48 protein-coding genes are annotated in these 57,671 nt (G+C 64.5%); 18 read left to right on the top strand and 30 right to left on the bottom strand.

The annotated features are described in order from the left end of the window. The first annotated feature begins 43 nt into the window (after positions 1-43). Positions 44-298: a hypothetical protein gene (locus AAHM38_RS15840; protein WP_012762994.1), complete on the top strand. Its 255-nt coding sequence runs from the start codon at positions 44-46 to the stop codon at positions 296-298. A 93-nt stretch (positions 299-391) separates the two neighbouring features. Beyond that, positions 392-667, top strand: coding sequence for a hypothetical protein (locus AAHM38_RS15835; protein WP_012762995.1), 276 nt, complete (start codon positions 392-394; stop codon positions 665-667). A 489-nt stretch (positions 668-1,156) separates the two neighbouring features. On the opposite strand, the gene AAHM38_RS15830 is transcribed toward AAHM38_RS15835, so the two are convergent. Then, complete coding sequence (locus AAHM38_RS15830) at positions 1,157-1,606, bottom strand: helix-turn-helix transcriptional regulator (protein ID WP_012762996.1); 450 nt, start codon at positions 1,604-1,606, stop codon at positions 1,157-1,159. Positions 1,607-2,387: 781 nt separating this feature from the next. On the opposite strand from AAHM38_RS15830, the gene AAHM38_RS15825 reads away from it, so the two are divergent. The 7 genes from AAHM38_RS15825 (at position 2,388) to AAHM38_RS15795 (ending at position 9,576) form a co-directional block, all read left to right on the top strand. Beyond that, the gene (locus AAHM38_RS15825; RefSeq protein WP_012762997.1) at positions 2,388-3,662 is read left to right on the top strand and encodes an HlyC/CorC family transporter; all 1,275 of its coding nucleotides are present in this window, start codon (positions 2,388-2,390) and stop codon (positions 3,660-3,662) included. Positions 3,663-3,921: 259 nt separating this feature from the next. Beyond that, a complete protein-coding gene (pilB, locus tag AAHM38_RS15820) occupies positions 3,922-5,649 on the top strand; it encodes a type IV-A pilus assembly ATPase PilB (RefSeq protein WP_012762998.1) in 1,728 nt (575 codons plus the stop codon). A 44-nt stretch (positions 5,650-5,693) separates the two neighbouring features. Continuing rightward, positions 5,694-6,956, top strand: a complete 1,263-nt coding sequence (locus AAHM38_RS15815; protein ID WP_012762999.1) for a type II secretion system F family protein — start codon at positions 5,694-5,696, stop codon at positions 6,954-6,956. A gap of 4 nt (positions 6,957-6,960) precedes the next feature. Beyond that, the gene (locus tag AAHM38_RS15810) at positions 6,961-7,842 is read left to right on the top strand and encodes a prepilin peptidase (protein ID WP_012763000.1); all 882 of its coding nucleotides are present in this window, start codon (positions 6,961-6,963) and stop codon (positions 7,840-7,842) included. Between the two features lie 13 nt (positions 7,843-7,855). Continuing rightward, on the top strand, positions 7,856-8,470 hold the full coding sequence (gene coaE / locus AAHM38_RS15805; protein ID WP_009241592.1) for a dephospho-CoA kinase: 615 nt from the start codon (positions 7,856-7,858) through the stop codon (positions 8,468-8,470). Positions 8,471-8,605: 135 nt separating this feature from the next. Further along, positions 8,606-9,364 (top strand): cell division protein ZapD, encoded by a 759-nt coding sequence (zapD, locus tag AAHM38_RS15800; RefSeq protein WP_004633038.1) that lies wholly within the window; start codon positions 8,606-8,608, stop codon positions 9,362-9,364. A gap of 8 nt (positions 9,365-9,372) precedes the next feature. Continuing rightward, positions 9,373-9,576 (top strand): DNA gyrase inhibitor YacG, encoded by a 204-nt coding sequence (locus AAHM38_RS15795; protein WP_012763001.1) that lies wholly within the window; start codon positions 9,373-9,375, stop codon positions 9,574-9,576. Here AAHM38_RS15795 and AAHM38_RS15790 read toward each other — a convergent pair. The 5 genes from AAHM38_RS15790 to AAHM38_RS15770 form a co-directional block, all read right to left on the bottom strand. Next, positions 9,569-10,018: an NUDIX domain-containing protein gene (locus tag AAHM38_RS15790; protein WP_012763002.1), complete on the bottom strand. Its 450-nt coding sequence runs from the start codon at positions 10,016-10,018 to the stop codon at positions 9,569-9,571. The two genes, AAHM38_RS15795 and AAHM38_RS15790, sit on opposite strands and share 8 nt — an antisense overlap. Then, positions 10,008-10,892 carry an ATP-binding protein gene (locus tag AAHM38_RS15785; protein ID WP_012763003.1) on the bottom strand — a complete coding sequence of 295 codons (885 nt, stop codon included), beginning with the start codon at positions 10,890-10,892 and terminating at the stop codon, positions 10,008-10,010. The genes AAHM38_RS15790 and AAHM38_RS15785 overlap by 11 nt, the downstream gene beginning before the upstream one ends. A 16-nt stretch (positions 10,893-10,908) precedes the next feature. Beyond that, complete coding sequence (gene argJ, locus AAHM38_RS15780) at positions 10,909-12,138, bottom strand: bifunctional glutamate N-acetyltransferase/amino-acid acetyltransferase ArgJ (RefSeq protein ID WP_012763004.1); 1,230 nt, start codon at positions 12,136-12,138, stop codon at positions 10,909-10,911. 73 nt (positions 12,139-12,211) lie between these two features. Beyond that, positions 12,212-15,016, bottom strand: a complete 2,805-nt coding sequence (gene secA, locus AAHM38_RS15775) for a preprotein translocase subunit SecA (protein ID WP_012763005.1) — start codon at positions 15,014-15,016, stop codon at positions 12,212-12,214. Positions 15,017-15,266: 250 nt separating this feature from the next. Next, positions 15,267-16,229: a M23 family metallopeptidase gene (locus AAHM38_RS15770; RefSeq protein ID WP_009241599.1), complete on the bottom strand. Its 963-nt coding sequence runs from the start codon at positions 16,227-16,229 to the stop codon at positions 15,267-15,269. A 70-nt stretch (positions 16,230-16,299) separates the two neighbouring features. On the opposite strand from AAHM38_RS15770, the gene AAHM38_RS15765 reads away from it, so the two are divergent. Next, entirely contained in the window at positions 16,300-16,821 is a 522-nt protein-coding gene (locus AAHM38_RS15765) for a DciA family protein (RefSeq protein WP_012763006.1), read from the top strand. Positions 16,822-16,869: 48 nt separating this feature from the next. Here the strand turns inward: AAHM38_RS15765 and lpxC are convergent, their stop codons facing one another. From lpxC to coq7, 18 genes are all read right to left on the bottom strand, one after another. Further along, on the bottom strand, positions 16,870-17,787 hold the full coding sequence (lpxC, locus tag AAHM38_RS15760; protein WP_012763007.1) for a UDP-3-O-acyl-N-acetylglucosamine deacetylase: 918 nt from the start codon (positions 17,785-17,787) through the stop codon (positions 16,870-16,872). 244 nt (positions 17,788-18,031) lie between these two features. After that, complete coding sequence (locus AAHM38_RS15755; RefSeq protein WP_012763008.1) at positions 18,032-18,532, bottom strand: peroxiredoxin; 501 nt, start codon at positions 18,530-18,532, stop codon at positions 18,032-18,034. Positions 18,533-18,923: 391 nt separating this feature from the next. Next, entirely contained in the window at positions 18,924-20,123 is a 1,200-nt protein-coding gene (ftsZ, locus tag AAHM38_RS15750) for a cell division protein FtsZ (RefSeq protein WP_012763009.1), read from the bottom strand. Positions 20,124-20,264: 141 nt separating this feature from the next. Continuing rightward, complete coding sequence (ftsA, locus tag AAHM38_RS15745) at positions 20,265-21,497, bottom strand: cell division protein FtsA (RefSeq protein ID WP_004633059.1); 1,233 nt, start codon at positions 21,495-21,497, stop codon at positions 20,265-20,267. Beyond that, positions 21,494-22,405 carry a cell division protein FtsQ/DivIB gene (locus AAHM38_RS15740; protein WP_012763010.1) on the bottom strand — a complete coding sequence of 304 codons (912 nt, stop codon included), beginning with the start codon at positions 22,403-22,405 and terminating at the stop codon, positions 21,494-21,496. Before AAHM38_RS15740 ends, ftsA begins: the two co-directional genes overlap by 4 nt. Positions 22,406-22,442: 37 nt before the next feature. Continuing rightward, the gene (locus AAHM38_RS15735; RefSeq protein ID WP_012763011.1) at positions 22,443-23,438 is read right to left on the bottom strand and encodes a D-alanine--D-alanine ligase; all 996 of its coding nucleotides are present in this window, start codon (positions 23,436-23,438) and stop codon (positions 22,443-22,445) included. Continuing rightward, positions 23,435-24,886 carry a UDP-N-acetylmuramate--L-alanine ligase gene (gene murC / locus AAHM38_RS15730; protein ID WP_012763012.1) on the bottom strand — a complete coding sequence of 484 codons (1,452 nt, stop codon included), beginning with the start codon at positions 24,884-24,886 and terminating at the stop codon, positions 23,435-23,437. Before murC ends, AAHM38_RS15735 begins: the two co-directional genes overlap by 4 nt. A gap of 13 nt (positions 24,887-24,899) precedes the next feature. Beyond that, positions 24,900-26,000, bottom strand: coding sequence for an undecaprenyldiphospho-muramoylpentapeptide beta-N-acetylglucosaminyltransferase (gene murG / locus AAHM38_RS15725; protein WP_012763013.1), 1,101 nt, complete (start codon positions 25,998-26,000; stop codon positions 24,900-24,902). Beyond that, entirely contained in the window at positions 25,997-27,238 is a 1,242-nt protein-coding gene (gene ftsW, locus AAHM38_RS15720; protein ID WP_009241608.1) for a putative lipid II flippase FtsW, read from the bottom strand. The genes murG and ftsW overlap by 4 nt, the downstream gene beginning before the upstream one ends. After that, positions 27,235-28,734 carry a UDP-N-acetylmuramoyl-L-alanine--D-glutamate ligase gene (gene murD, locus AAHM38_RS15715; RefSeq protein WP_041668542.1) on the bottom strand — a complete coding sequence of 500 codons (1,500 nt, stop codon included), beginning with the start codon at positions 28,732-28,734 and terminating at the stop codon, positions 27,235-27,237. Before murD ends, ftsW begins: the two co-directional genes overlap by 4 nt. Before the next feature lie 146 nt (positions 28,735-28,880). Beyond that, a complete protein-coding gene (gene mraY, locus AAHM38_RS15710) occupies positions 28,881-30,050 on the bottom strand; it encodes a phospho-N-acetylmuramoyl-pentapeptide-transferase (RefSeq protein ID WP_009241610.1) in 1,170 nt (389 codons plus the stop codon). A 15-nt stretch (positions 30,051-30,065) separates the two neighbouring features. Then, complete coding sequence (locus AAHM38_RS15705) at positions 30,066-31,502, bottom strand: UDP-N-acetylmuramoyl-tripeptide--D-alanyl-D-alanine ligase (protein ID WP_012763015.1); 1,437 nt, start codon at positions 31,500-31,502, stop codon at positions 30,066-30,068. After that, on the bottom strand, positions 31,499-33,043 hold the full coding sequence (locus tag AAHM38_RS15700; protein ID WP_012763016.1) for a UDP-N-acetylmuramoyl-L-alanyl-D-glutamate--2,6-diaminopimelate ligase: 1,545 nt from the start codon (positions 33,041-33,043) through the stop codon (positions 31,499-31,501). The genes AAHM38_RS15705 and AAHM38_RS15700 overlap by 4 nt, the downstream gene beginning before the upstream one ends. Further along, complete coding sequence (locus AAHM38_RS15695; RefSeq protein WP_012763017.1) at positions 33,040-34,827, bottom strand: peptidoglycan D,D-transpeptidase FtsI family protein; 1,788 nt, start codon at positions 34,825-34,827, stop codon at positions 33,040-33,042. The genes AAHM38_RS15700 and AAHM38_RS15695 overlap by 4 nt, the downstream gene beginning before the upstream one ends. Beyond that, positions 34,824-35,168: a cell division protein FtsL gene (ftsL, locus tag AAHM38_RS15690; protein WP_012763018.1), complete on the bottom strand. Its 345-nt coding sequence runs from the start codon at positions 35,166-35,168 to the stop codon at positions 34,824-34,826. The genes AAHM38_RS15695 and ftsL overlap by 4 nt, the downstream gene beginning before the upstream one ends. 28 nt (positions 35,169-35,196) lie before the next feature. Further along, entirely contained in the window at positions 35,197-36,156 is a 960-nt protein-coding gene (rsmH, locus tag AAHM38_RS15685) for a 16S rRNA (cytosine(1402)-N(4))-methyltransferase RsmH (RefSeq protein ID WP_012763019.1), read from the bottom strand. Positions 36,157-36,165: 9 nt separating this feature from the next. Further along, positions 36,166-36,594 carry a division/cell wall cluster transcriptional repressor MraZ gene (gene mraZ / locus AAHM38_RS15680; protein ID WP_004633088.1) on the bottom strand — a complete coding sequence of 143 codons (429 nt, stop codon included), beginning with the start codon at positions 36,592-36,594 and terminating at the stop codon, positions 36,166-36,168. Between the two features lie 381 nt (positions 36,595-36,975). Next, positions 36,976-37,629 carry a 2-polyprenyl-3-methyl-6-methoxy-1,4-benzoquinone monooxygenase gene (coq7, locus tag AAHM38_RS15675; RefSeq protein WP_012763020.1) on the bottom strand — a complete coding sequence of 218 codons (654 nt, stop codon included), beginning with the start codon at positions 37,627-37,629 and terminating at the stop codon, positions 36,976-36,978. A gap of 380 nt (positions 37,630-38,009) precedes the next feature. Between coq7 and AAHM38_RS15670 the strand changes: the two genes are divergently transcribed. Further along, positions 38,010-39,188, top strand: a complete 1,179-nt coding sequence (locus tag AAHM38_RS15670; protein ID WP_004633091.1) for a porin — start codon at positions 38,010-38,012, stop codon at positions 39,186-39,188. Between the two features lie 185 nt (positions 39,189-39,373). Then, positions 39,374-40,690 carry an MFS transporter gene (locus tag AAHM38_RS15665; RefSeq protein ID WP_009241617.1) on the top strand — a complete coding sequence of 439 codons (1,317 nt, stop codon included), beginning with the start codon at positions 39,374-39,376 and terminating at the stop codon, positions 40,688-40,690. Here the strand turns inward: AAHM38_RS15665 and arfB are convergent. Beyond that, entirely contained in the window at positions 40,635-41,144 is a 510-nt protein-coding gene (gene arfB / locus AAHM38_RS15660; RefSeq protein WP_012763021.1) for an alternative ribosome rescue aminoacyl-tRNA hydrolase ArfB, read from the bottom strand. The genes AAHM38_RS15665 and arfB overlap by 56 nt on opposite strands. 43 nt (positions 41,145-41,187) lie before the next feature. Here arfB and trhA point away from each other — a divergent pair, with 43 nt between their 5' ends. After that, positions 41,188-41,805, top strand: coding sequence for a PAQR family membrane homeostasis protein TrhA (trhA, locus tag AAHM38_RS15655; protein ID WP_012763022.1), 618 nt, complete (start codon positions 41,188-41,190; stop codon positions 41,803-41,805). Positions 41,806-41,882: 77 nt separating this feature from the next. On the opposite strand, the gene AAHM38_RS15650 is transcribed toward trhA, so the two are convergent. From AAHM38_RS15650 to AAHM38_RS15635, 4 genes are all read right to left on the bottom strand, one after another. Continuing rightward, complete coding sequence (locus AAHM38_RS15650) at positions 41,883-43,592, bottom strand: long-chain fatty acid--CoA ligase (protein ID WP_012763023.1); 1,710 nt, start codon at positions 43,590-43,592, stop codon at positions 41,883-41,885. A 149-nt stretch (positions 43,593-43,741) separates the two neighbouring features. Next, on the bottom strand, positions 43,742-44,839 hold the full coding sequence (locus AAHM38_RS15645; RefSeq protein ID WP_012763024.1) for an aminopeptidase: 1,098 nt from the start codon (positions 44,837-44,839) through the stop codon (positions 43,742-43,744). Positions 44,840-44,849: 10 nt separating this feature from the next. Further along, on the bottom strand, positions 44,850-46,946 hold the full coding sequence (locus tag AAHM38_RS15640) for a molybdopterin-containing oxidoreductase family protein (RefSeq protein ID WP_012763025.1): 2,097 nt from the start codon (positions 46,944-46,946) through the stop codon (positions 44,850-44,852). 82 nt (positions 46,947-47,028) lie between these two features. Then, entirely contained in the window at positions 47,029-48,024 is a 996-nt protein-coding gene (locus tag AAHM38_RS15635; RefSeq protein WP_012763026.1) for a LacI family DNA-binding transcriptional regulator, read from the bottom strand. 217 nt (positions 48,025-48,241) lie between these two features. Here AAHM38_RS15635 and ptsP point away from each other — a divergent pair, with 217 nt between their 5' ends. The 4 genes from ptsP (at position 48,242) to AAHM38_RS15615 (ending at position 54,805) form a co-directional block, all read left to right on the top strand. Beyond that, entirely contained in the window at positions 48,242-50,782 is a 2,541-nt protein-coding gene (gene ptsP / locus AAHM38_RS15630) for a phosphoenolpyruvate--protein phosphotransferase (protein WP_012763027.1), read from the top strand. Continuing rightward, a complete protein-coding gene (pfkB, locus tag AAHM38_RS15625; RefSeq protein WP_012763028.1) occupies positions 50,779-51,735 on the top strand; it encodes a 1-phosphofructokinase in 957 nt (318 codons plus the stop codon). The genes ptsP and pfkB overlap by 4 nt, the downstream gene beginning before the upstream one ends. Before the next feature lie 49 nt (positions 51,736-51,784). Beyond that, on the top strand, positions 51,785-53,500 hold the full coding sequence (locus AAHM38_RS15620) for a PTS fructose transporter subunit IIC (RefSeq protein ID WP_012763029.1): 1,716 nt from the start codon (positions 51,785-51,787) through the stop codon (positions 53,498-53,500). Between the two features lie 147 nt (positions 53,501-53,647). Further along, positions 53,648-54,805: an ABC transporter substrate-binding protein gene (locus AAHM38_RS15615; RefSeq protein ID WP_009241627.1), complete on the top strand. Its 1,158-nt coding sequence runs from the start codon at positions 53,648-53,650 to the stop codon at positions 54,803-54,805. A 52-nt stretch (positions 54,806-54,857) separates the two neighbouring features. On the opposite strand, the gene argE is transcribed toward AAHM38_RS15615, so the two are convergent. Continuing rightward, on the bottom strand, positions 54,858-56,060 hold the full coding sequence (gene argE, locus AAHM38_RS15610) for an acetylornithine deacetylase (protein ID WP_012763030.1): 1,203 nt from the start codon (positions 56,058-56,060) through the stop codon (positions 54,858-54,860). A 266-nt stretch (positions 56,061-56,326) separates the two neighbouring features. On the opposite strand from argE, the gene AAHM38_RS15605 reads away from it, so the two are divergent. Then, a complete protein-coding gene (locus tag AAHM38_RS15605; RefSeq protein ID WP_012763031.1) occupies positions 56,327-57,517 on the top strand; it encodes a M20 aminoacylase family protein in 1,191 nt (396 codons plus the stop codon). The last annotated feature ends 154 nt before the right edge of the window (positions 57,518-57,671 follow it).

The following is a 57,671-nucleotide window of genomic DNA, read 5'->3' as shown; positions in this document are numbered from 1 at the left end:
ACAACATTTTTCGCGCAAAAGAAATCACTTAATTCAACCCAACATGCAACCTACCACGCACAGATATTACAGCGCCGAATCAGTCAATGAAGAATTCGCATCGATTGGCTACGGCTTTATTGAAATTCATGACGCCCCTTGGGGAGACAACATCGTCATGATTTTCGAGATGCTCGACATCTTTGGAGAAACGCATACCTTCACGAGATTTACAGATTGCGTAGACGCTCAGGAGTGGCTGGAGCAATTCTTCGCAGGCCGGTGGTCCGACATTTTTTCAACGCCACAGCTCCATTAGCGGGGAGCTCTTGGCGCCAACCAATTATGCACGTGCGCATTGATTAATGCGTAGTGCGACCGACAAACAGACGTACAAAACAGATTTAACCCAATGAAAATATTCACACCGCCAACACGCTGCACCGTCCAGTCAGTCAATGCCGCCCTGAGGTCGGCCGGATTTCGTGATATCTACATCTATCGTGATACCTACAACGAAAGACGCATCACCAGTTCACACGAGTACACGGAAAAATCCGGTCGTTCCTATTACGTGTACCGACTGACCAGCGCCAGGAATGCGCGCGAATGGGCCGACCGCTTCGCGGCCGGCGAATGGCAGGACAAGCTCGATGCAGCGCCAACGGGGGCCAACGCAACCCAGTGACGGCAGCGTCGACTTGAGTCCCCCGGCGCCGGCCGTCGGGTCGACCACCACGCATCGCGGCGCCGTGGTCGATTTCCTGGCCTCGGGTCACGAGGTCATGCCGTGACGCCCGCCCGACCTGGCAGGCCAACACAAAAAGGCGTGGGCATCCCCTAGCAGGATGCCCACCCCTTTTCTGCTCGCCCCTCCCTAACTCCCTAACGCGGCGACCATCGAAACCTGCCCGGCGACATGGTCCCTCACCCGGTTCGCGCAACCCAGCCGATTCCCCCCGGCAACCGCGTCGAACGCTGTTCCAATCCGAGCGCGACTGCGTGGATGACATCCGACGCAGGCGAGCTTGGCCTACCGCTTCCGGTCACAGGCGCAAGGCACCTGACCCGACAGACTGGCGCCGTATCGCATCAGACGCATTGCACAGGAGCGGTAGCGCCGGTGGCGCGGGTGTCATAACCATTTTCCACCCCGACCACGACACGCCCATACGCATTAACGCACCCCGTCAGCGTCATCCCATTGGAGTTTGCGAGCCTGCCGCGCTTGCATGCGCTCCCCCGCGCTCAACTTGGGAGCCCGACGCGTGCGTGCGTGCGCGGTCGCGCCGGATGGGCGCCCCGGGTTGGCACACTGCTGCGCGATTTGCGACATGGCCAGCGCAGGCGCACCGATTGGCTCCACCGCCTCGCTGGCTCGCCCCATCTCGGGCTCCTCCTGGGAAGGCTCCGAAACATCGGGCCCCTCGGTGATGGAACAGGAGGCCCGCAGCGCCTGGTCGAGCCAGGCATAAAAGGTATCCGGGTGCCAGAGCACGCGGCCGCCGATATGGCCGGGAGCAGGCATCCGGCCCGCTTTGACGAGATTTTCGATGGTGCGGATAGACACACCGAGGACCTCAGCAACGTGTTGCTTGGTCATCGGGGTAAATGGAGTGATGGACATGAGAGCGGTTCCAAGGGGCAACTCTCAGTGCAGCGAATGGGTTTTAGCCTTCTTCCGGCCGTCGCTCCGACCAAGGGGCGCCTATCCCGGCCACGGTGTCCAGTCTCGTGCCGAAACTCGGCATCAAGGGCCGTGGACGGGCGCCGACAACCCTCAAGTGAAGGTGGAGCCGGCCGCCCCGCAACCAGCCCGGCTGCCGGAACCCGACAACGACGGCGTCCTTGCGAGCCATTCCTCCGGGGGCGCCATGGGAGACACACGGTCGACGCCGTGGACGAGTCGAAGCCCCTTGTCCCCGCCAGCGCCCCTGCTCCCCGACGCCGCCGCCTCCGCACGGGGTTCCCCGGGCCGGCACGCCAACTCACGACCAGCCTGTCGCACCCACTAAAAAATTATCTGTGCCAAATCTGTGCCAACGGCGCATTTTTCCATGTGAAATATGGGGTGCGCGCAGCTACGCGCAGGGGTGCGAAAACCCACGTAACTTGTTGATTTTGCTAGACGTGCTACACTATTGCAAAACCTGTTCCAGGGCTTGAAATTCGCGTTCGGGACGTAGAGGCCGGAGGTTCGAATCCTCTCACCCCGACCAGTTTCTTGTATTTCAATCATTTCTGCGGCACAGTTTTCAGCATCGCCGCACAGCAATTCCAAGCTTCTTTCGGCATCGTCCGCTCAGTTCAGCGGGGTGTTGCGCTGTCCGCGCAACCAACGGCCGCGTGCGCAGAAGCGCCAAACCCCTCTGTTATAGTGGGCGCTTCGCCGTTCTCCCTCTCCCGCTTTGGACTCTTGGCCGCTCTGGGCACAAATCGGCGCCGTCGTGCTGCTGTTGTGTTGCTCCGCCTTCTTCTCGATTTCCGAAACCGCGATGATGGCGCTCAATCGCCATCGCCTGCGCCATCTTGCAAAGTCCAACGTATCCGGCGCGCGCAATACGCTGCAATTGCTTGGTCAGACCGACAAGCTGCTCTCGCTCATCCTGATCGGCAACAACCTGATCAATACCGCCGTGCCGGTGCTGATCACCACCTTGGCGATCCACTACTTCGGCAACAACGGAACGACGCTGTCGATCGCCACGGCCATCGTGGCGTTTCTCATCATCGTGTTCGCCGAGATCGCCCCGAAGATCGTGGGCGCGACCTATCCCGAACGCGTTGCGTTTCCCGCCAGCTTCATCATCAAGCCCCTGATGCAGGTTTCGACGCCGCTGGTCGCGGTGGTCAACGCGTTTGCCATGGGGGTGCTGCGGCTGGTGCGCATCAATACGCGCAAGGCGCCGGAACAGCGCATGTCGACCGAGGAACTGCGCACGCTGGTGCTGGAATCGGGCAACTTCATCCCGCACAAGCACCGCAGCATCCTGCTCAACCTGTTCGACCTGGACGCCATCACCGTGGACGACGTGATGACGCCGCGCGCGCGGGTGGAATCGCTCGATCTGTCGCGCCCGATCGAAGAGGTCATCCAGCAGCTCGAGACCTGCTATCACAACAAGTTGCCGGTGTTCGAGCAGGACAGCGATCAGGTGATCGGCATCCTGCACGTGCGCAAGGCGCTGTCGCTGCTCGGACACACCGACCTCACGCACGACGATTTCCGCAGCTTGCTGGCCGAGCCCTATTTCGTACCGAGCGGCACGCCCGTTTTCCGCCAACTACAGTACTTTCAGGAGAACCGCCGCCGCCTCGGCCTGATCGTCAATGAATACGGCGACATGCTGGGGCTGGTGACGCTCGAAGACATCATCGAAGAGATGATCGGCGAGTTCACCACCACGCTGCCCAACGCCGGCAAGCTGGCCTGGGACAAGGAAGGCACTTATCTGGCGGATGCGGGAATGTCGTTGCGCGATCTGAACCGGCGCCTGGGCCTGAGTCTGCCGACCGACGGCCCGAAAACGCTCAACGGGCTGCTACTGGAAGAGCTGGAAGAGATTCCCGAGGCGACGGTCAGCGTGAAGATCGCGGGCTGCGTGATGGACATCGTCCAGATGGACAGTCAGTCGATCCGCACGGTGCGACTGCATCAGCCGCCGCAGCCAAAGCGTAGTTGACGCCACACCTGAGGCCGAACGCTTCAGTTGGAGCGGTTTTCTGCCGATGTGGCACAAATGCAAGTTGCGCTTTGATGTGCGCTTTACAAATGCAGGGGCGGTCGGCAAACTGCCCCGGTTCCGGGCACCACCCCCCACGAATGGGTGGGGTACCGGCTGCAGAACATAGAACAATCGCCTTGGGGGGCGAGCGCGCGCAGGAGGCGGTGGGGCCCGGCGCGCGCTGAAATGGTCAGCTTCAGCCTGACGGACTGGACTCATGACACTCGGACTCGCTCTAGCGCAGAGCCGGCGGATCGCGCCGACGCTACTTACCCAGCTTGAACAGAGCGCGCGTGAGAAACGCACCCAACTGATCGACGAACTGGTGGGCAGCGGGATCATGAGTGCGCACGACCTCGCTGTGTTCGTGGCCGGCAAGTACCAGATGCCGCTGCTGGACCTGGCACAGTACAAGCTCGACACCGTGCCGGCCGTGCTGTCGGCCAACAAGCACTTTGCCCAGTTGCGCCTGTTGCCGCTGGGCCGTCGCGAGAACCGCCTCATCCTCGCCACGTCCGACCCGAGCGATCCGAAGCCGATCGAAGAGCTGCGTCAGAAGATGAACGTGGCCATCGAAACGGTCATCGTCGAACACGACAAGCTGGTTCGCCAACTCAGCCTCGCCAATGAGGCGCCGGCCGAGATCAAGTCGCTCTTCCCCAAGCAGGAAGCCACGCAGATCGAATACGATGCGGGCGCTGCCGCCGCCACGCGTCGCACCACCCCCGACGGCATCGACGATGCCCCTGTGGTGCGCTTCCTGCAGAAGCTCTTTACCGAAGCCTTGCTGCGCGGCGCATCGGATTTGCATTTCGAGCCCTTTGAAACGTTTTACCGCGTGCGTTTCCGCATCGACGGCATCCTCGCGCAGGTCGCGCAGCCGCCGCTCGATATCCGCGACAAGATCGCGACGCGCATCAAGGTGCTGTCGCGCCTCGACATCTCGGAAAAGCGTGTGCCGCAAGACGGCCGCATGAAGCTGCTGATCACTGTCCCGAAAGACCGCAAGGACAAGGACAACAAAGAGACGATCGAGCGCGCCATCGACTTCCGGGTGTCGACGCTGCCGACGCTGTTCGGCGAAAAGATCGTGATCCGGATTCTGGAGTCGTCCACCGAGCGGCTCGATATCGACCAGCTTGGCTATGAGCCGGAGCAAAAGCAGTTGCTGCTCGACGTCATCAAGCGGCCGTACGGCATGGTGCTCGTGACGGGGCCAACCGGATCGGGCAAAACCGTGTCGCTGTACACGTTCCTGAACAGGCTGAACCAGGGCGACATCAATATCTCCACCGCCGAAGACCCAGCGGAAATCCAGTTGCCCGGCATCAACCAGGTCAACGTGAACGACAAGGCTGGGCTGACCTTTGCGGCGGCGCTGAAGTCGTTCCTGCGGCAGGATCCGGACATCATCATGGTGGGCGAAATCCGAGATCTGGAGACGGCCGACATCTCGATCAAGGCTGCGCAGACCGGTCACCTGGTGTTTTCCACGCTGCACACCAACGACGCGCCGACCACGCTGACCCGCTTGATGAACATGGGGGTTGCGCCATTCAACATCGCGTCGTCGGTGCTCTTGATCACGGCACAGCGGTTGGCGCGACGGCTGTGCAAGGAATGCAAGAAGCCCGGTCCGCTGCCCAAGGAAACGCTGCTCGATGCAGGCTTTACCGAGGCCGACCTAGACGGCTCATGGCAGCCGTATCACCCGGTCGGCTGCGAGATCTGCAACGGCAGCGGCTACAAGGGACGGGTCGGCATCTACCAGGTCATGCCGATTACCGAAGCGATCCAGGAAATCATTCTCACACACGGCACGGCGCTGCAGATCGCCGAGCAAGCGCGCAAGGAAGGCGTGCTGTCGCTGCGCGAATCCGGCTTGCGAAAAGTGAAGCAGGGGCTGACTTCCCTCGAGGAAGTGCTGGCCACAACGAACCAATAACCTTCTCGATCAATCGTTCCCATACCGGGGGGTAGGAACCAACCATGGCCACACGAGCACCTGCCGCAAACCGCGCTGCCGCGCCGGCACGAAAGACCGCCAAGACCAAGGCGCCCACGCAGTACATCTTCGAGTGGGAAGGCAAAGATCGGAAAGGCAAGATTTTCAAGGGCGAGATGCGCGCCGAGAGCATCACCGAGGTGAATGCCATCCTGCGCAAGCAAGGCCTGTCGATCACCAAATCCAAGCGCCGCCGCGCGGCCCGCGGCAAGAAGATCACGCCGAAGGACATCGCCTACTTCACGCGCCAGCTGTCGACCATGCTGAAGGCCGGCGTGCCGCTGCTGCAGTCGATCGACATCATCGCAAAGGGCCACGCCAACCCGAACTTCACGCAGCTGCTCACGGAAATCCGCGTCGATATTGAATCGGGCAGCAGCATGGCGCAAGCCTTCCGACGTCACCCGAAGTACTTCGACACGCTGTACTGCAACCTGATCGACGCGGGCGAGCAAGGCGGTATTCTGGATGCGCTGCTCGAGCGGCTTTCGCTGTACATGGAAAAGTCCCTCGCACTGAAGGCGCAGATCAAGTCGGCCCTGATCTACCCGATCTCGGTGCTGACGGTGGCCTTCCTGGTGACCGTGGTGCTGATGATCTTTGTGGTGCCGTCGTTCAAGGGTGTTTTCTCCGGTTTCGGTGCCGATTTGCCAGCCCCGACGCTGTTCGTCATTGCGATATCGGATTTCTTCGTCAAGTGGTGGATACCAATCGTGCTAGGGCCCATTGCCGGCATTGCACTGTTTTCGCGTGCATTCAAGCGATCTGAAAACGTCCAGCGTTCGACGCATCGCTTCATCCTGAAGATTCCCATCTTTGGCGACATCATCCGCAAGGCAACCATTGCTCGCTGGACGCGTACGCTGGCTACCATGTTCGCAGCCGGTACGCCGCTCGTGGAGTCGATGGAGTCGGTCGCCGGGGCCGCAGGCAACTGGATCTACCATGATGCGACCCTCGAGGTTCAGCAAGCGGTACGTATCGGCACGAGTCTCACCAACGCCATGCAAGCGACACACGTGTTCGACAACATGGTCCTGCAGATGACGCAGATCGGTGAAGAGTCCGGCGCCCTGGACAACATGCTGCTGAAGGTGGCGGAGTTCTACGAGCGCGAGGTGGACGATGCGGTCGCCAACATCTCGACTCTGATCGAACCCATCATCATCGTCTTCCTCGGCGTGCTAATCGGCGGCATGGTGGTGGCGATGTATCTGCCGATCTTCAAGCTTGGTACGGTGGTCTGACGCAATGCCTGAGATGTTCGTCATCCCCACGTTGGCGCAACTGCCGGCGTGGTTTGTAGTTGCCGCAGGCGGGCTGGTCGGCTTGCTGGTCGGCAGCTTCCTCAACGTGGTGATCCACCGTCTGCCGCGCATGATCGAGCGGGAGGAAGCCAACTATATTGCCGAGTTGCGCGAAGAACCGCTGCCTCACCCGGAGGCATACAACCTGATCGCGCCGCGCTCGGCGTGCCCGTCGTGCGGTCATCAGATCAAGGCGATCGAGAATATCCCCGTGTTGAGCTGGCTTGCGCTGCGCGGCCGTTGCAGTGCGTGCAAAACGCCCATCTCTTGGCGCTATCCCGCTGTGGAACTGGTCACCGGTCTGCTGACGGCGGCCTGCCTTTGGCACTTCGGCCCGACGTGGGTAGCGGTTGCATCGGCGGTGCTGCTGTGGTTCCTAATCGCCGGCACGATGATCGACGCCGACACGCAGCTGTTGCCCGACGCGATCACCCAGCCGCTGCTGTGGCTGGGGCTGGGCGTGAACCTGTTTGACATGTTCACGCACCTGCACGATGCGGTGATCGGCGCGATGGCCGGCTACCTGTTCCTGTGGTCGATCTATTGGGCCTACAAGCTCTTGCGCGGCCGTGAAGGCATGGGCTACGGCGACTTCAAGTTGATGGCCGCGCTCGGCGCGTGGTTCGGCTGGCAGGCGCTGCCGTTGCTGGTGCTGCTCTCGTCGGTCGTGGGTCTGGTGTTTGGGCTCGTACGCATTGCGCGCGGCGCGAAGAGCGAATCGCCGTTCTCGTTCGGGCCGTTCATTGCCGGGGCGGGCGTGATCGCACTGCTGGCCGGCCCGCAATTGCTGGTGATGGCGGGCCTCGGTCCGCTGCTAGCGCCATAAGAGCACCGTCAGCATGCGCGTGATCGGCCTGACCGGCGGCATCGGCAGCGGCAAGAGCTACGTGGCGGATCGCCTTGCGGAGCGCGGTGCCGCCATTGTCGACACCGACGCCATCGCACACGAGATCACCGCACCGGGCGGCGCCGCCATCCCCAAGCTGGTCGAAACGTTCGGCGCCGGCATCTTACGCAGTGACGGTGCCATGGACCGCGACGCCATGCGCGCCCTGGCCTTTTCGGACGCTACGGCCAAATCGCGACTGGAGCAGATCACGCATCCGCTCATCCGCGAGATTGCGCTGTCGCGCGGGGCCGCTGCGCAGGCATCGGGCGCGCATCCGTACCTCGTCTACGTCGTCCCGCTGCTGGTGGAATCCTTGGCCGGGCATCACAGCTGGCGCTCGCTGGTCGACCGCATTCTGGTGGTCGACTGCCCCGTTGACACGCAGATCGCCCGCGTGATGGCAAGGAACGGGCTGCCGCGCGCGCAAGTGGAAGCCATCATCGCCCGCCAGGCTTCACGCGAAGCCCGCCTCGCCGCCGCCGACGACGTGATCGACAACAGCGGCACGCTGGCCGACCTCCTGCCGCAGATCGACCGTCTGGACCCAACCTACCGGTCGAACTGAAACGCACTGAAAGTTGCGGTCACATCCCTTTGCATTGTGATGAACGAGGGTCTCGCATAGAATGCGGGCAGATCGAGGCCAAATGGGCTTCGGGGCCGCATATGCCAGCAGGCCAGCACACCGGGCACCCAAGTTTTGATCCTGTACGAATATCCCTTCAACGAACGCATTCGGACGCTGCTGCGCCTCGAAGACCTGTTCGAGCGGCTGGATTTCTTTCTCGTGCAGGAGCACCCGCTGCAACACCACGTGGCACTGACCACGCTGTTCGAAGTGGTCGACGTGGCCGGGCGTGCCGATCTCAAATCCGATCTGCTGAAAGAACTCGATCGCCAGCGCCAGACGCTCACCGCGCTGCGCGCCAACCCGCAGATCGATCAAGACGCGCTCGACGCCGTCATCAGCGAACTGGAAACCGCCTCGGGCAATCTCACCGCCACACATGGCAAGGCCGGCCAGCTGATTGCCGACAACGAGTGGCTGACGAGCATCCGCAGCCGCGCCATCATTCCCGGTGGTACATGTGAATTCGATCTGCCGGCGTATTTTGCATGGCAGCATCACCCCGCCGAGCGCCGCCGCGCCGACATCATCAAATGGGCCCAACCGCTGGTGCCGCTGCGCGACGCCACGATGATCGTGCTGCGCCTGCTGCGCGAATCGGGCCAGAGTGGCAAGGTGATTGCTAACGCTGGAAGCTATCAGCAGATGCTGTCGGGCCGCGTGTATCAGCTGATGCAGGTGCGCCTGGATGAGTCGGCGCTGGGGTTCATTCCCGAAATCAGCGCCAACAAATACATGCTCTGGGTGCGTTTTACCCAGCAGGATGGCGACCTGCGACCCAAGCCGGTCGATGCGGATATCCCGTTCCAGCTGAAGCTCTGTAATTTCTGAGCCGCATCATGAATGTGAAGACCGTCAAATGCCCCAGCTGCGGCAAGGCCGTGCCTTGGGTGCCGGAGAGCCGCTATCGCCCCTTCTGCTCTGAGCGCTGCAAGCAGATCGACCTGGGTGCCTGGGCTGCCGAGCAGTACACCATCCCCGTAGTCGAAGAAGACGACCTGCCCGACGCACCGGGCAACGATACGAGCGGCAGGCTCAACTAGCCGTCGCTTCCTCGCGCATCCATTCGAAGACGGGCAACGTTGCCGGCAACACCGGATCCACGCTGATCGGCAGCGTCTGCCAGGCGAAATCCTGGCCTTCCAGCGCCCGCAACGTGCCGTCCCAGGCCGTGACCTTGCAGAAGTGCAGGCGCACGTATGCGTGCGGGTAGTCGTGCTCGATGGTGTGCCACGGCACGCAGGTGCGCAACGTGACGTCCAGCTCTTCCTTCAGCTCACGCATGAGCGCGGCTTCAACCGATTCGCCCGCTTCCAGCTTGCCGCCGGGGAATTCCCAGTAGCCCGCGTACGGCTTGCCTTCGGGACGCTGCGCCAGCAAGAACTGGCCGTCTGGCTGCACCAGCACACCGACGGCCACTTCGGTGATCTTGCGGCCGTCAGGCGTGTGTGTCGGTGGCATTTGCGTCAGATTGTCAGTCGACATGCTGCCGTCCATGCTTGCCGCCCCAGTCGCGGGCGAACTGCCATGCCACGCGTCCGGAGCGCGAACCGCGTTCCAGCGCCCAAACCAGCGCGTCGCCACGTGCAGCGGCGATGTCCTCGTCGCTGCAGCCGAAGTGCCGGAGCCAGTGGCCGACGATGGTCAGGTATTCGTCCTGCTTGGGCGGGTAGAACGACAGCCACAGCCCGAAGCGCTCCGACAGCGAGATCTTCTCTTCCACCACCTCGCCCGGATGGATTTCGCCGTCCGAGGTGTGCTGGTAGGTCTCGTTGTCCTTCATGTATTCCGGCAGCAGATGGCGCCGGTTGGACGTTGCGTAGATCAGCACGTTGTCTGACTGCGTTGCCACCGAACCGTCCAGCGCAGACTTCAGCGCCTTGTAGCCCGACTCGCCCTCTTCGAACGAAAGGTCATCGCAGAAGATCGCGAAGCGCTCGGGGCGCGCCGAGAGTTGCTCGACGATATCGCCCAGGTCGGCCAGATCGTCCTTGTCGACCTCGACCAAGCGCAGGCCTTCCTTCACGAATGCGTTCAGGCATGCCTTGATGAGCGATGACTTGCCAGTGCCCCGCGCGCCCGTGAGCAGTACGTTGTTGGCCGGCAACTTGCGCACGAACTGGCGCGTGTTGGCGACGATGGCGTCTTTCTGCCGTTCGATGTTGTGCAGATCGCTCAGATGGATCGGCGGCAGTTGCCGGATCGGCGCGAGATAGCCGATGTTGCCGAACAAGCTCTGGCGCTTGTGCCAGCGGAAGGCAACAGCCTCGTTCCAGTCAGCTTCGGTCAGTTCAGGCGGCAGCCATTGCTCAAGCCGCCCGAGAAAGCGGTCGAGCCGTGCGGAAAGATCGGACGACATAGCAGCGGACTCCGGATTACGAACGGTAATCCGCGTTGATCGACACGTAGTCGTGCGAGAAATCGCACGTCCATACGGTGGCGCTGGCGTCGCCGCGGCCGAGCGCGATACGCACGGTGATCTCCGCCTGCTTCATCACGCGCTGGCCGTCTTCTTCGCGGTACTCGGGGTTGCGGCCACCGTCACGCGCGACCCATACGTCGTCGAGCCACAGGTTGACGCCGTTCACGTCGAGGTCCGTCACGCCGGCGTAGCCTACAGCAGCCAGGATGCGCCCAAGGTTGGGGTCCGAAGCGTAGAACGCGGTCTTGACCAGCGGCGAGTGGGCAACCGCGTAAGCGATCAGGCGGCACTCATCGACGTTGCGGCCACCCTCGACCTGGATGGTCATGAACTTGGTCGCACCTTCGCCGTCGCGTACGATCTTCTGCGCCAACTCTTGTGCAAGGCCCGTCAGCGCATCTCGCAGCGCGGCGTAGTCGGGGTGCGATTCGGAATCGATGCGCGGCGTCCCCGCCCGGCCCGTGGCGATGACGACGAACGAGTCGTTGGTGGAGGTATCGCCGTCCACCGTCACGCTGTTGAACGAGTGATCGGCGGCGTGGCGCACCAGCCCTTGAAGCACCGCGTCATCCACATTGGCATCGGTGGCGATGAAGCCGAGCATCGTCGCCATATTCGGGCGGATCATGCCCGCACCCTTGCTGATGCCCGACATGCGCACGGTCTTGCCCGACAACGTGCACGTGGCCGACGCTGCCTTGGGTACGGTGTCGGTGGTCATGATGGCCTCGGCGGCGGCCAGCCAGTTGTCCGGCTTGGCGTTCGCCTCAGCAGCAGGCAGTCCGGCGATGATGCGGTCGACTGGCAGCGGCTCCAGAATCACGCCCGTGGAAAACGGCAGCACCTGCTCCGGCGACACGCCCAGCAGCTTGGCCACGGCATCGCAGGTCTGGCGCGCATGCGCAAGGCCAGGCGCGCCGGTACCGGCGTTCGCATTGCCCGTGTTCACGACGATCGCACGTGCGCCCTTGCCGCTCGCCAGATGCTCGCGGCACACCTGCACAGGTGCCGCGCAGAAGCGGTTCTGCGTGAACACACCGGCCACCGTCGCGCCCTCGGCGATACGAACCAGCAGCACGTCCTTGCGATTGGCCTTGCGCACACCGGCCTCGGCCCAGCCGAGGTCCACGCCGTCGATCGGCAACAGGGAGTCAGCGGCGGGCGCGACGAGATTCACAGCCATGGAGCACACCTTTCAAATGAGGATGCCCGCAGTGCGGGCATCGTGAATCAACAGAAAACGGAGCGAAGCAGCGTCAAGCGAGTTTGCCGTGGCACTGCTTGTACTTCTTGCCCGAACCGCATGGGCACGGGTCGTTGCGGCCAACCTTCGGGACTTCGCCGGCGAGTGCGGCGGCAGCAGCCGATGCCACCGATCGCGGTGCGGCCATGGCCGGCGTTGCGCCATGAATCTCGGCATCGCCGGCAGCCACTTCGGCGAGTTCGCTGAACTCGTCGTGCTTGTACTGCACGTTGCTCAGCGCGGAGAGATCTTCTTCGATCTGTTCGGAGGCTTGCTCCAGCTCTTCCTGCGACTGGATGCGCACCGTGAAGACAATACGCGTGACCTCGTTGCGGATGGTGTCGAGCAGGCGGCCGAAGAGTTCGAACGACTCGCGCTTGTACTCCTGCTTCGGGTCCTTCTGCGCATAGCCGCGCAGGTGGATACCCTGACGCAGCATGTCGAGCGCCGCCAGGTGCTCACGCCAGTGCGTGTCGAGGCTTTGCAGCATCACCGAACGCTCGAAGCCGGCGAAGGACTCACGGCCAACCTGCGCCACCTTGCCTTCGTACACCGCTTCAGCGGCGTCCAGCACCATCTTGAGCAGGTCTTCGTCTTCGATCGACTGGGCGGCTTCCAGCGTCTTCACCAGCGGCTGATCCACGCCCCAGTCTTCACGCAGCGTCTTTTCCAGACCGGCAACATCCCACTGCTCTTCCATGGTCTCGGCCGGCACGTACGTGCGGAACAGCTCGGTGAACACGGATTCACGCAGGTTCTTGACGAGATCGCCCACATCCTGCGCTTCGAGAATCTCGTTACGCAGCTTGTAGAGTTCCTTGCGCTGGTCGTTGGAAACGTCGTCGTATTGCAGCAGCTGCTTGCGGATATCGAAGTTGCGGCCTTCGACCTTGCGCTGCGCCGATTCGATCGAGCGCGTGACGATGCCGGCTTCGATCGGCTCGCCTTCGGGCATCTTCAGGCGATCCATGATCGCACGCACGCGATCGCCCGCGAAAATGCGCAGCAGTTGATCGTCCAGCGACAGATAGAAGCGCGACGAACCCGGGTCGCCCTGACGGCCCGCACGGCCGCGCAACTGGTTGTCGATCCGGCGGGACTCGTGGCGCTCGGTGCCGATGATGTGCAGACCGCCCGCCGCCTTCACCTGCTCGTGCAGCGCTTGCCATTCGTCCTGCAACTGCTTCACGCGCGCGGCCTTTTCTTCGTCGGAGAGCGACGCGTCGGCCATCACGAAGCCCGCTTGCTTCTCCACGTTGCCGCCCAGCACGATGTCGGTACCGCGGCCGGCCATGTTCGTCGCAATGGTAATCGCCTTGGGGCGGCCCGCTTCCGCAATGATCGCGGCTTCGCGCTCGTGCTGCTTGGCGTTGAGCACCTGATGCGGCAGCTTCCCTTGGTTCAGCAGGTTCGACAGCAGTTCGGAGTTCTCGATGGACGTCGTGCCCACCAGCACCGGCTGGCCGCGCTCGTAGCAATCGCGAATGTCGCGAATGACGGCGTCGTAGCGCTCCTTCGAAGTCTTGTAGATCTGATCCTGCAAGTCCTTGCGCTGCGGCGTGCGGTTCGTCGGGATCACCACGGTTTCCAGGCCGTAGATCTCCTGGAATTCATACGCTTCCGTGTCCGCCGTACCGGTCATGCCCGACAGCTTGTTGTACATGCGGAAGTAGTTCTGGAACGTGATGGTCGCCAGCGTCTGGTTTTCCTGCTGGATCTGCACGCCTTCCTTGGCTTCCACGGCCTGGTGCAGACCGTCGGACCAGCGACGGCCCGCCATCAGGCGGCCGGTGAATTCATCGACGATCACCACCTCACCGTTCTGCACGACGTAGTGCTGATCGCGGAAGAACAGGCTGTGCGCGCGCAGGGCGGCGTACAGGTGATGCATCAGCGTGATGTTCTGTGGCGCGTAGAGCGATTCGCCCTCGCCGATCAAACCGGCTTGCAGCAGGATCTGCTCGGCCTTCTCGTGACCGGATTCAGTCAGATAGACCTGGTGCGATTTTTCGTCGACATAGTAGTCGCCCGGCTTCTCGACGCCCGTGCCATCCGACTTCTCTTCGCCGATCTGGCGCGTGAGCTGCGCCGGGATGCTGTTCATGCGGCGGTAGAGGTCGGTGTGGTCTTCCGCCTGGCCGGAGATAATCAGCGGGGTACGCGCTTCATCGATCAGGATGGAGTCCACCTCGTCGACGATCGCGTAGTTCAGCGGACGCTGCACGCGCTGGCCGGCGTCGTACACCATGTTGTCGCGCAGGTAGTCGAAGCCGAACTCGTTGTTGGTGCCGTAGGTGATGTCCGATGCGTAGGCGGCCTGCTTCTGGTCGTGGTCCATGGTGGTCAGGTTGACCCCCACCGACAAGCCCAGCCAATTGTACAGGCGGCCCATCCATTCGGCGTCGCGCTGTGCCAGGTAATCGTTGACCGTCACGACGTGCACGCCCTGGCCAGAGATGGCGTTCAGGTACACAGCAAGCGTAGCCGTCAGCGTCTTGCCTTCACCCGTGCGCATTTCGGCGATCTTGCCGTCGTGCAGCACCATGCCACCGATCAGCTGCACGTCGAAGTGCCGCATCTTCATTACGCGCTTGCTGGCCTCACGGCACACGGCAAACGCTTCGGGCAGGAGCGCGTCGAGCGTCTCGCCCTTGGCAAAGCGTTGGCGGAATTCTTCGGTCTTGGCCTGCAGCTCGGCATCGGTGAGCGCTTCGAACTTGGGCTCGAGCGCATTGATCTGCGCCACCTTGCGGCGGTACTGTTTGATCAGCCGTTCATTACGGCTGCCGAAAATCTTCTTGAGAAGGCCCGTGATCATCGATGGCTAGGGCCGGCGAGCCACCCGAGGTCGCGTCAGGAAAGACCGCGAAACACAGGCAGCACAACGGCCCGGAAAGGGTTGGCGCAAAGGCGGGAGTTTAGCATGTGCAAAACACCCGCTTGATGGCAGCAGACCGGCCGGATGTGGCAGGAACGCCGCACTTTAGGGCCGCGCGGAACGTCGTGCACGCAGGCACACACTCACGCTGAATTGGGGACGGGCGCCCCTGATAGCAACCCGGGCGGGTTCAATGGCCCGCAGCGGTCATGCTCTTGCCGATATCGGCCGCTGCGACCTTCGCCGGCGCCTTGTTGGCTGCCATCTTGGGCTGGCCGGCGTTCTCCAGGAAGGCCACCGGATTCTGCGGGACGTCGTTGACGTGCACCTCGAAGTGCAGGTGCGGGCCTGTGGCGCGGCCAGTACGGCCGATCAGGGCGATGCGCTCGCCGGCCTTCACGATGTCGCCGACCTTCACGAAAACCTTGGACGCGTGAGCATAGCGCGTCTTCAGTCCATTGCCATGATCGATATCGATCATGTTGCCGTATTCATGGTGGAATTCACTGGCGACGACCACGCCGCCGGCGGCCGCTACGATGGGCGTCCCAACCGGGCCCACAAAGTCGACGCCGTCATGCTGCGTGCGGCGGCCCGTGAAGGGATCGATCCGCGTGCCAAACCCCGAGGAATCGTAACCCGTCGCCACCGGGCGCACGGTGGGCATCATTTTCGCGTGAATCTGGCGGTCCATCAGGGTGCTCTCCAGCACGCTGAGGTAATCGGTGCGCTGGTCGGCAGAGCGCGTCAGGCGATTCAGCTCGGACTGAATTTCCGGCATCGACATCGGCCGCGAAAACGCACCCGCCGGCCCGCCTCGGCTCGGCTGGGATTTGAAATCGAACTCGCGGGGCGGCACACCCGCCAAGCCCGAGACGCGGGCGCCCAGCGCATCCAGGCGCGCAATTTGCGCCTGCATTTCGCCGATGCGCGCGGCCATCAGGTTGAGGTTCTCGCGGGTGACACGCGGGTCCGCGCCGGCAACTTCCGAAGCGGCTGCACCCGGCAGCAGGCCCTGCTTGGCCGCCAGCCACGTCGCACCGACGGACAGGGCCGCCACGGCCAGCAGTGCCGCGCCGATAGCCACGAAGACGCCGCGTCTCGACAGATGCGTTGCGCCGGCCTTGCGCGGGTGAATCAGGATGATCTGCATCGCTCGTTTTCCGGACAAAAAAAGCTGCCCACCGGCACGAAAGCGCGATGAAGCGCCCTACAATGCCGGCATGCGAATCTTTGTTCATCCCGCTCTCAAGACGCCTGTGGCTAAACCCGTTCAGGATTGGCTCTCGGGTGCCGGTTCGGTCGGCCCGCTGATGCAGGCGGCCAGGCAATTGGCGTCGTTGGAAGCGGAGGTGTTGTCGCTGTTGCCAGCCGGTCTGGGCGGCGGGGTGGCCGTCGGTGGCATCAAGAACGATGCGCGCGACAGCCGCGAAGCGACTCTGGTGTTGCTCGCCGCACATAGTGCGGCTGCGGCGCGCGTGCGGCAGGTGGTACCCACCTTGCTGGAACGTCTGCAGCGCCGGGGATCGCAGATTACCGCAATTCGTGTACGGGTACAACCGCAGGGCGGCAATGACAGTTTATGGCCACAAGAGATCGAAAAGCCGCCTAAACGCGCCAAGATGACCGCAGTTGGAGTCAACAGCCTGGCGGCCCTGGCCAATGAACTGCCCGATTCGCCGCTTCGGCAAGCTTTGGCCGAAATGGTTGCGCGGCACGTTGCACCGGCAGCGAAGCCCAAATAAAAAGCGCCCCGCAGGGCGCTTTTTTTATTCGAACGACCGCTCAGCCGATCACGAGAAGGCCGGTTGCAACTGCGGCAGGAACGCGCGCGGCGCTTCTTCCACCTTGTCGAACGTCACCATCTCGTAAGCCGTTTCGTCGGCCAGCAGCGCGCGCAGCAGCGCGTTGTTCAGGCCATGACCCGACTTGTGCGCGGTGTATGCAGCGATCAGCGGGTGGCCCACCACATACAGGTCGCCAATCGCGTCGAGGATCTTGTGACGGACGAACTCATCGCCGTAGCGCAGTTCGTCGTTGTTCAGCATGCGGTGCTCGTCGAGCACGATGGCGTTGTCGAGGCTGCCGCCGCGCGCCAGGCCGACCTCGCGCAGCATCTCGACTTCGTGGGCGAAACCGAACGTACGGGCGCGGGCGATTTCGCGCGTGTAGCTCGTATCGGCAAAGTCGATCTCGAACGTCTGGCCGGTCTTGTCGACAGCGGGATGACGAAATTCGATCGTGAACGACAGCTTGAAACCAAAGTACGGGTCCAGGCGAGCAAGCTTGTCGCCCTCGCGGATTTCCACCGGCTTCGTCACGCGAATGAACCGCTTGGCTGCGCCCTGCTCTTCGATACCCGCCGATTGCAGCAGAAACACGAACGAGGCCGCGCTGCCGTCCATGATGGGGATTTCTTCGGCGTCGACGTCGACATACAGATTGTCGATGCCAAGACCAGCGCAAGCGGACATCAAATGTTCGACGGTCGAGACGCGGGCGCCGTCCTTTTGCAGCACGGACGCCAAGCGCGTGTCGCCAATGGCGCTTGCGGTAGCGGGAATCTCGACGGCCGGGTCGAGGTCCACACGCGTGAACACGATGCCGGTGCCTGCGGGTGCCGGGCGCAACGTCAACGTCACCTTGCGGCCCGAGTGCAGCCCGATGCCGACGGTCTTGACGAGGGACTTGATGGTGCGTTGTTTCAACATGGCCGCCCTCAACTCACAAAAGTCGCACGATTGTTTTTATCTATGCAGTCCGCATAGGTGATAACCTTGAGCATACCATTTTCACATCCCTGCCTTCAAAACGACTTTTGTATCGGGATGTTAAGGGTGCACGGAATTGACTCAACGTTAGGGCACGCAGGTTCGGCGCCACCGTCGCCTCAGCCTTGAAGCAGGGCGGGATGGCGGCAGTACTCCGCCATTTGGTGGGGTGTGCGACGTGGCGTCAGAGTACCGCGAGGATCGATTCGGCACTGCTGACGGAGAACTGTCCGGGCGCTTCGACCTGTAGCGCTGTTACCACACCGTCCTTCACGACCATCGCATAACGCTGGGAACGCACGCCCATGCCGCGCTTGGAGAGATCCTGGTCGAGGCCGAGTTTGCTCGTGAACTCTGCGCTGCCGTCGCCGAGCATGCGGATCTTGTCGTCGGTGCCCTGCGTGCGGGCCCAGGCGCCCATCACAAAGGCGTCGTTGACGGACACACACCAGATTTCGTCGACACCCTTGGCGCGCAGTGCGTCGTAGTTGGCGAGGTAGCCTGGCACATGCCGCGCGGAGCAGGTCGGCGTGAACGCACCGGGCAGCCCGAAGATGACGATCGTCTTGCCCTCGGCCAGATGCTGGACGGAGAAAGCGTTGGGGCCCAGCGCGCAGCCGTCCTTTTCCACTTCAAAGAACTCGTAGAGCGTTGCGTCGGGAAGCGGTTGACCGGGCTGGATCATGATCGTCAGGAAGCGGTTGCGTGGATATCGCGATCATAGAACCTGCCGAGCGAGCGCGCAGCCGGTTCTTAAAACGAGACCGCCCGCGTGAACGAATCACGCGGGCGGTCTTGGGAGACAACACCATCAGGCCGCTTGGCTCGGAACGCACCGCGCGCGGCACAACGAACGGACACACCCGCCGGGCGGGGTGAACCCTTCCGGGGAGGCGGCCAGAGGCCAACCTGCCCGGCGGCAACGACTGTGTCCGGTTCGTCGAGCGCTGTCGACTGACGAGCGGCCGGCCATCACACAACGGCGATCACGGGAGGGGAGCCGTGAACCGCGCGCGGCGTGCGGTGCCCCAGGCAGTCGGACGTGCGCGAGCGCTATCGAACCTGCGCAGGCCCGATCAGTCCGCCTGCTTGCGCAGGAATGCCGGAATGTCGTACGTGTCGACGCCCTTTTCTTGCAGTGCCGCCACGTGAGCCGACGCCGACTCACGCGAGCTGCGCCACACGGCCGGGGTGTCGAAATTGCTGTAGTCCGGTGCAGCTGCCACCGAGTGACCGGCGCCACCGCCGAACGCCACCGGCTGATTGTCGGTACCGGTCTTCAGCAACGTCATCGTCTGCGGCTGTTGTTGCTTGTTGCGAGCAGCGCGGCCCAGACCCGTGGCCACCACGGTCACGCGCAGGGCGTCGCCCATGGCGTCGTCGTAGACCGTACCAAAGATGACGGTCGCATCTTCCGCGGCATAGCTGCGGATGGTGTTCATCACTTCCTTGGTCTCAGACAGCTTCAGCGAGCGGCTGGCCGTGATGTTGACCAGCACGCCACGCGCGCCCGACAGGTCGACGCCTTCCAGCAGCGGGCTGGCCACGGCTTGCTCAGCGGCCAGACGCGCACGGTCGACGCCGGACACGGTGGCCGTGCCCATCATCGCCTTGCCCTGTTCGCCCATCACGGTCTTCACGTCTTCGAAGTCGACGTTCACCAGGCCATCGACATTGATGATTTCGGCAATGCCGGCAACCGCGTTGTGCAGCACGTCGTCAGCGCACTGGAAGCACTTGTCCATCTCGGCATCATCGCCCATGACTTCGAAGAGCTTTTCGTTCAGCACGACGATCAGCGAATCGACGTTGCCTTCCAGGTCGTTCGCGCCATGCTCACCCACCTTCGAGCGGCGTGCGCCTTCGAAGTCGAACGGCTTGGAGACCACGCCGACGGTCAGAATGCCCATCTCCTTGGCGACCTGTGCAACCACCGGTGCCGCACCGGTGCCCGTGCCACCGCCCATGCCGGCGGTAATGAAGACCATGTGCGCGCCACGCAGTGCGTCGGCGATCTGCTCACGGGCTTCCTCTGCGCAGTGCTTACCGACTTCCGGCTTGGCGCCAGCGCCCAGGCCCGTGCTGCCGAGCTGCAGCACGCGCGATGCGGTCGAGCGCTTGAGCGCCTGCGCATCGGTGTTCATGCAGATGAATTCCACGCCTTGCACGCCGCGGTTGATCATGTGCTGCACGGCATTGCCACCCGCGCCGCCGACGCCGACCACCTTGATGATGGTGCCGTCCTGCATTTCCGTTTCAATCATGTCGAAGTCCATCATTGCCTCCAGAAGTGATCAGTCCCAGACGATGCAGCCTCCCCGCCGCAACTCCTGGTTCCTGAACAAAAAACATCAAAACAAGAAACTCAACTTGCTCCCCCCAAGGGAGCACATCTTCAACACCCGGCACATGCGTGCTCAGAAGTTGCCGATGAACCATTCCTTCATGCGCGTCCAGATCTGTTTGGCCGATCCGGACTGCACCACGACCTTGCGGCCGCGCACGCGCTGCACGCGACCCTCCTGCAGCAGGCCCATCACCGTGGCGTAACGCGGGCTCTTCACCACTTCGTGCAGGTTGCCTCGGTACTCCGGCACGCCCACGCGCACGGGCTTCAAGAACATGTCTTCACCCAACTCGACCATGCCCGGCATCATTGCAGTACCGCCGGTGAGGACCACGCCGCTGGAGAGCAGTTCTTCGTAACCGGATTCGCGCACCACCTGATGCACCAGCGAGAAGAGTTCTTCCACGCGCGGCTCGATTACGGCGGCCAGCGCCTGACGGCTCAATGTGCGGGGGCCACGGTCGCCGACGCCCGGCACATCGATCATCTCGTCCGGATCGGCCAGCACCTGCTTGGCGATGCCGTACTGGATCTTGATGTCCTCGGCGTCCGGCGTCGGCGTGCGCAGGGCCATGGCGATGTCGTTGGTGATCTGGTCGCCGGCGATGGGGATCACGGCCGTGTGGCGGATCGCACCCTCGCTGAAGATGGCGATGTCGGTCGTGCCGCTGCCGATGTCCACCAGCACCACGCCGAGTTCCTTTTCGTCTTCGGTCAGCACGGCCAGGCTTGATGCCAGCGGCTGCAGGATCAGGTCGTGCACTTCCAGCCCGCAACGGCGCACGCACTTGACGATGTTCTGTGCCGCGCTTACGGCGCCGGTCACGATATGCACCTTCACCTCGAGCCGGATACCGCTCATGCCGATCGGCTCGCGCACGTCTTCCTGACCGTCGATGATGAATTCCTGCGTCAGGATGTGCAGGATTTGCTGATCGGTCGGGATGTTGACGGCCTTGGCGGTCTCGATCACGCGCGCCACATCGGTGGAGGTAACTTCCTTGTCCTTGATCGCCACCATGCCGCTCGAATTGAAGCTGCGGATGTGGCTGCCGGCAATGCCTGTGAAGACCTCGCCGATCTTGCAGTCGGCCATCAGCTCCGCTTCTTCGAGCGCCTTCTGGATCGACTGGACGGTCGCCTCGATATTGACGACTACGCCCTTCTTGAGCCCCTTCGATTCGGTCTGGCCCATACCGATGACCTCGTAGGCGCCGTCCGGCCGCAGCTCGGCGACCACCGCCACCACCTTGGAGGTGCCGATATCCAGCCCGACCAGAAGATCCTTGTATTCCTTGCTCATCGCGTTTTCTCTGTGCTTCGCGTTGCTTTGTTGTTGGCCGCCGGCTTACCCCCCAGCGTGGCTTTCGGCTTTGCAGCACCGCTGGTGCCGCTCGCGGTGCCGGGCAACTTGCCCCCCTTGGCCAGCACCGCAGCCTGCGCATCGGTCAGGAAGCGCACACCCGCCGCACGAACTGCAAATCCGTTGGGATACCGCAGATCGGCGTATTCGATCTGACCGCCCCAGCGCTTGGTCACCTCCGGCCACGCACGCACGAAGCGGCGGGCACGCGCGGCCAGCGCGGTGCGGTCATCGTCATTCAGTTCGCGGCCCAGCTCGATGACCGTGCCGTTGGACAACCGCGCGCGCCAGGCGTAGCGGTCAGTGAGCGTCACGCTCAACGGCTCGACATTCATCGGCTTGAACCACTCGGTCATGGTCTCCAGCTTGTCGACCACGTCCTGTTCAGTGCCCTCGGGGCCGGCCAGCGCCACCAGATCAGTGTCGTCCTCGGCTTCGGCCAGGTTGGCCACGAAGACTTCGCCATACGTGTTGACCAGCTTGCCGGACTCATTGCCGCCCCAGGTGCCGAGCGCTTCGTGCTCTTGCACTTCCACCAGCAGCCCGTTGGGCCACACGCGGCGTACGCTCGCGCGCCGCACCCACGGCACCGATTCGAACGCGGCGCGTGCATCGTCCAGATTCAGCGAGAAGAAATTGCCGCGCAGCTTGGGCAGCGCATTGGCGCGCAGACTCGGCACATTCACGTGACGCAACTCGCTGCCGGCCATCGGCATCACCCGCACCTGTTGCAGCTGGAACATCGGTCGCTGCATCAGCCAGACCGCCCCAACGCCCAACGCGCCAAGCGCGAGCAGCGCATACAGCGCACTCGCGACGGCGTTGAGGAGACGGGTGTTGTGCCACATAACGTTGTGTTGTCCGGTTTCGCTGACGTTGTGTCGATTACTCGGGTTTCCAGTCGGTGCTCGCGTGCAGCTCCAGCGACGCGCTCGCCGCCAGTTGCAACACGAAATCTTCATAACTGATGCCTGCGGCGCGCGCGCCCATCGGCACCAGCGAATGGCCGGTCATGCCCGGCGACGTGTTCATCTCCAACAAGAACGGCGCGTTGTCGGACTTGCGCAGCATGATGTCGGCACGACCCCAGCCGCGGCAGCCCAGCCCGCGATACGCCTGCACCACCAGCGCCTGCACGCGCGCGGCCACGTCGACGGCAATCGGTGCCGGGCATTCGTAGCGCGTGTCGTCGGTGAAGTACTTGTTCTGGTAGTCGTAGTTGGCCTGCGGCGCGACGATGCGGATGAGCGGCAGCGCGGTTGCGCTTTCGCCTTCGCCGATGATCGGGCAGGTCAGCTCGTCGCCTTCGATGAACTGCTCGGCCATCACATCGCGGTCCAGGCGCGCGGCCTTTTCGTAGGCGGCGGGCAGCTCGGCAACACTCGTGACCTTGGTCAGACCGATCGACGAACCTTCACGCGCGGGCTTGACGATCAGCGGCAGGCCCAGGCGGTCGGCCACGGCTTGCCAGTCGGCGCCGGCATGCAACATCACGAAATCGGGCGTGGGCAGGCCGTGGGTCTGCCATTGGCGCTTGGTGGCTTCCTTGTCCATCGCCAGCGCAGATGCGAGTACGCCGCTGCCGGTGTACGGAATGCCGAATTGCTCCAGTAGGCCCTGGATCGTGCCGTCTTCGCCAAAGCGGCCGTGCAAAGAGATCACCACGCGGTCGAACCCTTGCTTGGCCAGATCGGCCACGGGCTGCAGCCCCGGGTCGAACGGGTGCGCATCGACGCCGCGCGCGCGCAGCGCAGCCAGCACGCCGTTGCCGGACATCAGCGAGATTTCGCGCTCGGCCGAACGACCGCCCATGAGCACGCCCACCTTGCCGAGGGACTTCGGATCGATCGTCGGATTGGGAACAAACGGACCGGTCGTCATGCTGCGGCACCTCCGTTCAGATCCACGACATTGCCGGTGCGCGCCTGGGCCTGCAACGCAACAACTTGACCGGGCACCTGCCCGATCGATCCGGCGCCCATGGTGATCACCACGTCGCCGTCCTGCGCCGCATCGATGATCGCTTGCGGCATGTCTTCAATCTGTTCCACGAAGACCGGCTCGATCTTGTTGGCCACACGCAGCGCACGCGTCAGGGCGCGGCCGTCGGCGGCGACGATGGGCGGCTCGCCAGCGGCATACACCTCGGCCAGCAACAGCGCATCGACGGTCCCGAGCACCTTGATGAAATCTTCGAAGCAATCGCGCGTGCGGGTAAAACGGTGCGGCTGGAACGACAGCACAAGGCGGCGGCCGGGAAACGCACCGCGCGCCGCAGCCAGCGTGGCCGCCATCTCGACCGGGTGATGGCCGTAGTCGTCGATCAGCGTGAAGCGACCCTTACCGTCAGCGGTCGGCACTTCGCCGTAGCGCTGGAAGCGGCGGCCCACGCCGTTGAACTCGGCCAGCGCCTTGACGATGGCTTCGTCCGGCACTTCCAGTTCGGTGGCGATGGCGATGGCGGCCAGCGCGTTCTGCACGTTGTGCAGGCCCGGCAGGTTGAGCGTGATCGACAGCGGGGGCTCGGCATGGCCGTTGAGCTGGCGGATCACGGTGAATTCCATGCGGCCATCGACGGCGCGCGCATTGACGGCACGCACCTGCGCGTCTTCGGCAAACCCGTAGCGCACGACCGGCTTGGAGACGAACGGCAGGATTTCGCGCACGTTCGGGTCGTCCACGCACAGCACGGCGATGCCGTAGAACGGCAGCCGCTGCGTGAACTCGATGAACGCCTGCTTCAGGCGCGCGAAGTCGTGCCCGTAGGTGTCCATGTGATCGGCATCGATATTGGTGATGACTTCGATCACGGGGAACAGGTTGAGGAACGACGCATCGGATTCGTCGGCCTCGGCGACGATGAAATCACCCGTGCCCAGGCGCGCGTTGGCGCCCGCGGAATTGAGGCGCCCCCCGATCACGAACGTCGGGTCCAGGCCGCCCTCGGCCAGCACGGAGGCGACCAGACTGGTGGTCGTCGTCTTGCCGTGCGTACCGGCGATGGCAATGCCCTGCTTCAGGCGCATCAGCTCAGCCAGCATCACCGCACGCGGCACGATGGGAATGCGCTTGGCGCGCGCGGCCAGCACTTCCGGGTTGTCACCGCGCACGGCGGTGGAGACCACCACGGCATTGGCGCCGATCACATGTTCCGGCGCGTGGCCCTGCATGATCGTCGCGCCCAGCGTTGCCAGACGCTGCGTGGTCGCGCTGCTGCCCAGATCCGAGCCCGTCACGCGGTAGCCCAGATTCAGCAGCACCTCCGCGATGCCGCTCATGCCGGCGCCACCGATGCCTACAAAATGGATGTTCTTGACGATGTGCTTCATATCGATTCGTTCCCTATGCCCGTGCCACCGCTACACACACGTCGGCGACACGCTCGGCCGCTTCGGGCCGTGCCTGCTCACGTGCTTTAGCCGCCATATCGGCCAATTGCGCACGCGTCAGGGACGCGAGTGTATCTGCCAGCGATGCCGGACTCAGTTCCTGCTGCGGCACCAACAGCGCCGCACCGCGTTCGGACAGGAAGCGCGCATTGGTTGTCTGGTGATCGTCCACGGCATGCGGGAACGGCACGAACAGCGCCGCGACACCCGCCGCGGCCACTTCTGAGACGGTCATGGCGCCAGCGCGGCAGATGACGAGATCGGCGTGCGCATACGCAGCTGCCATATCGTCGATAAAGGGCACGGGCTGCGCGTGCGTATCATCAATACCGGCAGCGGCATAGTTGGCGCGAAGCGTGTCGATCTGCTTGGCGCCCGCCTGATGGATGACGATGGGACGCGTATCGGCCGGCAGCAACGCCAGCGCCTTGGGCACCACGTCGTTGAGCGCTGCTGCGCCCAGGCTGCCGCCCACGACGAGCAGGCGCAGCGGGCCGGTTCGCTCGGCGTAGCGCGTTTGCGGCGAAGCCAGCGTGGCGAGGTCGGCGCGGATCGGATTGCCCACCCACTCAGCACCGGCCAGCGCATTCGGAAATGCGCACAGCACGCGATCGGCCACGCGCGCGAGCACGCGGTTGGCGAGCCCTGCAATCGAATTCTGTTCGTGCAGCACCAGCGGGCGACCCAGCAGCACGCTCATCATGCCGCCCGGGAAGGTGATATAGCCGCCCATGCCCAGCACCACGTTCGGACGCACACGGCGCACCACACCGAGGCTCTGCCAGAAGGCACGCAGCAGGTTGAGCGGCAGCAGAAACTTGGTGACGAGGCCCTTGCCGCGCAGACCACCAAACTGCACCGACTCCAGCGGAAAACCGTGCTTGGGCACCAGTTGGCCTTCCATGCCGTTCGCATTACCGAGCCACACCACCTTCCAGCCACGCGCGGCCAACAGCTTGGCCACCGACAGCGCGGGAAAGATGTGACCGCCCGTACCGCCGGCCATGACGAGGAGCGTGCGCGGCGCCAGACCGGCCGAATTGCCTGCCGTCATACCTTGCCCCCACGCATCAGCACGCGGTTTTCATAGTCGATACGCAGCAGCACCGCGATCGCCACGCAGTTCATCAGGATGCCGGAGCCGCCGTAGCTGACCAGCGGCAGCGTCAGGCCCTTGGTCGGCAGCAGGCCCAGGTTCACGCCCATGTTGATGAACGCCTGCCAGCCGATCCAGATTCCCAGTCCCTTGGCAACGAGGCCGGCGAACGTACGGTCGAGCTGCAGCGCGGTGCGGCCGATCTCGAATGCGCGGCGCACCATCCAATAGAACAGCAGGATCACGATCAGCACGCCGACGAAGCCCAGCTCTTCGCCGATCACCGCCAGTATGAAGTCGGTATGCGCCTCGGGCAGGTAGTGCAGCTTTTCGATGCTGCCGCCCAGGCCAACGCCGGTCCACTCGCCACGGCCGAAAGCGATCAGCGAGTGCGTGAGCTGGTATGCCTTGCCCTGCGCGTATTCCTCTTGCCACGGGTTCAGATAGGCGAAGATCCGCTCACGCCGCCAGGGCGACGCCACGATCAGCAGCGAGAAGGTTGAAACCGCGGTGAGCACGAGGCCGCCGAACAGCTTGCCGTTCACGCCGCCCAGGAACAGGATGCCCATGGCCACGGCCGCGATCACCAGGAACGCGCCCATATCCGGCTCCAACAGCAGGAGCGAGCCGACAAACGCCACGGCCACGCCCATGGGCAGGAAGCCCTTGCGCACGCTCTGCATCCAGTCCTGCTTGCGCACGGTGTAGTTGGCGGCGTACAGCACCACCGCCAGCTTCATCAGCTCGGAAGGCTGGAAGTTCATGACGCCCAGCGGCAGCCAGCGGCGCGCGCCATTCACGCCCTTGCCGAGGTGCGGCACGAGCACAATCACCAGCAGGACCAGTGCAATGATGAAGAGCTTCGGAGCGTATTTGTCCCAGAACTTGACCGGAATCTGGAATGCGACGATCGCACCGATCAGCCCGATCACCAGCGAGAAGATGTGGCGAATCAGGAAATGCCCGTTGCTGTAGTTGGCGTACTTGGGCGAATCCGGCAACGCGATCGATGCCGAATACACCATCACCAGCCCGAGGCCGAGCAGCACGATCGCCACCCACAACAGCGGCTGGTCGTACTCCATCATCTTGGAGCGCGTGGGTTTGACGCCTGAAACGGCATCACGCAGCCCGCCCCACGCATTGCCGATGGTCGCGCCGATGAAGCCGCTGCGCTTGATCTGGGTGTCGCTCATAGGAGGACTCCTCGGTCTGCCGCCAACGCCACCACGGCCTCGTGGAACACCTGCGCGCGGTGTTCGTAGTTGCGGAACATGTCGAAGCTTGCGCAGGCCGGCGACAGCAGCACGGCATCGCCCGGTTGCGCCTGCGCGGCAGCTTGCGGCACGGCGGCTTCCAGCGTCGGCGCATCGATCAGCGCGACACCGGTATTGGCCAGCGCCTCACGAATCAGCGGCGCGTCGCGGCCGATGAGGACCACGGCGCGCGCGAACTGCGCGACAGGCTCGGCCAGCGGAGAGAAGTCCTGACCCTTGCCATCGCCACCGGCAATCAGCACAACGTGCTTGGACAACCCCGAGAGCGCAGCCACCGTCGCGCCGACGTTGGTGCCCTTGCTGTCATCGAAGAATTCGATGTCGTCAAACGCGGCGATCAGCTCGACGCGATGCGGCTCGCCTGCGTAGTCGCGCAGGCCGTGCAGCAGCGCGCTCACGGGCAGGCCGATCGCACGGCACAGCGCCAGCGCGGCCATCGCGTTGGTCGCGTTGTGCAAGCCGCGGATGCGCAGTGCGTCGGCAGGCATCAGGCGCTTGAGGCGCACCGGCACCGGGGCGGCGGGCGCGTTGTCGCCCTTCTTGCGGCGCGTGGGCTTGGGCAGATCTTCCTCGTCGGCTTCGGCCAGGACGATCCACGGCATGCCGCCATCGCGCAGCAGGCCGAGCGCATCGGGCGTGCCCGGCTCATTGATGCCGAAGGTGATATCGCCGCCGTTCTTGCTCGCGAATGCCATCACGGCCGCGTCCTGACGATTCAGCACGCGCACGGTGTTGGCACCGAAGATGCGGCCCTTCGCTGCGGCGTAGGCCTCCATGGTGCCGTGCCAGTCGAGGTGGTCCTGCGTGATGTTCAGTACGGTGGCCGCATCGGCATCCAGCGTATGCGTGGTTTCGAGCTGGAAACTGGAAAGCTCGAGCACCCACACGTCAGGCAGCGTGTCTGCATCAACGCATTCGCTCAGCTTGTCCAGCGCCGACGGGCTGATGTTGCCGGCCACGCCGACCGTCTTGCCGGAGCGCTGGACCAGGGCGCCCGTGAGCGCCGTGGTGGTGGTCTTCCCGTTCGTCCCCGTGATGGCGAGCACGCGCGGCGCATAGCCTTGCGCGGCCTTGAGGCCGGCCAGCGCGCGGGCAAACAATTCGATCTCGCCCCACACCGGCACGCTCTGCGCATTGGCGGCGTTCAGCAGCGCCGCGACGTTCGGATCCAGCGGCGACAAGCCAGGGCTGATCGCCACCAACGTCACACCGTCCAGCAGCGACAGGGCAAACGGACCGCTCACAAATTCCGCGTCCGGCACATGCGCGCGCAGCACCGGCAGGTTGGCCGGTGCCTCGCGCGTATCGGCGACGCGCACGCGCGCGCCATGACGGGCACACCAACGCGCCATGGCGAGGCCGGATTCGCCGAGGCCGAGCACCAGCACCACCGGCGCCTCGAACTCGCCGAACATGCGCGGCGCCTGTGCGGTTTCAGCGGCGGGCATCGGCTCGGCCGAATCGAGCGTTGCGACAACGGCGTCCACGGCGGCGTCCGGCTGCGTGGCGGCCATATCGTCGTCCGGGGTGATGGAGTCGGTCAAGTCGGTCATGTCCGTGCTCACCGCAGCTTCAGGGTCGACAGGCCGATCAGCACCAGCATCATGGTGATGACCCAGAAGCGCACGACCACCTGCGTTTCCTTCCAGCCGGACAGCTCGAAATGATGATGCAGCGGCGCCATGCGGAACAGGCGCCGGCCCTCGCCATAACGTTTCTTGGTGAACTTGAACCACGTCACCTGCAGCATCACCGAGACGGTCTCCGCCACGAAGATGCCGCCCATGATGAAGAGCACGATTTCTTGACGCACGATCACGGCGATGGTGCCCAGCGCGCCGCCAAGCGCCAGCGCGCCGACATCACCCATGAATACCTGCGCCGGATGCGCGTTGAACCACAGGAAGGCAAGCCCCGCTCCGGCCATCGCCGAGCAGAAGATCAGCAGCTCACCCGCACCCGGAATGTGCGGGAACAGCAAGTATTTGCTGTAGACAGCGCTACCCATCACGTAGGCAAACACACCCAGCGCGCTGCCCACCAGCACGACCGGCATGATGACAAGGCCATCGAGGCCATCGGTCAGGTTCACCGCATTGCTGGAGCCGACGATCACGAGGTACGTCAGGATGATGAAACCGAACACGCCGAGCGGGTAGCTGATCTCTTTGAAGAACGGCACGATCAGGTGCGACTTGGCCGGCAGGTTCAGCGACAGGCCGCTGCGCACCCACTCCATGAACAGCTCGAGCACGCGCATGTTGCTGGTCTCGGACACCGAGAACGCCAGATACGCCGCCGCAAACAGGCCGATCACGGTCTGCCAGAAGAACTTCTCGCGCGAAGACATGCCCTTCGGGTCACGGTGAACGACCTTGCGGTAGTCATCCACCCAGCCGACGGCGCCGTAGCCGAGCGTAACCAGCAGCACGATCCAGATGAAGCGGTTGCCCCAGTCGGCCCACAGCAGCGTCGACACGGCAATGCCGATGAGCACCAGCACGCCGCCCATGGTGGGCGTGCCGGCCTTGACCAGATGCGTTTGCGGACCGTAGCTGCGCACGGCCTGGCCGACCTTCAGCTCGGTCAGGCGACGGATCACCCACGGCCCGAACCCGAGGCCGATCACCAGCGCCGTGAGCGATGCCATCACGGCGCGGAACGTCAGATAATTGAAGACGCGCAGGAAGCCGTAGTCGTTCTGCAACCATTGCGCCAATGCCAATAACATGGGTTCTTGCTTCCCTTAATGCTGCTGTTGTGTGTTGGAACCGGCTGGCGAATCCGCTACCGGGTCTTTCAAGACCAGCGCTTCCACAATGCGTTCCATCCGCATGAAGCGCGATCCCTTCACCAATACCGTCGCGGCCGGCGCAATGGCGGGCACACCGTGTTCAATCAAGTCTTCCGCCGACGCAAAATGCTGTGCGCCCGGGCCGAAGGCATCGACCGTGTGGCGCGCAAGCTCGCCGGTTGCCAGCACTGCGTCGATGCCGCGCGCGCGCGCGTAGGCCCCGATCTCTTCGTGGAATGCCGGCCCCTTAGAGCCCACCTCGCCCATGTCACCCAGCACCAGCCAGCGCGGCGCGGGCAGCGTGACAAGCGCGTCAATCGCGGCGCGCATCGAATCCGGGTTCGCGTTGTACGTGTCGTCGATGACCAGGCCGCCATGCGTGCCCTGCTTGCGCTGCAACCGCCCCTTGACGGGTGCAAAGTTGCCCAGCGCTTGCGCAATCACCTCGGGAGCGACACCGGCTGCCAGCGCGCACGCCGTCGCCGCCAGCGCATTGCGTGCGTTATGCAGGCCCAGCAGCGGCAAGGTGATGACGAAACGCTGGCCCGGAGCCTGCACTTCAATGCGTTGCCCGTCGGCGGTGTCCACCACGGTGCCCGTCACGGCCCCGGCATCCATACCGAAATCGAGCACGCGCCGCGAGCCCGCCGCGGCTTTCCACACCCGCGCATATTCGCCACCGTTGGCCGCATCGCGCGGATACACCGCCACGCCATTGGCCGGCAACGCGGCCAGCACAGCGGCGTGTTCTTCAGCCACCGCTTCCACGCTGACCATGAATTCCTGGTGCTCGCGCTGCGCGTTGTTGATCATCGCCACGGTCGGCTGGGCAATGGCGGCCAATACAGCCGTTTCGCCCGGATGGTTCATGCCGAGTTCAAGCACGGCGAGCTTGTGTTGCGCGTTCAGGCGGAACAGCGTGAGCGGCAGGCCGATGTCGTTGTTGAAGTTGCCGGCGGTCGCCAGGCGGGCATCTTCGCCGACAGCCTGCGCGAAGATCGCGGAGATCATCTCCTTGACCGTGGTCTTGCCGTTGCTGCCCGTCACGGCGACGACGGGAATCGGGAACTGGCGTCGCCAGCCGGCGGCAAGCTGGCCGAGCCCGATGCGCGTATCGGCAACGGTCAGCACGGCCACGTTGGTCATATCCAGCGTTGCGGCCGGTGGGCGTGACACCAGCACGGCAGCAGCGCCACGCGCCACCACTTCGGGCAGGAAGTCGTGTGCATCGAAGCGCTCGCCGATGAGCGCGACGAACAGGTCGCCGGGCTGCACGGAGCGGCTGTCGGTCGTCACGCGCAGGATGGCTGCATCGGGGCCGGCAAGATGGGCGCCGGCCATCCAGGCGGCGGCGTCGGTGGCGTGCATCATCACGGTCGCAGCGCTCATGCAATCACCCCGCGGGCGGCGAGCGCCAGGCGCACGTGTTCCTGGTCGGAGAACGGCCGCTTGCGACCGGCTATCTCCTGCGTCGATTCATGTCCCTTGCCAGCCACGACGATCACGTCAAGCGCATCGGCGTGCCGCACGGCATGCAGGATGGCAGCGGCGCGGTCTTCGATCTGGGTGGCGGCGCGCGGGTTTTCCATGCCGTCGGCGATCTCGTCGAGAATGTGCTGCGGATCTTCGCTGCGCGGGTTGTCGGAGGTGAGCACCACGTGCGGCGCCAGGCGCTCGGCGATGGCGCCCATCTGCGGCCGCTTGCCGGGGTCGCGGTCGCCGCCGCAGCCGAACACAGCCCACAGATTGCCGCCCCGCGCCTCGGTAATCGGTGCGAGCGCGCGTAGCGTCTGCTCCAGCGCGTCGGGCGTGTGAGCGTAATCCACTACCACGAGCGGACCATCTTCACCGCCGAAACGCTCCATGCGGCCACTGACCGGCTGCAGCTTTTCCAGATGCGCAATGGCGTCCGGCCACGGCACGCCAGCCGCCAGCAGTGCGCCAAGCACAGCCAGCAGATTCGACACGTTGAACAGGCCGAGAGTCGGTGCATGGACGGTCGCGTGACCGAAGCTGCCGTCCACGTCGAACGTCGTACCCGTGCGGTGCGCGCGCACGTTACTGGCGCGCAGCCATTGCTTGGCGCCGTGCTGCGCAGCGGCTTCGCCGTCGATGCCGTATTCAATGGTCTCGATGTCGGCGCGGGCGTTCTGCAGCAACCGCACTCCGGCCGCATCGTCGCGGTTGATGACCGCCGCACGCAGGCCTGGCCAGCCGAACAGACGCGCCTTGGCAAGTTCGTACTCGGCCATCGTGCCGTGGTAGTCGAGGTGATCCTGCGTCAGGTTGGTGAACACCGCGATGTCGAAACATGTGCCATCCACGCGGCCCTGCTCCAAACCGTGCGACGAGACTTCCATGGCGATGGCGCGGGCGCCCGCGCGATGCAGATCGGCGAGGCTGCGCTGGAGCTGGATGGCGTCCGGCGTGGTGAAGCCTGTCACGGCCAGTCCATCGACAAACCCCGTGCCGAGCGTACCCACCACTGCGCAACGCTCGCCGTGTTTGGTCAGCGCCTGCGCGATCCATTGCGAACACGACGTCTTGCCGTTGGTGCCCGTTACACCGATCACACGCAGCGCTTCCGGGCCCGGCACGCCGTACCACTGCGCGGCCAGAGGCCCGGCCAGTTCCGCCAGGCCGTCCACGGGAAGGATGCGCACGGGCGCGTCTGCGGGCATCGTGTAGCCATGCGCTTCGGCCAGCACGGCGGAAGCGCCAGCCTCGATCGCCTGCGGAATATGCGGACGGCCATCGCCACGCTGACGCACATTGCCGAGCACGTAGGCCACGAACACATCGCCGGTCTTGAGCTTGCGCGTGTCGCTCGTGAGGTCGGCACCCGCCGGCGCTTGTACGCGCAGCCAGTCCACCACGGGCACGAGGCGCGCCGCGATGGCCGGACGATCGGAGGTTGGCTTGGCCGTCATTGCAGGCCCCCGACGGGCTCTTCCGGCACGTCCGGCGTCATCACAAGCTGGCGCACCGGCGAATCCGGCGGCACGTTCAACGCGCGCAGGGTGCCGCCCACGATCTGCGAAAACACCGGGCCGGCCGCGCCACCGCCATAGCGGTTACCCACCGTCGGCTCGTCCACGCTCACCGCCACGATGATGCGCGGGTTCGACATCGGCGCCAGACCAATGAACGAGGCGCGATATTTGGAGCGGTCATAGCCACGTCCGGTGTGCTTCCACGCCGTACCGGTCTTGCCCCCGACGCGATAGCCCATCACTTGCGCCTGGGGGGCCGTGCCCCCGGGCGCCGTCACGGTCTCAAGCATCTGGCGAACCTGCCGCGCCACTTCCGGCGAGATCACCCGCTCACCTTGGGGCGGCTGCCCATTGGTGCGGTACATCGTGATCGGGATCAGCTCGCCATCGTGCGCGAAGATGGTGTAGGCGTGCGCAATCTGGAACAGCGATACCGACAGGCCATATCCATACGACATCGTCGCCTGTTCAATGCGGCGCCATTTGTTGGCCGGCCGCAGCCGCCCCGCCACCGCGCCCGGGAAGCCGATCTTCGGTGCCTGCCCCAGTCCGACGCTCGTGAACATGTCCCACATTTCCTGTGGCTTGAGCGTCATCGCAATCTTGGTCGTGCCGATGTTGCTGGAGTGCTGGATGACCTGGGCGACCGTCAACGTGCCGTAGTTGCCGGTGTCGGAAATGGTCGCGCCTTCGAAGCTGTATTTGCCGTTGGTCTGCACCAGCGTGTTGGGTGTCACACGCTTGAGCTGCAGCGCCAAGCTGATGGTGATCGGCTTCATCATCGAGCCCGGCTCGAAGGTGTCGGTCAGCACGCGGTTGCGCAGTTGTTCGCCCGACAGGCGGCTGCGGTCGTTCGGGTTGTAGGTCGGGTAGTTGGCAAGCGCCAGGACCTCGCCCGTCTGAGCATCCAGCACGATCGCGCTGGCCGCCTTGGCGTGGGTACGCTCGATGGCGGCCTTCAGCTCATTGAAGGTCAGGTACTGGATCTTGGCGTCGATCGAGAGCGTCTGGTCGTGCCCGTCACGCGGGGCCTTGAGCACGCCCACGTCTTCCACCACGCGCCCCAGCCGATCCTTGATCACCTGACGCTGCCCGGCAGCACCTGCAAGGTCGGACTCGCGTGCCAGTTCCATACCTTCCTGGCCCTTGTCTTCCACATTCGTGAAACCGACGATGTGCGCCATCGCCTCGCCTTCCGGGTAGAAGCGCTTGTACTCTCGCGTCTGATAGATGCCTTCGATCTTCAGCGCGGCAATCTGGTCGGCCACCTCCGGCAGCACCTGACGCTTGAGGTAGACGAAACCCTTGTCTTCGCCGAGCTTGCCCGAAAGCTCCTTGTTGCTCATGCCCAGCAGCTTGGCGAGCTTCATCATGTCTTCGCCAGGCACGTTGTTGGGCACGTCTTCGGGTACCGCCCAGATGGCCTTGACCGGCAGGCTCGTGGCCAGCACCAGACCATTGCGATCGAGAATCTTGCCGCGGGTGGCGGGCAATTCCAGCGTGCGCTGGAAGCGCTTCTTGCCTTCAGCCTCATAGAAGCGGTTGCCGGGGCCTTGAATCCACAGCGCGCGCCCGATCAGCGCCAGGAATGCTGCGAACATCAAGAACACGACCAGCTTCGAGCGCCACATGGGCAGGCGCAGGCCCAGCACCGGGCTGGCGGAAAACTGACCCAGGCGCGCGCGCGCCGTGGTGCCGTTGGATTTGCGTGCGCCGCTCATGGCTGGACTCCGGAAGCCGTGGGCGCGCTGGCCGCGGCCGAAGACGCCATGGAGGACGTTCCACCCGCCGGCAAGTCGGCAAACCCCTGCAGATACTGCGTGCGACCCGCCTGCGCGGGCGACATCTTCAATTGCCTGCTCGCGATGTCGGCAATGCGAGCACTTTTGCCCAGCGCGCTCTGTTCATATTGCAAGCGCGACCAATCGGTGTTGAGTTGTTTTTCTTCCGCCTGCGCGCGATCCAGCGCGACAAACAGTTGCCGCGCCTGATGCTGTGCGTTGACCAGTGACAGCGCGCACAGCACCAGCGCAATCAGCAGGAACATGTTCAGGCGGTTCATGGCGTGGGTCTCCGCGAGTCGGCAGCCGTCAGCAACGCTCGGCCACGCGCATGATGGCCGAGCGCGCACGCGGATTGGCCGACACTTCCGCCTCCGACGGCTTCACGCGGCCGAGCAGGCGCAACTGCGGCGCCGGCAGCTCATGCGCACGCAGCGGCGCCCGACGCAGTTCCGGCGCGGCGGATTGCTCCGGGCGCGCCAGCGCCTGCATGAAGCGCTTGACGATGCGGTCTTCCAGCGAATGGAAGCTGATCACGACGAGACGTCCCCCCTGTTCCAGACGGTCAAAGGCGGCCTTCAGACCGGTTTCGAGGTCCGCAAGCTCTTGATTGACGTGAATCCGTAAAGCTTGAAAGGTGCGGGTCGCAGGGTCTTGGCCCTTCTCGCGTGTTTTGACGGCTTGCGCCACGAGCGCGGCAAGCTCGGATGTGCGATCGAGAGGACCTCGATCCCCGGATTGGCCCCGGCGAGCAACAATCGCCTTTGCAATCTGTACAGCAAACCGTTCTTCCCCATAGTCCCGTATCACCCTCGCAATGTCGCGCTCATCAGCCTCGGCCAGCCATTGGGCTGCGGTAATGCCGCGCGTGGTGTCCATCCGCATGTCGAGCGGGCCATCCATCCGGAACGAGAAGCCACGTTCGCCTTCGTCAATCTGCGGCGAACTGATGCCGAGATCGAGCAGCACGCCGGCCACCCGTTCAATGCCGCGCGCATCCAGGCACTGGGCCATCTGCGCGAAGCTGTCATGCTCAATAGCGAAGCGGGCATCCTCTACGGTGCCCGCTTCGGTGATTGCTGCCGGGTCCTTGTCGAAGGCGACAAGTCTGCCGCCGGGCCCCAGCCGTTCCAGGATGCGCCGGCTGTGCCCGCCTCTCCCGAAGGTTCCATCGATATAGATACCGTCGTCGCGCCAGATGAGCGCATCGACCGCTTCGTCTAAGAGCACCGTTTGATGGCGCAGTCCCGTACTGGTTTGGGTTGTCATCGCGCGTCATCAAAAGGAGAAATTCTTGAGGGCGTCGGGCATGCCTTGCGCCATGGCGGCTTGCTCCTTCGCGGTGTACGTGGCGGCGTCCCAGACTTCAAAGTGGCTGCCCATGCCGAGCAGCATCACGTCACGTTCAAGGGAGGCGGCCGCGCGCAGTTCGGGGGTGATGAGGACGCGGCCGGCGGTATCGAGTTCGACGTCGGCGGCGCTACCCAGGAAGATCCGTTTCCACCAGTGGGCCTCCATCGGGAGTGCAGCGATGCGCTCGCGAAAACGCTCCCACTCCGGGCGCGGAAACAGCATGAGGCAACCGTCCGGGTGCTTGGTCACAGTCACCCGGCCCTCGGCCTGCAGCTGAAGCGCTTCGCGGTGCCGCGACGGAATGGACATCCGCCCTTTGGCATCCAGCGTCAGCGCCGACGCACCCTGGAACACGTTGGTTTCTCTCTCCGCGCAGCGACTTGTTCGCCACTCACCTTGTCGTCAACTGGCCTGCAAACGGCCCTTTCAAACCACAAAACTACACTTTCTGACACTGTTTCCCACTTTAGAGGAACGACTTTAGGCGGTCAAGGCTTGCACAGCCCTGTGAGGCGGAAAATTTGCAATCAGAACAATGACTTAGCGCACCCGCCCAAGAACGGTGCGCGACTTTTCCCAATCAAATGAAGGAGATAGCGCGGTTTATGTAGAAACCACGTGAGAGAACGGCAAGCGACAGCGCCCCGGCGGAAAGGGGCAGAGCGCGGGTGGTCACGCTCCGGCGAATGGAGGAGCGTGCGGTTTGTCGTCGGGCCGCCAGGCGCGACAGGTGTGTCAAATGCGGTAAGCGGTGGCGGTCATGACGCGCGATGCGGCGCGCATAGCCTGGCGGATGGGCGCAGGCAGATCGATGCCACCGGCTTGGCGCGCGTTATCGCCGTGGCGGATTTCATCGTCGCGCATCTGGGCGACGATGGCGCGCGAGCGGGTGTCCTGCTCGGGCAATTTATCGAGATGGCCATCGAGGTGATGCTCGACCTGGCGCTCGGTCTCTGCGACGAAGCCGAGACTGATCTTATCGCCGAGGCGTCCGGCAAGCGCGCCGATCGCGAAAGCGCCGGCATACCACAGCGGGTTCAGTAGGCTCGGGCGATCGTTCAATTCCTGCAGGCGCTGGGCGCACCAGGCGAGGTGGTCCTCTTCTTCGCGCGCGGCTTCGTCGAGCTGGGCCCGGATTGCCGGATCCCGGGCAAACAGCGCTTGCCCCTGGTACAAGGCTTGGGCGCAAACCTCGCCGACATGGTTCACGCGCATCAGGCCGGCGGCATGGCGGCGGTCGGCCTCGGAAAGCTTGGTCGCGTTGTCGGCCGTATTTGCGGAGGCGGCGGACGCGATTACGGCATCTGCGGGGTTCGGTCGGCTGGCGCGGGTGAAGCCTGCCACAGCGCGCAGGGCACGGTCGAATTCGGGGATGAAGCGGTCGAGCATGAGTACGGGCACCGCCGGCAATGGCGTGCGGCGCAATCGCCATTGTAAGGCCGACACCGGGCGGGATCTTGCGTCCGATCAGAACCCGGCCGCCCAAACACAACAGTACGGGATAACCCTGTTGGCACGCGGATCGCATCCAAAACCGCAAGGAATCGACCGTACACATCGCCGATCTATTTCAAATTCGGAAACAGCCTGTTGCCGGGATCAGACAGCAAACGCTCGTTTACGAACATTCGTTCGCAAATTTCGACCGAGCCCAGTACCACGTTGCTACATTAGTCGGCGACTTCGTTTGAAAGTCATGGGGCGGGAAGACAAGAACGGAGGGTCTGCCTGCCACTGAACGCAATAAATAAAGATCTGGAGACCGACCGATGAAGAAATCGCTGCTGGCATTGGCAGTACTGGGCACGTTTGCGGGTGTTGCGCAGGCTCAGTCGAGTGTGACGCTGTATGGCGTGGTCGACGCCAACATTGAGTACGTCAACCACGCGCAAGCCGTAACGGCTGCGGGGGTGGTCATACCGGGCAGCAGCGGCTCGCGCCTGGCGATGCAGGCCGGCGGCCTGTCTTCCAACCGCTGGGGCTTGCGCGGCGTCGAAGACATCGGTGGCGGTCTCAAGAGCCTGTTCGTGCTGGAATCGGGCTTCGCCATGGACACCGGCACGCTGCAGCAGGGCGGACGCCTGTTCGGCCGGCAGGCGTTTGTCGGTTTGCAGGGCAACTGGGGCAAGATCACGCTGGGTCGGCAATACACCACGATCTTCGACATGATGGCGAACTTCTCGCCGACCGGTTACGCCACGCAGTATGAGCCGGTGGTCGGCCAGCTCGGTCCGAACTTCCGCGAAGACAACATGATCAAGTACACCGGCGCATTCGGCCCGGTGACGGTGGAAGGCCACTGGGCGTTCGGCGAACGCGCAGGCAGCCAGACCGCCAACTCGGCGTACGGCGTGGGCGCAAACTACTTTGGCGGCCCGTTCGGCCTGGGTATCGCCTATGACGAAGTGAAGGTGCTGACGGCAGCCGAAGCTCTGGGCGGCCCCGGCAACGAGTACGCCAAGGACAAGCGCGCCGCCATTGCCGCCAGCTACACGATGGGCCCGGTCAAACTCATGGGTGGCTATCGCTACGGCAAGACCGACACGGCCTCATCTGGTGCCACGCTGGCTCTGCTGCCGCACCGCGACGACTACTACTGGGCTGGCGTGAACTACCAGGTGACGCCTGCGCTGGGCCTGACGCTGGCGTACTACTACGACAAGATCAAGGAAGCGACCATCGGCGGGGCAACGGTCAACCCGCGTAATCCGCAGCAGTGGCAGTTCATCGCCGACTACAACTTCTCCAAGCGCACCGACGTGTATCTGAGCGCCGCGTATGCACGCAATGCGTCGCTGAACTGGGATTCGATCGGCTATGTAACGAACCCGGCAACGGGCGCGCAAACGTCGGTGGGCTATCTGCCGGCGGCATCGCAGACGTACTTCATCACGCCAAACTCGGATAACCAGGTCGGCGTGGCGATCGGCCTGCGTCACAAGTTCTGACACGCAGTTTGTTGTTGCCCGCCGCCCCTCTCCTTGGCGGGCGCAGGAAGGCACCTTCGGGTGCCTTTTTGCATGGCCGCGCGCTACGCTCCTGCGATCGAGCCCGCCGCTGGATGGCAAGCCGACAGTAAAGCAACGCGCGGCGCATCAGAACGACAACAACGCGAACCTTACCGGAGACCCGCATGTCCTCTTCGACCTCTTCAACCATGGCGCCCTCCGCCCCCGGGGCGGCCACCGACACCAGCCGCTCGCGCGTCGTCTTCGCCAGCTTCATCGGCACGGCCATCGAGTTTTACGATTTCTATGTCTATGCGACAGCCGCGGCGCTGGTCATCGGCCCCGTGTTCTTTCCGCATGGGTCCGCCACGGCACAAGCGCTGTCGGCGTTCGTCACGTTTGGTATCGCGTTCATCGCGCGGCCGATCGGCTCGTTTCTGTTCGGCCACTTTGGTGATCGCATCGGGCGCAAGTCGACGCTGGTGGCGTCTCTGCTGGTGATGGGCATTTCGACCACGCTGATCGGACTCGTGCCGGGGTACGACAGCATCGGCACGCTCGCACCGATCCTGCTGTGCATCCTGCGCTTCGGCCAGGGCATCGGGCTGGGTGGTGAATGGGGCGGCGCGGCGCTGCTGGCCACCGAGAACGCACCAGCCGGCAAACGCGCCTGGTTCGGCATGTTTCCGCAGCTCGGCCCGTCGGTCGGTTTCCTGGCTTCGAACGGTCTCTTCTTCGGGCTGGCGATCGCACTGTCCGATGAGCAGTTCCGCAGCTGGGGCTGGCGCGTGCCGTTCCTGGTCAGCGCAGTGCTGGTGGCACTGGGCTTGTATGTGCGATTGAAGATCGCTGAGACCCCCGCCTTCCAGGCAGCCATCGACCGGCAGGAGCGCGTGAAGGTGCCGGTCGCCACGCTGCTGGCGCACCACTGGTGGCCGACGCTGCTGGGCGCACTGGCCATGGTCGTCTGCTACACGCTGTTTTATATCTCGACGGTATTTTCGCTGTCGTACGGCGTGGGCACGTTGCATTTCTCGCGCCCGAGCTTTCTGGGTCTGCTGTGCCTGGCCGTGGTGTTCATGGGGCTGGCGACGCCGCTGTCGGCATGGGCGTCCGACCGCTTTGGGCGCAAGCCGGTGCTGATCGTCGGCATCATCGCCGCCATTTTGTCGGGCTTCACGATGGCGCCGCTGCTGGGGAGTGGGCAGACACCGCTGGTGGCCCTGTTCCTCATCATCGAACTGTTCCTGATGGGCGTGACCTTCGCTCCGATGGGCGCGCTGCTGCCGGAGCTGTTCCCGACCAACGTGCGCTACACCGGGGCCGGCGTGTCGTACAACCTGGGCGGCATTCTAGGGGCGTCGATTGCGCCCTACATCGCGCAGAAGCTGGCTCAGCAAGGCGGCCTGAGCTGGGTGGGCATGTATGTGTCGGCGGCCGCGGTGGTCAGCCTGATCGGCGTGCTTTGCATGCGTGAAACGCGGGATACCCGGCTGATGTAAGGACCGCGCATAGCGACGCTCTCAATCCCACGAGTGGCGGCCGGAGCGACCACGCTTGACGTCGCCGCGCGCGCTTGCCTTCCAGACGGCGCGTCTTGGAAGCGCGCGTAGGCTTGGTGGCGATCCGCGACTTCGGCACCGAAAGCCCCGTCGCGATGAACGCCGCCAGACGTTCGCGGGCATCCTGGCGGTTGCGGTCTTGCGTGCGAAACCGTTGAGCATCAATCACAATCACGCCCTCGTCGGTCAAGCGGCGGTCGCGCTTTCCCAACAAGCGAGCCCGCAATGCCTCCGGCAACGACGGCGATTGGGCGATGTCAAAGCGCAACTCCACCGCCGTCGATACCTTGTTGATGTTCTGGCCACCCGCTCCGCTTGCGCGCACAAAGCGCTCGACCAGCTCGGACTCCGGAATAGACAATTGGGGGGTGATTTTGAGATCGGTGCCGGGCATTGGAGCATTGTAGGGAGAACCGGCTTTTCCTGGAGATCAGCGTATGTATCGCGGAGAACGTTTCAACGGCTTCAGCCACCTGGCCGGGGCCATCCTTGCCGCCGCTGGCATGGCCGTTCTGGTAACGTCGTCCGCCCTGCACCACGACGCGTGGAAGGTCGTCAGTTCCGTGGTCTACGGCACGACGCTCGTCCTGCTCTACACGATCTCCACGCTGTATCACAGCCTGCGCGGGCCGGCCAAGAGCCTGTTCCAGCGCCTCGACTATTGCGCCATCTATTTGCTGATCGCCGGGAGCTACACGCCGTTTGCGCTGGTCACGCTGCGCGGCCCCTGGGGTTGGGCGCTGTTCGGCATCAACTGGGCACTGGCGGCCATCGGGATTGCGCAGGAACTCTGGATCGGCCGCCGCACGCGCCTGTTTTCCCTGCTGATCTACGTGGTGATGGGCTGGCTGGTGCTGATTGCCATGGAGCCGCTGGCGGCAGCGCTGCCCGCACCGGGCCTGTGGTGGGTGGTAGCCGGTGGCGCGCTGTATACGGCCGGTATCGCCTTCTTTCTCTTTGACGAGAAGGTGAGGCACTTCCACGGCATCTGGCACCTGTTCGTATTGGCCGGCAGTGCGTGCCAGTTCGTCAGCATCCTCCTGTACGTGGGTTGACCCCGGCCATACGTTCCTGTGGTGCGCCAAAAAAAAGCCGCGACGAATCGCGGCCTTTTCTTTGCAGCGACGCAGACTCAGGCACGCTTCTTCATCGCCTCGTCGCGCAGTTCACGGCGCAGGATCTTGCCGACGTTGGTCTTCGGCAGCTCGTTGCGGAACTCGATGAACTTGGGGCGCTTGTAACCGGTGAGCTGGTCCTTGCAGAACTCCTGCAGCTTCTGTTCTGTGAGCGTCGGGTCGCGGCGCACCACGAACAGCTTCACCACCTCGCCCGAGTGGACGTCGGGCACGCCCACGGCGGCCACTTCCAGCACGCCCGGGCACATCGCCACCACGCCTTCGATCTCGTTCGGGTACACGTTGAAGCCCGACACCAGAATCATGTCCTTCTTGCGATCGACGATCTTGGTGTAACCGCGCTCGTCCATCACGCCGACGTCGCCGGTCTTGAAGAAGCCGTCGGCGTACATGACCTTGGCGGTCTCGTCCGGGCGCTTCCAGTAACCAGCCATGACTTGCGGGCCGCGGATGCAGATTTCGCCCGGCTGGCCGATCGGCAAGTCGCGGCCTTCGTCGTCGCGAATGGCGATTTCCGTGCCAGGAATCGGCAGGCCGACGGTACCCGAGAACTTATCGGTATCCGTGGGGTTGCAGATGGCCGACGGCGAGGTTTCCGACAGACCATAGCCTTCGATGATCGGGCACCCCGTCACCTCGAGCCACTTCTTGGCCACGGCCTCCTGCACCGCCATGCCGCCACCGTTGGCCACACGCAGGTTCGAGCAGTCCACATCCTTGAATTCGGGGTTGTTCAGCAGCGCGTTGTACAGCGTGTTCACGGCCGGGAACATGTGGAAGCGGTACTGCTTGAGCACCTTGATGAAGCCCGGGATGTCCCGCGGATTCGGGATCAGCACGGCCAGCCCGCCCTTGCGCATCGACAGCAGGCAGCACACCGTCAGCGCGAAGATGTGATACAGCGGCAGCGCGGTGATCGTGACGATCTCTTCGTCGGCGGCCAGCATGCGGCCATCGCGACCAGGCTTGGTGAGCGCCGGGTTCATCCAGGCTTCCGATTGCAACACGTTCGCGACGATGTTCCGATGCAGCAGCGTCGCACCCTTCGACACGCCGGTCGTGCCGCCCGTGTATTGCAGGAAGGCCACGTCGTCGGGGCCGACGGAAGTCGGCTTGAGCGTCTGCTTGGCGCCTTCTTCCAGCGCGGTGTTGAAGCGGATGCAGTTGGGCAGTTCCCACGCCGGCACCATCTTCTTGACGCTGCGCACGACGAAATTGACCAGCATGCCCTTCAGCCCGCCCAGCAAGTCGCCCATGCTGGCCACCACGATGTGTTTGACCGGCGTATTGGGCAGCACCTGCTGCAGCGTCGTCGCGAAATTCTCAAGGATGATGATGGCTTCGGCGCCGCTGTCCTTGAGCTGGTGTTCCAGTTCGCGCGGGGTGTAAAGCGGATTGACGTTGACGACCACATAGCCGGCACGCAGCACGGCGGCCAGCGCCACGGGGTACTGCAACACGTTCGGCATCATCAACGCGACGCGCGCGCCAAGCGCCAGACCGCGCGATTGCAGCCACGCCGCCAGTTGGCGCGAAAGCGTATCCAGCTCGCCGTAGGTCAGCACCTTTCCCATGCATTCAAATGCACGGCGGTTACGGTTCTTCTGGAAGGAATCCTCAAGCAGATGGGCCAGCGATCGATACTGCGATGCATCGATCTCGGCCGGCACCCCGGCGGGATATTGCTTCAGCCACGGCTTATCCATGGGTGTGTCTCCTGGCGATTGTCGATTTTTCGAATGGTCGTTCGTTTTTTTCGGCATCCTACGCGGATGTGCGTGTCAAAACAATAACTTAGACAGTTCCCTCAGCCTGCCGGGCCTGCTTGAAACGGACGCCTAAACCGCTGTTGGCATCACTTTTGGATGACGCTTGCCGACGTCGCCATCGCGGGAAGCGCCAGTAATCGCAGAGCGGCCTCGCGCTGTGGTTTGGATTCGCGTGCCATGGCTTTGACATCGGCATAGAAGCGCGCCCAGTCGCCGCCATCACGGTGATACAGCGCCGTGAACGCCGGCACCCATTCCAGGTAGCTCGCGACTGCGCCCAGATGCGCGTTGGACAGCGGCTGCGCAAACCAGCGGTCGTAACCGGTATAACCGCCCCAACTTGCTTTCAGCTTGGCGTAATCGGCCTGCAGGCTCGCGAAGATGGCGCGTTTTCCGGCGCGCTTCTCGTCGTCCGACACAGGGCTGGCATACAGCGCCTCGAGCCGGTTGCGGTACTCCAGCAGCAGGGCGCGGAATTGTACGCGGCGGGCGTCGTACGTAGCGTATTCCGCGCGAATTTCGGGCGTGGCGGCATCCGCCAGCCAGCGTTCGACGCCAATGGTTTCGACGGCGGTGGCAAACGATTCGTTGAACGCGGTATCGCCCTTGGCGTAGACAACCTGATGCGCCAGCTCATGAAAAATCAGCCGCGCCAACTCGCCTTCCGGCAGGCCGACGAAGGTGTTGAGCAGCGGGTCGTCGAAATAGCCCAGTGTGGAATACGCAGGAATGCCGGCCACATCCACGTCCAGGCCTTGGGCACGCAGCGTGTCGGCATAGGCCATGGCGGCGTTGCGGTCGTAGTACCCGCGATACGTCACGCAGCCGACGACGAGGAAACACCATTCCTTGAGCTTGACCGATAACTCAGGCGCGGCAAATACATTCCACACCGCAAAGGGACGCTTGAGATTGGCATAGACGCGATAGCTGCCGTTGTCTGGCAGGCCCAGCTCGCGCGAGGCATAGATGCGGATGCTGCGCGCATCTTCCAACCGCTTGGCGAGCTTGTCGTTGTGGGCTTGCCGAGCATTGTCGATGGCCTGGTCGATCGACTCACGCTGCGCCATCAGCGAGAGATGTCCGCTGACCGACTGGAAGTAATAACCGACGGTGTCGCAGCCGGCCAGTAACGCCGAACCGGCAAGCGACAGCGCAAGGCACAGCGCGCGTGCGGCACGCATGATGGCTCCGTCAGGCGGCCGGAGCCAACGGCGCGACCTCGACCAGGCAATCGTAGAAGGTGGGCGCACGGCCCATGTCGGTCAGGCGCTGGCTGGTCAGCTCGTTGGCGTTGGTGCCGTCGGGCGCGAGCTTCTTCCACCAGATCGACAGGCCGACGACCACGCCACGCCGCGCACGGTCGGTCACGCGGGCGCGCGCCTGCATGGTGCCGCGATCGTTGAAGATGCGGACAAGCTCGCCATCGACGACGCCGCGTGCATTCGCGTCGTCGGGATGGATATCGAGATGCGGCTCGCCTTCGGTGCTGCGCAGGCTGTCGACGTTGACGAAGGTGGAGTTGAGGAAGTTGCGCGCCGGCGGCGAAATCATCGACAGCGGATAACGCTTGGCCAACTCGGGCGTGCTGATTGCCGATTCGTACGGCGGCACATAGCCGGGCAGCGGGTCGAGTCCGTCGTTGGCCATCTGCTCGGAATAGAACTCGCAGCGGCCTGACGGCGTGCGATAGCCGCCACGTGCCAGCGGCGCGGCCGGGTGCGCCAGCTTCTGCCAGCCGTCGCGCTTGAGCGTGGCCCAATCGATGTGTGCGGCGGCCGCATCATCACGGCGCACGGCCTGGCTGGCGATATCGTCGTCCGAGTCGGCAAAGCAGGCGTCGTCAAAACCCATGCGCCGGGCAATGCGACGGAAGATCTCCGTGTTCGGCAACGACTGCCCCATCGGCGCGATGGCAGCGTTGTTGGCCAGCACGTAGGTGTGACCGTAAGCCTTGTGCACATCGACATGTTCGAGCTGCGTGGTGGCCGGCAGCAGGATGTCGGCGTAGTCGGCCGTGTCGGTCTGGAAGTGCTCCAGCACCACCGTGAAGAGGTCTTCGCGCGCAAAGCCGGCGGCGACCTTGCGCGAGTCCGGCGCCACCGCCACGGGGTTGCTGTTGTAGACAACCACCGCCTCGACCTTTGGGCCAAACGACGCATCGCCCGCATGCAGCAGCGCATCGCCGATGGTGCTCATGTTGATCGTGCGGGGCAGCGCCGGCCAGCTCGGCAGCAGGTCAGGACGCTGCAGCTTCGCATTGTCGATGGGGAAGAAACCGGACGTCGATAGTTGCAGGCCGCCCGCTGCATCCCGCCACGCGCCCACCAGCGACGGCAGGCACGCGACCGCGCGCACCCCCTGCCCGCCGCCATGCGCGCGCTGCATGCCGTAGTTCAGGCGAATGGCCGCAGGCTGCTTGTCGCGCACGACGGTCGTGCCGTACAGCTTGGCGAGCCACTCGATATCCGCCGCGTCCACCCCACACAGCGTCGCTGCGTATTCCGGCGTGTATTGCTGCGCGCGCTCACGCAGCGCCTCGAAACCGAGCGTGTGATTGGCGATGTAATCGTGGTCGAGCAAATCGTCGCGAATCAACACGTGGATCATCGCCAACGCCAGCGCCGCATCGGTACCGGGGCGCACCGCCAGATGGCGATGGCACTTCTCGGCCGTCAGCGAGCGATACGGATCAATGGCGACGAGCGTGGCGCCGCGCCGTTTGGCTTCCTGCGCGCGCGTCCAGAAATGCAGGTTCGACGCGATCGGATTGGCGCCCCAGATCAGGATCAGCTTGGCGTCCTGCACGTGCTCGATGTCCATGCCGAGGCTCGCACCGTACGTGTAGCGCAGCGCCGTCGCCCCGGCCGACGCGCAGATCGTGCGATCCAGCAGCGACGCTCCGAGCTTGTGGAAGAAGCGCGCGGCCATGCTTTCCCCCTGCACCAGGCCCATCGTGCCGGCGTAGCTGTACGGGAGGATGGCCTCCGGGTTGCGTGCCGCAATCTCGCCCAGGCGCGTGGCGATGGTGTCGATGGCCTCGTCCCAGGAAATCGGTTCGAACTTGCCCTCGCCTTTGGCGCCTACGCGCTTCATCGGCGTCAACAGGCGGTTGGGGTGGTACGTGCGTTCTGCATACCGATTGACCTTGGTGCAGAGCACGCCGGCCGTCGTCGGGTGGTCCGGATCGCCCTGCACGCGGGTGGCGCGGCCATCTTCGACGGTGACAAGCAAGGCGCAGGTGTCGGGGCAGTCGTGCGGGCAGGCGGCACGGATGACTTGGGTGGACATCAGGGAGGCTCCGGAGTGGGGGGCGGCGGGTGCATTCGGCGTCGACGCACCGCCGCGGGTATCCGGAAATTGTAATCGCCCGCTAGGGGCTTCGCAGCGGCGTAGAGCCGCGCGGGACGAGCCGACCCGTGAGCAGCACACGGCGCGTCGGCAAGGTGGGCTGCCCGAGGCGCTCCTGCAGCATGGCCATTGCCATGCGACCGATGTCGTAGACCGGCTGCTCGATCACGGTGATGCCCGGGCCGGCGAGTTCGGTCCAGGGCTCGTTGTCGAAGCCCGCCACGGCGATGTCACGCGGCACGTCGAGCGACAGCCGCCGCAACGCACGCAGCACGCCGAGCAGCGATTGCGCGTTACTCGCGACCAGCGCGTCGGGGCGATCACGTTCCACGCCGGACAGCCACGCCAGCGTCTCGGCCTCCGCAGCCTCGGCCGTCGGCAGGATGAAGCGTGCCTCGGCGGTGATGCCGTGGCGTGCCAGCGCCGTCGCGAATCCGGCCTGCCGCTCGGCGCCTGTGCTGCTCGTGCGCCCGAACAGGCCGCCGATACGCCGGTAACCCTGCGCGGCAAGGTGCTCGGCCAGCGCTTGCGCGGCCTGCTGGTTGTCGAGCACGACGGCATCGGTACCGCATGTGGGTCCGGCGCGGTCGATCAGCACGACCGGGTAGCCGAGATCCACGGGTTGCTGCGCTTCGGCAATGCCGCGCGTCGGCGAGAGGATCACGCCGGTCACGCGCTCCTCTTCCATCAGGCGCAGGTACATCGCTTCCTTCTCCGGGTCTTCATCGGAATTGCACAGGATGACGCGCAGGCCGGCGGCATAGGCCGCGTCTTCCACCGCCCGGCTGACGCTGGTGAAAAACGGATTGCGGATGTCGGAGACGATCAGCCCGACGGTCTGCGCCTGCTGCGAGCGCAGCCGCCGCGCTGACAGGTTCGGCCGATACCCGGACGCCGCCACCGCCGCATCGACGCGTCGGCGCAGTTCCGCGCTGACGGGGCCGCCCGCGAGCGCGCGCGACACGGTTGCCACCGACACCCCCGCTGCCGCCGCCACGTCCTTGATTCGAACCGTCATGCTGAAATCGTTTCCATGAAAGTTGCCATCATATCTAATGACCGCATCGTCACCAACGTCTTGCCCACCTAGGGAAAACCCCTTAGATACTGGGGCAGACGTCACTTTGTATCGCGCCGCACATTGACACCCGCACTGTAATCGATTTCAATTCGCGATCATTGACGACACGCATGCCGGGCCTTCGAGCACGGCAGCCGCAGGAGACCCCCGCCGCATGGCTTCCGCCCTGATCTGCGCCGAACGCATCCGTCTGCAGCAACGCGCCACCGACAAGGAAAGCGCCATCCGCGCTGCCGGCCAGTTGCTGGCCGACGCCGGCTGCATCGATCCCGCCTATATCGACAGCCTCCTGCGCCGCGAAACCGTGGCCAACACGTTTCTCGGCCACGGCGTCGCCATTCCGCACGGCATGGGCGAGGACCGCCACCTGATCCGCCAGACGGGCATTGCGGTGCTGCAGTTTCCTGACGGGCTGGAGTGGCACCCGGGCCAAACGACGCACCTGGTGTTTGCCATTGCCGCGCAGTCGGACGAACACATCACGCTGCTGCGCCGACTGACGCGGCTGCTGAATGACGACGCGCGCCTGCGGCATCTCTTCACCACGCAGAATGCTGAAGAACTTGTCGCCGCACTCTCCAGCGACGCACCCGCGCCCGCCGCCGACACTCCTGGCACCGACCTCGCCGAGCAGCGCACCTTGACGCTGGAATACCCGAGTGGCCTGCACGCCCGCCCGGCCGCGCAGTGGGTCGAAACCGCGCGTCGCTTTGCCGCGCGGGTGCAAGTCCGCCATGGCGACGAAACCGCCGATGCCAAGAATCTCGTGGCGTTGCTGCAATTGGGGCTGGCGGCCGGCGCCAAGCTCAGCCTCTCTGCGGAAGGCCCCGACGCCGGGGCCGCGCTCGACGCGCTGCTGCTGACCATCCGAGGTCTGACGGCGCAGGAACGTGTCCAGGCGGCGCGCGGCACGCAGGCGGCCCGCACCCGACAGACCGCGCACGGCTGGCAAGCCGACGCGGCGTTGCCCGCCATCGGCGGCATTGCGGCGAGCCCTGGCTTGGCGATCGGCCCCATCCACATGCTGCAGCACGGCGCGTCGACCGTGCCCGACCATCCCGTCGCACTGACCACCGGTGGCGATCTGCTGGACGCGGCGCTGGCCCGCACGCGCGCCGAGCTGGAAGCCCTGGCACGCGACACCGCCGCTCGCCTGGGCGAAGCCGAATCGGGCATCTTCAAGGCCCAGGCCGAACTGCTGGGCGACAGCGACCTCATGACGCTGACGTGCCAGGCCATGGTCGAAGGCCACGGCGTGGCGTGGTCCTGGCATCAGGCCGTCGAGCGTCTGGCCGAACGACTGGGCGCGCTTGGCAACCCGCTGCTCGCAGCGCGCGCGGCAGATCTGCGCGACGTGGGGCGCCGCGTGCTCGGCCATATCGATCCGTCGCTGCGCAGTGCAGCGCAAACGCTGCCCGACACGCCCTGCATCCTGGTGGCGGCGGATCTGTCGCCTTCGGATACGGCGGCGCTCGATACGCGACGCATCATCGGCATCGTCACGGCGCAAGGCGGTCCGACCTCGCACACGGCCATCCTGACGCGCACGCTCGGCATCCCGGCCGTCGTGGCCGCCGGCCCTGCCGTGCTTGATGTGGCGACGGGCACGCAAGCCATCATCGACGGGACGGGCGGCCGTCTGGTGCTCGATCCCGACGACGCCAGCATCGCGAGCGCCCGCGCCTGGCTGCAGGAAGACGCCGCACGCACGCAGCGCGAGGAGGCGGAGCGAGGCCTGCCCGCGCGCACGTGCGACGGCCACACGGTGGAGATCGCCGCCAACGTCAACCTGCCCGCACAGGCGGTCGGAGCGCTCGCGCTCGGCGCGGAAGGCGTGGGCCTGATGCGCACCGAATTCCTGTTCCTCGAACGCGACCATGCGCCCGACGAAGACACGCAATACGCGGTCTACGCCGCCATGCTCAAGGCCCTTGGCGGCCGTCCGCTGATCGTGCGCACGCTGGACATCGGCGGCGACAAGCAGGTTCCGCATCTGAACCTGCCGACGGAAGAGAACCCGTTCCTCGGCGTGCGCGGTGCGCGGCTGCTGCTGCGCCGGCCCGACCTCATGGAGCCGCAATTGCGCGCGCTTTATCGAGCCGCCCGCGATGTCGGCGAGCCGGCCGCCCTGTCGATCATGTTTCCGATGATCACCTCGCTGGAGGAGGTGACCGCCCTTCGCGCCGCCTGCGAACGCATCCGCACTGAACTCGACGCGCCGACGGTGCCGCTGGGCATCATGGTGGAGGTGCCGGCTGCCGCGCTGCTGGCCGATCGGCTGGCCGAGCACGTTGACTTCTTCTCCATCGGGACGAACGACCTCACGCAATACACACTCGCGATCGATCGCCAGCATCCCGACTTCGCCGCTGAGGCCGACAGCCTGCACCCGAGCGTGCTGCGTCTGATCCAGCAGACGGTGCAAGGCGCCGCGCGCCACGGGCGCTGGGTCGGCGTATGCGGCGGGCTCGCCGGAGACCCGTTCGGAGCATTGCTGCTGACGGGACTTGGCGTGCACGAGTTGTCGATGAGCCCCCGCGATATTGCGCCGGTCAAGGCGCGGCTGCGCGAGGCGCACCTCCGCGCGCTGTCGCAGCTCGCAGAACGCGCGCTGGCCTGCGCTTCCGCCCAGGAAGTGCGCGCCCTGGAAACCGCCTTCCCGATGCAAGGCGGTGGCGAGGAGAAGGCCGCATGAGCCGCCCGTCGCGCATCGTCACCGTCACGCTCAACCCGGCCATCGACATGACCGTCGGGCTGGAGCGCCTCGAACGCGGCCGCGTCAACATCGGCAGCAGCGTCGCCCAACAGGCCGGCGGCAAGGGCGTCAACGTCGCTGCCTGCCTCGCCGACTGGCAGGTGCCGGTGATTGCCACGGGGCTCCTCGGCGACGCCAATGCTGAACTGTTCGAGGCGCTGTTTGCGCGCAAGGGCGTGGTCGACAGCTTCTGCCGCGTGCCCGGCACCAATCGCACCAACATCAAGATCAGCGACCAGGCAGACGGACAGACCACCGACATCAACCTGCCTGGCATTGACGCCACGCCGGCCGACTTCGGCGCGCTGTGCGACCGCATTCACGCGCTCGCCGACATTGCCGGCGCTGCGCTGTGCGGCAGCCTGGCGGGAGGTTTGCCGCCGGATACCTACGTGAGATTGCTGGCGCGGCTGAATCGCCGCGGCGTACCGACCTTGGTCGACACGAGCGGCGCCCCGCTCGCACAGGTCCTGGCCGCGCCTCGCGACGAGCTGCCGACGGCCATCAAGCCCAATCGGCACGAACTGGAACTGTGGGCGGGTACATCGCTGCCGACGCTGGCTGAAACGGTGGACGTGGCACGCGCCGTCCACGCGCGGGGCGTGGCGCAGGTCATCGTGTCGCTCGGCGAGGAAGGCGCGCTGTTCGTCACGGCAGACGGCACTTGGCAGGCGAGTCTGCCGCCGGTGCGCGCCGCCAGCACCGTCGGCGCGGGTGACGCCATGGTGGCCGGCGTGCTGGCCGGCTGGCATGCCGGAGCGGGCATGGAAGAAACCGTGCGTCTATCGGTGGCCTTCGCCGCGTGCAAGCTCCAGCGCCTGGGCCCGCACCTCCCGCCCCCGGGGCAGGTGCGCGAACGCGCCGCCGCCGTCCAGATGCAGCGCGTGGCCTGACGCCCGACCATCGCATCGCCACACGCTCAACGCACTCAAGGAGCCGATCATGGCAAACCTGCTGGCAATTCTCGGTGCAGACGGCCGCACCACCCGCGCGATGCTCGCCGGCGCAGCCCTGCGCCACGCGGCGCGCGAATCCGGCTACAAGCTCGACGTCGACGTGCGCGGCCCGGACACCGCCTCGGTCGTCGACACGGCGGCCCTGGCCACCGCCAAAGCCGTTGTCTGGGCGGGCCTGTCGCCAGATGCCGCCGCCCGTGACGCCAATCCGCGTACGCTTGAAGTCACACTTGACGAGGTGCTCGCCGACGCCCGCGCCGTACTGGCCCGCGTGATGCATAGCGCCTCGCTCGCGCCAGAATCCGCTACCCAAGCTCGGCGCATTGTCGCCATCACGTCGTGCCCGACCGGCATCGCGCACACCTTCATGGCTGCCGAGGCGCTCACGCAGGCCGCCGGCGCGCTCGGTCACACGATCCACGTGGAAACGCAGGGTTCGGTGGGCGCACAGAACACGCTGTCGGCCGATGCCATCGCAACCGCAGACCTCGTGCTGATCGCGGCCGACACGCAAGTCGACCTGTCACGCTTTGCCGGCAAGCGCGTCTTCCGCGCCGGCACCAAGGCGGCCATCCACGATGGGCAGGCATTGATCCGCCGGGCCTTCGACGAAGCCTCGCTAGAAGGCGCGGGGACGGCGCAATTGGCGGGCACCGCGGCCGCCGCGGCTGAACAGCAGCGCACCGGCCCGTACAAGCACCTGATGACTGGTGTGTCGTTCATGCTGCCCTTCGTGGTGGCGGGGGGCATCCTGATTGCACTGGCGTTCGCCCTCGGCGGCATCTACGTGACGGACGCCTCGGCCAGCCATACGCTTGGCGGCGCGCTGTTCCAGATCGGTGCCAAGTCCGCGTTTGCCTTGATGGTGCCCGTGCTCGCCGGATACATCGCGTATTCGATCGCCAGCCGGCCGGGCATCGCACCCGGGATGGTCGGAGGCATGCTCGCCGCCAGCCTGGGCGCCGGGTTTCTTGGTGGCATCGTGGCCGGTTTCGTCGCCGGCTATGGCACCGAGGCGCTCAACCGCTGGCTGAAGCTGCCGCGCAACCTGGAAGGGCTGAAACCGGTGCTGATCCTGCCCGTGCTCGGGTGCCTTTTGACGGGCTTGGTGATGCTGTATGTGGTGGGCGCGCCGGTTGCTGCGCTGCTTGCATCCCTGACGACCTGGCTGCGCGGCATGCAAGGCGCGAACGCGGTCCCGCTGGGCGCGCTGCTGGGCGGCATGATGGCGTTTGACATGGGCGGCCCCATCAACAAGGCTGCGTATGCCTTCAGCACCGGGCTGATCGGCGCGCAGGTCTACACGCCGATGGCGGCCACGATGGCCGCAGGCATGACGCCGCCGTTGGGTATCGCGCTCGCGGCATGGCTCTTCCCGTCGCGATTCACGCGGGACGAACGCCAGGCGGCGCGCCCCACCGCCGTGCTCGGCCTCGCCTTCATCAGCGAGGGCGCGATCCCGTATGCCGCGCGCGACCCGTTCCGCGTGATTCCCGCGCTGGTGACGGGTTCCGCGTGCGCGGGTGCCCTGTCAATGTTGTTCGGGGTGGAACTGCGCGTGCCGCACGGCGGGGCATTCGTGCTGCCGATCCCGAACGCGGTAACGCACCTGGGCGGCTATGTTGCAGCGCTGGTTGCCGGCACCGTCGTCACCGCCGTGCTGCTGGCAGTGATGAAGCGGCGGGTGGCGGAAGCCGCCTGAAACGGCCCCGTGTGAAGGAAAGCCGTGCACATCGCGCGGCTTCTCTGTCTCAAAAACGCTCAAAAGCGACGCAACCGGCCCGATTCTGTTTGCCTCCCCTGCCCGTTTAGCTATGATGCCGAGCAAATCAACTCTCGGGGGAGAGCAATGCAATCTCGTAGAATCACCGCGCTGCTGGCCATGTTCGCAGCGGGCATCGTCGGCATCGCTTCGGGCGGCGCGCATGCCGAGACGGGCGTGACCAACGACGCGATCATCGTCGGCCAATCGGCGCCAATGAGCGGCCCGGCCGCACAGCTTGGTCAGCAGATGAACCGCGGCGCCCAGTTGTACTTCAACGCCGTCAACGCCGCAGGTGGCATCAACGGACGCAAGATCGAATTGAAGGTGCTCGACGATTTCTACGAGCCCGATGCGACTGCCCGCAACACCAAGACGCTCATCGAAGACACCAAGGTCTTCGCCCTGTTTGGCTATGTCGGTACGCCGACCAGCCTGGCGGCGCTGAAGATCGCCAACCCGGCGGGCGTGCCGTTCTTTGCGCCGTACTCCGGCGCCTCGGCGCTGCGCGAGCCCTTTGCGCGCAATGTGTTCCACGTGCGCGCCAGCTACAACGATGAAACCGCCGCCATCGTCCAGCAGATCCACACCACGGGCCTCAAGCGCATTGCCGTCATTTATAACGACGACGCCTACGGCAAAGCGGGCCTTGACGGTGTGCAGCGCGCGCTCAAGCTGCCGGCAAACAAGGGGGTGTCGCTCGTCGCGCAGGCCAGCGTCGTCCGCAACACCACCGACGTGAAGAGCGCGATCACCACAGTGCTCGAGCAGAAGCCGGATGTCGTCGTCGTCATCAGCGCATACCAGACCGTGGCAGCCCTCGTGAAGGGCGCACAAGAACAGGGGTATGCGGGCCAGTTCTACAACGTGTCGTTTGTCGGCACCAAGGCGCTAGCCAACGCACTCGGGAAGGCCGGCGGCGGCGTGATCATCTCTCAGGTGATGCCGTATCCGTATAGCGGCGCGTCGCCCGTGGTGCGCGATTACCAGAAGCTGCTCAAATCCGATGGCATTACCGATTTCGACTACGGAAGCATCGAGGGCTACGTCGCTGCGCGCGTCTTTGTTGAAGGTCTCAAGCGTGCGGGCCGCGACCTGACCCGCGAGAAGTTCGTCGGGGCGCTGGAGACGATGGGCAACTACGACGTGGGTGGCTTCAACGTGAACTTCTCGCCCTCCAACCACGTCGGCTCCAAGTTCGTTGAGATGACGATCATCAACTCGAACGGGCAAGTGATCCGCTGAACGCGCATCCCTAAAAAAAAGAAACCGGGCCAGGTGCCCGGTTTTTTTGCGTTCAAGCCGGCTGCAACCGTGGCTGCCGTTGCGCGAGCCCCCGCATGAACGCTTCGCACTGCGCGATCTGCGCAAGTTCGATGTACTCGTTAGGCTTGTGCGCCTGCTCGATATTGCCCGGACCGCACACCACAGTCGGAATGCCCGCGCGCGAGAACAGTCCCGCTTCCGTCCCGTAGTCGACCTTGCCAACCGCACTCCGGCTATCGGCCAGCGCTTGCGCCAGCGCCACCAGCTCGTGCGAGGGCGCAATCGACAGGCCCGGCGTGTTGGCCTTCATGGCGAAGCTGATGTCAGCGTCGGCAGAAATTTCACGCATCTGCGGCAGCAGCGTCTGCTGCGCATAGCGCTCCACCTCGCCGAAAAGCCAATCCGGATCGGTGCCCGGCAGATAGCGGAGATCGAAGGTGAATTCGCAATCGCGCGGCACCACGTTGGTGGCGATACCGCCTTTGATCGTGCCTGTATTCAGCGTGGTGTGCGGTACGACAAAGGCGGTGTCGCGCGCCTCTTCCGCCGCCAGACGCGCAGCCAGCGAGCGGATATGCGCGATCAGCAGCGCCGCAAACTCGATCGCATTCACGCCCTGCGGCGTCAACGCGGAGTGCGCTTCCCTGCCGCGCACGCAGCATCGGTATTCACGCTTGCCTTTGTGCGCAATGATGGCGCGCATCGACGTGGGTTCGCCGACGATGCAACCGGCGGGCTGAATGCCGCTCGCCTCGAGATCACGCAGCAGGCTGCGCACGCCGACGCAGCCGATCTCTTCGTCATACGACAGCGAAAGATGAAAGCTGGCGTCGCCCTCCGCCGCCATGAACGCGGGCACATTCGCGAGCGCCACGGCAATGAAGCTCTTCATGTCGGCGGTGCCGCGCCCGTACAGGCGGCCGTCACGGATCTGCGCATCAAACGGGTTCGTATCCCACGGCTGCCCATCGACGGGCACCACATCGGTATGCCCAGACAACACCAGCCCCGGCTTGCGGCCTGGCGATAGCGTCGCGAACAGATTTGCCTTACCGCCCGTCGCGTCATAGGTCAGACGACAGTCCGCGCCCTGCCCGCGCAAGCGATCGCGCACCCACTCGATCAATCCAAGATTCGAATTGCGGCTAACGGTATCGAATGCCACCAGCGTGCGGATCAATTGCAGAGCTTCGTCGGAAGGTTGCGATGCAACAGCGATGGCTTCAGCAGACATGATGGGCTCGGGTCGGTCACGTGGCGCTCGCGGGAGCGCGACAGGCAGCTGACTGGGGCGGCGCGCGGTCAATTGACAAGCTTCCAGTGTAGGCGTTTCGGCCGTTCGGCTTCGCCCGTATATGAGAGCGCACAAGCCACCGCATGACGAATCCATACGAAACTGCATGGACAGCACGAGCAATCGGCTGATGGCGGGTCGGAAATCGCCCTTCGGGGTATCATCGAACGTGACTCAGAATTTTCAGCCAGAACACGAGCACCCTCATGAAGCTGATCCCAGAAATCCAAGCCGCGCAGCCCGAGATCCAGGCGCTGCGCCGCGACATCCACGCGCATCCCGAACTCTGTTTCGAAGAACAGCGCACCTCCGATCTGGTCGCCGCCAAGCTCGCCGAGTGGGGTATCGAAGTGCATCGCGGCCTGGGCAAGACCGGCCTGGTCGGTGTTATCCGCAACGGTGAAGGCAAGAGTATCGGCCTACGCGCCGATATGGATGCTCTGCCGCTTGCGGAGGCTAACCAATTCGAGCATCGCTCCAAGCACGACGGCAAGATGCACGCGTGCGGCCACGACGGTCACACCGCAATGCTGCTCGGCGCCGCACATTACCTGTCCAAGCACCGCAATTTCAGCGGCACGGTAAACCTGATCTTCCAACCCGCTGAAGAAGGCGGCGGCGGCGCACGCGAGATGATCAAGGACGGCCTGTTCGATCGATTCCCGTGCGACGCCGTCTTTGGGCTGCACAACTGGCCGGGGGTGCCGGTCGGCGCCTTCGGTACGCGCGCAGGCGCGTTGATGGCATCGAGCAACGAGTTTCGCATCACGATCAAAGGAAAGGGCGCACACGCCGCGCTGCCGCATAACGGCAACGATCCGGTATTCGTTGGAGCGCAGGTGGTATCGGCGTTGCAAGGCATCATCACGCGCAACAAGCGGCCGATCGACACCGCGGTTCTGTCCGTCACACAGTTTCATGCCGGCGATGCGACCAACATCATTCCGAACGAAGCCTGGATCGGGGGCACGGTACGCACCTTCTCCACCGACGTCCTCGACTTGATCGAGCGCCGCATGGAAGAGGTCTCTAAGGGCATCGCCGCCGCATACGATTGCACGGTCGACTTCGTCTTCCACCGCAACTATCCCCCCACCGTGAACACGGAACCTGAAACGCAGTTCGCGGCAGCGGTGATGCGTGAGCTCGTCGGGGCAGATAACGTTGACGCCAATATCGATCCGACCATGGGCGCCGAAGATTTCTCGTTCATGCTGATCGAGAAGCCAGGCTGCTTCGCCTTCATCGGCAACGGTGACGGCGACCATCGTGAGCAAGGCCACGGTCTGGGCCCATGCATGCTGCACAACCCAAGCTACGACTTCAATGACGAGTTGCTGCCGCTGGGCGCGACATATTGGGTTCGCCTCGTCGAGAAATTCCTGGCACGTAGCTAGTCAGCCCGCTCGCGAATGCGTAAAAGCCTCCTAACGGAGGCTTTTTGTTTTTTAGGGATCGATTGGGGGAAGCAGAGGAGGGGGTTGCCGGGTCTGGCCGGCGGATCGCTGCGTGTTGCAGCAGTGCATAAAAACAAACACCCCAGCTCAGAGA

It is taken from the genome of Ralstonia sp. OTU4908, from assembly GCF_038440115.1.
In the GTDB taxonomy this organism is placed as follows: Bacteria; Pseudomonadota; Gammaproteobacteria; order Burkholderiales; family Burkholderiaceae; genus Ralstonia; species Ralstonia pickettii.
The sequence above is the reverse complement of the archived record's forward strand: the minus strand, read 5'-3'. Positions and strand labels throughout refer to the sequence as shown.

What these genes read in the sequence shown, in the direction of transcription:
- AAHM38_RS15840 (WP_012762994.1), top strand. Translation starts at nt 44, where the DNA reads ATGCAACCTACCACGCACAGATATTACAGCGCCGAATCAGTCAATGAA.
- AAHM38_RS15835 (WP_012762995.1), top strand. Translation starts at nt 392, where the DNA reads ATGAAAATATTCACACCGCCAACACGCTGCACCGTCCAGTCAGTCAAT.
- AAHM38_RS15830 (WP_012762996.1), bottom strand. Translation starts at nt 1,606, where the DNA reads ATGTCCATCACTCCATTTACCCCGATGACCAAGCAACACGTTGCTGAG.
- pilB (WP_012762998.1), top strand. Translation starts at nt 3,922, where the DNA reads ATGACACTCGGACTCGCTCTAGCGCAGAGCCGGCGGATCGCGCCGACG.
- AAHM38_RS15815 (WP_012762999.1), top strand. Translation starts at nt 5,694, where the DNA reads ATGGCCACACGAGCACCTGCCGCAAACCGCGCTGCCGCGCCGGCACGA.
- AAHM38_RS15810 (WP_012763000.1), top strand. Translation starts at nt 6,961, where the DNA reads ATGCCTGAGATGTTCGTCATCCCCACGTTGGCGCAACTGCCGGCGTGG.
- coaE (WP_009241592.1), top strand. Translation starts at nt 7,856, where the DNA reads ATGCGCGTGATCGGCCTGACCGGCGGCATCGGCAGCGGCAAGAGCTAC.
- AAHM38_RS15795 (WP_012763001.1), top strand. Translation starts at nt 9,373, where the DNA reads ATGAATGTGAAGACCGTCAAATGCCCCAGCTGCGGCAAGGCCGTGCCT.
- AAHM38_RS15790 (WP_012763002.1), bottom strand. Translation starts at nt 10,018, where the DNA reads ATGTCGACTGACAATCTGACGCAAATGCCACCGACACACACGCCTGAC.
- AAHM38_RS15785 (WP_012763003.1), bottom strand. Translation starts at nt 10,892, where the DNA reads ATGTCGTCCGATCTTTCCGCACGGCTCGACCGCTTTCTCGGGCGGCTT.
- argJ (WP_012763004.1), bottom strand. Translation starts at nt 12,138, where the DNA reads ATGGCTGTGAATCTCGTCGCGCCCGCCGCTGACTCCCTGTTGCCGATC.
- secA (WP_012763005.1), bottom strand. Translation starts at nt 15,016, where the DNA reads ATGATCACGGGCCTTCTCAAGAAGATTTTCGGCAGCCGTAATGAACGG.
- AAHM38_RS15770 (WP_009241599.1), bottom strand. Translation starts at nt 16,229, where the DNA reads ATGCAGATCATCCTGATTCACCCGCGCAAGGCCGGCGCAACGCATCTG.
- AAHM38_RS15765 (WP_012763006.1), top strand. Translation starts at nt 16,300, where the DNA reads ATGCGAATCTTTGTTCATCCCGCTCTCAAGACGCCTGTGGCTAAACCC.
- lpxC (WP_012763007.1), bottom strand. Translation starts at nt 17,787, where the DNA reads ATGTTGAAACAACGCACCATCAAGTCCCTCGTCAAGACCGTCGGCATC.
- AAHM38_RS15755 (WP_012763008.1), bottom strand. Translation starts at nt 18,532, where the DNA reads ATGATCCAGCCCGGTCAACCGCTTCCCGACGCAACGCTCTACGAGTTC.
- ftsZ (WP_012763009.1), bottom strand. Translation starts at nt 20,123, where the DNA reads ATGGACTTCGACATGATTGAAACGGAAATGCAGGACGGCACCATCATC.
- ftsA (WP_004633059.1), bottom strand. Translation starts at nt 21,497, where the DNA reads ATGAGCAAGGAATACAAGGATCTTCTGGTCGGGCTGGATATCGGCACC.
- AAHM38_RS15740 (WP_012763010.1), bottom strand. Translation starts at nt 22,405, where the DNA reads ATGTGGCACAACACCCGTCTCCTCAACGCCGTCGCGAGTGCGCTGTAT.
- AAHM38_RS15735 (WP_012763011.1), bottom strand. Translation starts at nt 23,438, where the DNA reads ATGACGACCGGTCCGTTTGTTCCCAATCCGACGATCGATCCGAAGTCC.
- murC (WP_012763012.1), bottom strand. Translation starts at nt 24,886, where the DNA reads ATGAAGCACATCGTCAAGAACATCCATTTTGTAGGCATCGGTGGCGCC.
- murG (WP_012763013.1), bottom strand. Translation starts at nt 26,000, where the DNA reads ATGACGGCAGGCAATTCGGCCGGTCTGGCGCCGCGCACGCTCCTCGTC.
- ftsW (WP_009241608.1), bottom strand. Translation starts at nt 27,238, where the DNA reads ATGAGCGACACCCAGATCAAGCGCAGCGGCTTCATCGGCGCGACCATC.
- murD (WP_041668542.1), bottom strand. Translation starts at nt 28,734, where the DNA reads ATGTTCGGCGAGTTCGAGGCGCCGGTGGTGCTGGTGCTCGGCCTCGGC.
- mraY (WP_009241610.1), bottom strand. Translation starts at nt 30,050, where the DNA reads ATGTTATTGGCATTGGCGCAATGGTTGCAGAACGACTACGGCTTCCTG.
- AAHM38_RS15705 (WP_012763015.1), bottom strand. Translation starts at nt 31,502, where the DNA reads ATGAGCGCTGCGACCGTGATGATGCACGCCACCGACGCCGCCGCCTGG.
- AAHM38_RS15700 (WP_012763016.1), bottom strand. Translation starts at nt 33,043, where the DNA reads ATGACGGCCAAGCCAACCTCCGATCGTCCGGCCATCGCGGCGCGCCTC.
- AAHM38_RS15695 (WP_012763017.1), bottom strand. Translation starts at nt 34,827, where the DNA reads ATGAGCGGCGCACGCAAATCCAACGGCACCACGGCGCGCGCGCGCCTG.
- ftsL (WP_012763018.1), bottom strand. Translation starts at nt 35,168, where the DNA reads ATGAACCGCCTGAACATGTTCCTGCTGATTGCGCTGGTGCTGTGCGCG.
- rsmH (WP_012763019.1), bottom strand. Translation starts at nt 36,156, where the DNA reads ATGACAACCCAAACCAGTACGGGACTGCGCCATCAAACGGTGCTCTTA.
- coq7 (WP_012763020.1), bottom strand. Translation starts at nt 37,629, where the DNA reads ATGCTCGACCGCTTCATCCCCGAATTCGACCGTGCCCTGCGCGCTGTG.
- AAHM38_RS15670 (WP_004633091.1), top strand. Translation starts at nt 38,010, where the DNA reads ATGAAGAAATCGCTGCTGGCATTGGCAGTACTGGGCACGTTTGCGGGT.
- AAHM38_RS15665 (WP_009241617.1), top strand. Translation starts at nt 39,374, where the DNA reads ATGTCCTCTTCGACCTCTTCAACCATGGCGCCCTCCGCCCCCGGGGCG.
- arfB (WP_012763021.1), bottom strand. Translation starts at nt 41,144, where the DNA reads ATGCCCGGCACCGATCTCAAAATCACCCCCCAATTGTCTATTCCGGAG.
- trhA (WP_012763022.1), top strand. Translation starts at nt 41,188, where the DNA reads ATGTATCGCGGAGAACGTTTCAACGGCTTCAGCCACCTGGCCGGGGCC.
- AAHM38_RS15650 (WP_012763023.1), bottom strand. Translation starts at nt 43,592, where the DNA reads ATGGATAAGCCGTGGCTGAAGCAATATCCCGCCGGGGTGCCGGCCGAG.
- AAHM38_RS15645 (WP_012763024.1), bottom strand. Translation starts at nt 44,839, where the DNA reads ATGCGTGCCGCACGCGCGCTGTGCCTTGCGCTGTCGCTTGCCGGTTCG.
- AAHM38_RS15640 (WP_012763025.1), bottom strand. Translation starts at nt 46,946, where the DNA reads ATGTCCACCCAAGTCATCCGTGCCGCCTGCCCGCACGACTGCCCCGAC.
- AAHM38_RS15635 (WP_012763026.1), bottom strand. Translation starts at nt 48,024, where the DNA reads ATGACGGTTCGAATCAAGGACGTGGCGGCGGCAGCGGGGGTGTCGGTG.
- ptsP (WP_012763027.1), top strand. Translation starts at nt 48,242, where the DNA reads ATGGCTTCCGCCCTGATCTGCGCCGAACGCATCCGTCTGCAGCAACGC.
- pfkB (WP_012763028.1), top strand. Translation starts at nt 50,779, where the DNA reads ATGAGCCGCCCGTCGCGCATCGTCACCGTCACGCTCAACCCGGCCATC.
- AAHM38_RS15620 (WP_012763029.1), top strand. Translation starts at nt 51,785, where the DNA reads ATGGCAAACCTGCTGGCAATTCTCGGTGCAGACGGCCGCACCACCCGC.
- AAHM38_RS15615 (WP_009241627.1), top strand. Translation starts at nt 53,648, where the DNA reads ATGCAATCTCGTAGAATCACCGCGCTGCTGGCCATGTTCGCAGCGGGC.
- argE (WP_012763030.1), bottom strand. Translation starts at nt 56,060, where the DNA reads ATGTCTGCTGAAGCCATCGCTGTTGCATCGCAACCTTCCGACGAAGCT.
- AAHM38_RS15605 (WP_012763031.1), top strand. Translation starts at nt 56,327, where the DNA reads ATGAAGCTGATCCCAGAAATCCAAGCCGCGCAGCCCGAGATCCAGGCG.